The organism is Nocardia barduliensis (assembly GCF_013315795.1).
Taxonomy (GTDB): Bacteria; Actinomycetota; Actinomycetes; order Mycobacteriales; family Mycobacteriaceae; genus Nocardia; species Nocardia barduliensis.
The window spans coordinates 57,672-113,840 of record NZ_JABLTE010000003.1 but is presented as its reverse complement, the minus strand read 5'-3'; the positions used below and the strand labels follow the sequence as shown (position 1 = coordinate 113,840).

The following is a 56,169-nucleotide window of genomic DNA, read 5'->3' as shown; positions in this document are numbered from 1 at the left end:
CATGTCGAATCGCGGCCCGACCCGGTACTTCCCGGACCGCGCGGGGCGATCGTGGAGGTGGACGCGACCGGGATCTGCGGGTCGGATTGGAACGCGACCCTAGGCCGTGGCGTCGACGCGGTCGGCTCGGACGCCTCACTGGACTCCGCGATCGGCGCGGTCCGCGTCGGCGGGACCCGTGTCGGTGGTGGGCATCCGCGACATGCGCCCGTATCCACTGCCGATACTCCAGGCCACGTACAAATCCATCACGTTGCGGATGTCGATGGCCGCGGTGCAGGGCGCCTGGCGTGAACTGCTACCGCTGGTTGTCGCGGGGCGTCTGGACACCTCCGCGATCATCACCCACAGCTACCCGCTGGAACAGGCGCCCCGCGCCTATGAACTGGTCGCTGCGCGCAGCCCCGAGTGCACCAAGGTAGTACTCACGCCGAAGTCCGCCGTTTGACACTGCGCGACACCTGCCACGAAGATCGGGAGGTGTCCGCACTCGCACGCATGCCAGCGACAGTCCTCCGGTAGAGCGCGATGGTGCGCACCCACGGGTGGGGTGGACACACTCCCGCCGATGATCAGGAAGCCGTCGACCGGATTCTCGATGTCGTAGAGGGGGAGATCGAGCAGCGCGGAGCGAGCATTCGCATCGCCGACATCGCGCGCGCACTGGGCATCTCCCGCCAGACCGTCTACAACTATTTCCCTGGGCCGGACGCGTTGGTGGAAGCGGCGGCGTTCCGCTCGGGCGTGCGATTCCTGCAGCCGCTGGCCGCTCACCTGGCCGAGATAACCGATCCGGTCGACGCCTTGGTCGAGAGCCTGGCCTTCACACTGGAATGGCTGCCAGGGGATCGGCCCGTCCAGGTCATGCTCGCCCACGACTTCACCAAGGCATCGGCCGGGATCACCTCCGATGCTTGCGTACGGTTCGGTCACACACTGCTGACCGGGCTCGATGTGGACTGGTCGGAGTTGGGGCTTCGCGACGCCGACCTCGATGATCTCGTCGAGTACCTGCTGCGGATCCTGCAGTCGTTCATGGCCGATCCCGGACGTCCTCCCCGTCGCGGCACGCTGTTGCGCGGCTACTTGCGACGGTGGGTGGCGCCGGTCCTGCGCGCCGAGATCGCCGCGCACCGGTGAGGTGGCCGCCGGCGAATACGGACCACCGTCTTGACTGGACATAAATTAAGATGCGTCCTGTCTATATGTCGCTTTAGCGAGCGTTCCACGCCTTCGATCTCATCGCGTCGATTTCTTAGCGACCCTTCGCGAGTCAGTGTCGAGCCCTGGCGTCGGCACTGGCCGCACCGCAGTTCGTCGACGCACCGGACCGCACGCTGTAGCCGGTGGCGGCGTGTGCGCTCCGGGCGTTCATCTCCGCACGATTTTGAGCGGCACCGAGACGGGACCCGACAGCGACGGCGTTCGCGTCCACCGCACCGGTCCGGCGAGTCCGATGGCTTCGGCGGTGTCCAGCAGTCGCTCGAGGGCGATCCTGACCTCCAGTCGCGCCAGGTGTACGCCCATGCAGAAATGTGTGCCGTGCCCGAAGGTTACGTGCCCGGATTCGCTGCGGTCGATGTCGAATTCGTCGGGCCGGGTGAAGCGGTCGGGATCGCGGTTCGCGCCCGCGTAGAACAACACGACCCGCGAACGGGGTGGGATCACCGTATCCGCTATCTCGTAGGGCGCCAGAGTGGTGCGGGCCACCCACTGCACCGGCGCCCCCCAGCGCAGTGCTTCCTCGGTGGCCGCGGGGATCAGGCTGCGGTCCGCGCGCAATCGCTCGTATAGTTCGGGGTTGCGGGCCAGTTGCACCAGCAGGATGCCCAGCAGGTTGGTGGTCGTCTCCGCGCCTGCGATCAGCAGGATGAGCACGGCAACGAGCGCCTCGAGCGCGGACATGTCGCCGGAGTCCATGGCGGTCTTGACCCGCCCGATGACATCATCGGCGGGTTCGGTTGCGCGCCGGTCGAATTCGTCCGCGATCAGTTCGCGGATGGTCAGGATGCCGGGCAGGGCCCGCCAGGTGGTCATCGCCACTTCGGTGATCGACCGCACGGCGAACAAGGCGGTGAAGTCGGCGGAGTACTTGTGGAAGTCACTCCAGCGTGACCGATCGATGCCGAGCAGCAGCGCGATCGCGGAGACCGGCAGCGGCACCGTGAGCGCGGGCACCATATCCACGACCTCACCGGCGCGCAGGGCGTCGATGCCGGGAGCGGCGAACTCCCTCAAAGTATCTGCGAACCTGCGGACGGCGGTGGGCGCGAACGCCGGCGCGGTGATCCGGCGCAGACGGGCGTGATCGGGTTCGTCGGTACTCACCACACCCGGCATCGGCGTGGAACGCAGCAGGATGCCCGAACTCGATGACAGTGTATGGTGGGCGCGGGTGGCGGCCAGCACATCATTGTGACGGGCGATCATCCAGACATCCAGTTTCTCGTTGACCGTGACGGGATTTTCGCGCAACCGCGCCAGGGCGGAGTACGGGTCGGCGATGGACTCCGGCGTGGTCGGGTCGAACTCTGTGCGCGGGACTCCCGAGTCGGCCGTCTTCGCCGGTGTGCGGCGCAGGTCCCGGACGATTCCGGTGCCGATCACCTTGGTCGAGTCACGCAGCGCGCCGACCATGTCCGTCAACTTCGTCATCGGTGTGCTCCTTGACTCGACGCGTTCCGCGGTGGTGTGGAGGTGTTCGGTGATCATCGGATCGCCGCAGCGTGGCCGCGGTCTGCATACCCGGGCCGGTGACAGTGTGTGCGGCTTCATGAGGCCTCAGCCTCGGCTGCGGGCTCGGGGGCGTGCGCGGTGGTGAAGAGGTAGTCCTCGAGTGCGGAGTGTCGTGCGAAACGTCGTGCCGCGGTGATGGTCTGAGGTCGGTGGTAGACGGTCTCACCGCGCGAGTTGACGAAGTAGGTGTTGGATTCGGGGTTGCAGCGGGTGAAGTACAGGTGGGCGACTCTGCCCGCCCGCCGCATCCGGGCGTCCCAGGCCTGGAATGCCCGAGGTGTCACGGCGACGATTTCGCAGTCGCGGCGGCGCGCGGCATCGATGACACGGACGGCGTGTTCGGCGATGGTCTCGACGAAGTCGGTCCACCCGACGCCGACGAATCCGAGGGGGCCGACGATCTCCCACCGATTGGGCAGTCGTGGATGTGCGGTGCCCGCGTAGCTGCGCAGGCCATGGGTGCGGTAGTACTGCGCGAGGTCGAATCCGTCGGTGCCGAGAATCGTTCCGACTCGGTAAGTTTCGGGATCGGTCCACAGTTCGTAGCCGGTCGCGGTGACGATCAGATCGGCCGGGCGCTCGACACCGTCGACGGTGCGAACACCGGTCGCGGTCACGCGTGCGATCGGTGTGGTGATCAGGTGGGTGGCCGGTTCGTTGAACGAGGTCAGGTAACTACTCGAGATCACAGGACGCTTGGCAAGGATCCCGTGCCGCGGCAGCAGTGCGTCTCGGGTCGCCTCGTCACGCACCGCGCGCCGCAGAAGCCCTCGATACATCAGACGGATGAACGCGTCGTATCCGCGCATCGCTCCTGTCAGCGGCCGATCCGGTATGCGCGAGAGCAGGTGGACCACCGGTACGAGGAAGAACAGATCGAAGGCAGCGCGTCCGAGAAGATGACCTGCGGAGGCGATCCCGGGGAGACGCAGCAGCGCGCGCAGCAACGGCGGTATGCCGAAATCGACCTTCGGCAGTATCCAATTGGGAGTCCGCTGGTAGACATCGAGTTGGGACACCGTGCCCGAGAGCGCGGAGACGATCTGCACCCCGCTCGAGCCGGTGCCGATCACCGCGACATTCTTGCCGCGCGTGTCGTAGGAATCATCCCAGGCATTGGGGCGCAGTACCGTTCCCTCGAATTCGTCCAAGCCGGGGATGTCGAGGTTGGGCTTGGCGTTCACATAGCCGCCGACCGAACTGACGACGAACCGGGCGCTCACCTGTTCGCCGTCGGCGATGTCGAGCCGCCACAGCGCTGCCTGCTCGTCCCAGCTCTGGCGGACGACCTCGCTGTGCGGCCGCAGCAGCGGATAGAGGCCGAGGTCGCGGGCCGTCTCGGTGAGGTACCCCTGAATTTCCGATCCCGGGGCGAACAGCCGGGTCCAGCGCGGATTGCGGGCGAAGGAGAACTGGTACCACAGGATCGGGATGTCGACCGTCAGTCCCGGATAGTGGTTGTCGCGCCATGATCCGCCGAAATCCGAGCCGCGTTCCAGGATCACGATGTCGCAGATCCCACGGCGTCGTAGTAGGTGGGCGGCGGCGATTCCGCCCGGACCCGCGCCGATGATCGCCACCTCGTATCGAGGCTTCTCCTGTGCGGCGTCTCCGCGTCGAATCACCACTGCCCACCTCTGCGGTCGCCCTTACCGAAATACTGACGATACATGACTAGCAGATGTGTATTGTCGGTGTCCAGTGTCGATGCGGGCGTTAGATTGCAGGTATGCGCACGCACGGCTGGCGAGGTGAACCTCCGCGTTCTGACGAGGAGGCGATGGCGCGCATACTGGCCGCCACCCATCACTGCATCGCACGGCACGGCGCGCAGACGACCATCGCGCACGTCGCCGCCGATCTCGGGGTCAGCAGGGCGACCGTCTACCGGTACTTTCCCAGCACCGCCGAGCTCCTTCGGACAGCCTCCGCCGAGGGCATCCGACGGTTCCTGCGAGCTATCGCAGATCGCTTGCGCGCCGTCGACGACCTCGCCGAAGCCGTCATCGAGGGCGTGGTCTACACCGTGACCCAGGTACCCCACGAGCCGTATCTGCGGCTGGTGCTCGACGAGCCGTCGCATACCCTGCTGCGTGCCGTCACCTCCGACACCGCACGAGAGATCGGCACGAACGTCCTGCTGGAGAAGACGTCCATCAACTGGACCGAAATGGCGCTGACTTCCGACACCTTCGATGAACTCGTCGAATGGGCCCTGCGTGCGGTCCAGTCGTTCCTGTCCGACCCGGGCGATCCGCCGCGCGGTCCCGACGAACTCCGTGAGTTCCTGCGCCGCTGGCTTGCGCCGGCGATCCGCGCGTGGGCCGACGCGCCCGCCCCCCGCAGCCTGGGCTGACAACGTCGATATCGCGGGAACCGCGCCGGCGGGGGTGCTCGCCACCTTCGGACCGCTCGGCCGCGCTCACACTCCGATCGCCGGGGTCGGGCGAGACTACTCCGCGTGCGACTCGCCGAATCGGGCGTGACCGTCGCCGTCGACGCCTGCGCTCCCGGACGCACGCTGTTGCCACTGCGTCCCTCCGCCGCGAGCCGCATCTCGTCGCGCCACGCGTTGAGCTGTCCGTGCCGATCGGTCGGCGTCGACGAACCGGTGCCGCGGCAGCTCACTATTGCAGTCAATACCGTAGTATCTACTGTAATATCGTCAAGTGTTATGGTGTCCTCGCCGTCGGGTGAGGGGCGGTGTCCTGCGTCCTCGGGGATGTAGTTGGCGTCGAAGGCCGGGGATGCATAGAAGGGCAGGCGGCGGGGGTGCTGGAGACCGGCGGCTTCGTCGCGGGGCCGACAGCTGGGCCGACCTGACGGATAAGAAATCGGTATATCTCACTGCGAACCAATGGTGGAGTCAGTCATGATCTCGAAAGTGCCTGCCGGATACGAGGACCTTCTTCGGCGGCCGATTGTCGGTATTCTCGCCACCGTAACCCCGCATGGTTCCCCGGATCAGTCGCCGATGCGCTTCAAATGGGATGGCGCGCGCCTGCGCATGAGTCATACGATCCCGCGGCGCAAGTTCACGAGCTTGCAGGCGAATCCCAATTACTCCTTTCTCGTCACCGATCCGGATGTGCCGTCGCGGTCCTTGGAGACGCAAGGGTGGCTGATCACAGTCCTGGCCGACGCCGAAGGTGAATTTTATCGTGAGCTCAGCGACCTCTACGGTGACACCGAGGGCGGATTACCCGACGATGTGTACGATCGAGTCGTCTTGATTCTCGACGCTACCCGATTCATAGCAAAGTAATTGTCTACCAATTGATTCGGGCTCGCTGCACGTGCGTGGGCTGTCCACGCGGTCGTGGCGGCAGGCGTCCCTGCGGCACTGTGTGACACAAGGACCGTCGATGTCCTTGGACCAGACTTGCCAGAAGTGATACCGAAAGGTATACCGTAAGAGATACGTGGATGGCTGCGGATGGTCTGCGAGGAGGTCTCGATAGGTATGTCCATGACGGACGTCGAGCGCTCGATCGACCGGTTTCGCCGATGACGCGCCCAGTGAAGACGCCGATGTCGGTGGTTCGATCGGCGCGACCGACAGTCACCCGCTGTTCGGCGCCACCGTCGAGCCGCGGGACTGCCAACGGTGTCGTACGAAGTGTGTTCGACACGAACTCGCGGTGAGAAACGCGCGCTGCGAGGGCCGCTGAGGTCGGCTCGGCATGATCGAGGCGACTTCTCGGAAGGTGTCCGCGCACCGATCTTCCGTTGTCACCAGCCCGTCGAGCCCACAGAACTTCGACACTCCAGAACTGAAGGAAAAGAAATGACGAAGCTGGACTATCTGGCAGTTGATGTCGACAACCACTACTACGAGCCGTTGGATGCGTTCACTCGGCACTTGCCCCGAGAGTTCAAGAGCCGGGGCGTGCAGATGGTCAGCGATGGCAAGCGCACCCTGGCGGTAATCGGTGGGAAGGTCAACAACTTCGTTCCGAACCCGACCTTCGATCCGATCATCGAGCCGGGCTGTCTCGATCTGCTGTTTCGTGGCGAGATTCCCGAGGGGGTGGATCCGGCCTCGTTGATGAAGGTGGACCGTTTGGCCGATCACCCGGAGTATCAGAATCGCGACGCACGTGTGACGGTCATGGACCGGCAGAGTCTGGAGACGGTCTTCATGCTGCCGACCTTCGCGTGCGGTGTCGAGGAGGCGCTCAAGCACGACATCCCCGCCACGATGGCCTCGGTGCACGCGTTCAACCTGTGGCTCGACGAGGACTGGGGCTTCGATCGTCCCGATCATCGAATCATCTCGGCGCCGATCATCTCGCTCGCCGATCCGGTGGGGGCGGTCGAGGAGGTCGAGTTCGTGCTGGGCCGTGGCGCCAAGATGGTGCTGGTCCGCCCCGCGCCGGTACCCGGTGATACTCGTCCGCGTTCCCTCGGCGATCCGTTGCACGATCCGGTGTGGGCGCGTCTGGCCGAAGCGGGCGTGCCGGTGGGATTCCATCTGTCCGACAGTGGATATCTCGCTATCAACGCGCTGTGGGGTGGTAAGGCGACGTTCGAAGGCTTCGGCAAGAAGGATCCGCTCGATCAAATCCTGCTCGACGACCGCGCCATTCACGACACGATGGCCTCGCTCATCGTGCACCAGGTGTTCACCCGCCACCCGAAGCTCAAGGTAGCCAGCATCGAGAACGGCTCGTATTTCGTCTACCGGTTGATCAAGCGTTTGAAGAAGGCGGCGAACACCGCGCCGTATCACTTCAAGAAGGATCCGGTGGAGCAGTTGAAGAACAACGTCTGGATCGCGCCCTACTACGAGGACGATGTCAAACTGCTCGCCGAGACCATCGGCGTGGACAAGGTCTTGTTCGGCTCCGACTGGCCGCACGGCGAAGGGCTCGCCGATCCGACGACCTTCACCGCGGATATCCCACAGTTTCCGGAGTTCTCTTACGAGGACACGCGAAAGGTGATGCGCGACAACGCCCTCGATCTGCTCGGTTCGCGGGTCCCCGCAGGATCGCCCAGCTGATCACCTACCGAACTACGCCACCATCGCCGGAACTGGATGCGCGCGATGGTGGCGTGGGGGCCCACCGAGTACCGCCGTCGCGACGAAGATCGCCGCCGTGCGGACCAGGTGACGGCCAGATCGGAAGGTCGTTCGTGTGGCAACCGCCCCTCGATCGGCCCTACCCGTGATGGGTGGCCGTAGCCACCCTGTGGTCCGACCTGCCGATCACCGTTGCGGCGTGTCCCGAGAACCTCGAATCCCCGTCCGCTGGGCAGTGTCGAAGGCCGCGGCCAGGGCGCGATTCGAGCGCTCCTCGAAGAACCGCGCCGACGACTCCGCGGAAAGGCACCACCCGGGCCGGAGAAAGTCTGTAGTGCGGAGTGTAGACATTCGGGGAGATCGGGTATATATTCTCTGTCGTTGGAGATGAGAAGTCTGGTTGGCCGGGCAGGTGACCTGCACCGGAAGCAAGATTGACCGTCCCCTCCGGCGGAGGAGAGAACCCGGTGCAGTCGGCCGGGCCGCCGGAGGGGATGACGACATACCGCAGGACCGACCGGCAATCCAGGAGGTGGTCACTGAACAGCTCTTCCCAGATTCCGTGTCCCGGACTGTTGCCGGGCGCGGTCCCTGACGTCGGCCCCACCGGCTGACCGACGGAAACGTGAAACCCCCTCGATATCCCAGGCCCCGGCGCTTCCTACGCGCCGGGGCCTGCCGACGTTGATCCCGAGTTGAACCAGCAAAGCTTCACGAGACGGATGCCCGGCCGCACTGCAAGTACGTCGTGCAGGTGATGCTGCCGATGGGTGTCAACTTTTCGGTCGGCCTCGGAGCTCCCGGCCGGATGTCGGAGCGTTACTCTGTTTCGGTGTGAGCAGCATCCGTGATCGAGTTCTACTGGCCGCGCTCGAGTGCTTTTCCGACGAGGGATATGAGCGCACGACGATCGCCCGGATCCGGGAACGCAGCGGCGTGTCGAATGGTGCACTGTTTCATCACTTTCGCAGTAAGGAGGCAATAGCCGGCGCGCTCTATGTGGACTCGATGCGTTCGGTGCACGAGGGCTACCGGGAGGTGCTGGCGGTGCGACCGGCGACGCTGGCGGAGGGTGTCGGCGGGGTTATCCGCGGGCAGTTGTCGTGGGTGGAGGCGAATCCGGCCCGCGCACGGTTCGTGTACGCACAGGGCAGGCTCGACTGGGCCAGCGAGCCGGGGGAGCGGTTGCGGGCGATGAACGAGGAGATCGGCGCTGCCTGGCGGGAATGGCTGGCACCGTTCGTCCGTCGTGGTGAAGCGCGCGAGCTGTCGATGGCGCTGGTGGCAGCGGTCGTCACCGGCCCGGCGCACGCGCTCGCGCAGCAGTGGTTGGCGGGCCAGCTTCCGGGATCGCTCCAGGCATATGCCGATGATCTGACAGCAGCGGCCGTGGCAGGACTGTCCGGAAGTCCGGCCTCGCGGATCGAAAACGCGCCGTACCCGGTGGTCGGACGGATACGCGTCGAACTCCTGGACGCGGTGGGGTCGGTCGTGGGCGTGGCCGAAGTGGACGCACCTCTGGACGGGCCGCGAGGCTGAATCGACATCCTACCGAGCTTTGCTCCGGAGTGTTACTCTGTTGTCGATCCGACTGTGCGACAACCAGACCCACTTGGGAGTTGAAGATGACCCTCGCCGCGACCGCAACCCAGCTGTTCGAGCTTTCCCCGGAGTACCGTTCCATCCAGGACCGGGCGCGCCTGGTGGCCGCCGAGTTCGCGCCCGAGGCGGTGGCGGTCCGGCGGCATACGCTGGAGCACGCCGAAATTCATCCCGGGCTGTGGCGGGCTTTCTGCGAAAACGGTTGGCCTGGCGCGATATTGGACCATAAGTCCGGGGGAAGCGGGCTGGGGCTGCTCGGTGCGGCGCTGGTGCTGGAGGCGTTCGCCGAGCAGGGCATCGTCTTGTGGATGCCGGCGCTGTCCGCGGCCATCGGGTGGGCGATCGACCGGGTCGGCTCCGACACGCTGCGCGGCACATGGCTGCCCCGGATCGCGGCGGGCACAGCCCAGCTGGGCATGGCGGCAACCGAGCCGGAGGCCGGCCACAACCTTTTCCGTGTGCGCACCGAGATACGCGAGGACGACGGACGATTCGTCGTCACCGGGCGCAAGAGGATCACCTCCGGCGTGGACCTGGCCGACCGGCTGCTGGTCTTCGGGCGTGGGTCTGATGGGTACACCACCGTGCTGGTGGATCCGCGGGCTCCTGGCGTCACGGTCACCGAGGTGCCCATGCGTTTCCGTGAGGGCGTCCGCCAGTTCCAGCTCGACTTCGACGCGGTGGTCGCGGACGCGGTGGTCGGCGTCCCAGGGCAAGGCTTGCTCACCCTGTGGCCGTTCACGCACGTCGAGCGGGTTCTCACCGCCGCCATCTGCACGGGCATGGCCCGGCACTGCCTCGATCACGCGGTCGCACACGCGAAGAGCCGGGTCATCGCGAGCGAGCCGATCGGCGCGAACCAGGCGCTCGCGCATCCGCTGGCACACCTGCACGCGCGATCGGCCGCCGTCGGTCTCCTGGTTCGGCGCACTGCCGCCCGGATCGACGCCGATGACGACCAGAACGCGGCCGCCGATGCCAATGCCGCCAAGGTGCTGGCCGCAGATCTGGCTTTCGACAGCGCCGATCACGCGATGCAGGTACTGGGCGCCGAAGCCTGGGACGAGCGCCATGGCTGGCTCGATCTCTATCTCGACGCGCGGCTCGCCAGATCCGGGCCGGTCAGTAACGAATTCGCGCTCAACTACCTCGCCGAGCACGTCCTCGGCCTTCCGGTGCGACGGTAGAGCGATCAGTCGAGCCCGGCGTCAGCGCAGCAGCGGAGCCAGTCGGGTGCAGACCGTCCGGACATGCTCGGCGACCATCGGCTCGGGCATTCCGCCCACCGATCCCCACAGGTACACAGTGGAGGTGGGGGCGTCTTTCACAAGGCCGCGGATACGACCGGCGATCTCCTCCGGGGTACCGAACCAGAAGTACGACAGCGGGCCGCGCGGTTCACGCGTCGCGAGCTTCGCCGGGTCCACCGGTTTCGGCGGCGGCGCGTCCGTGCCCTGGACCATGTGACGTCGGTACGAGTCGACCTGGTAGGCGATGTAGGGCGCCACCAAAGGCCAGTCCCGTTCGGGATCCTCGGTGACCCAGGCCTGGACCCCGCCGCCCATGCGTGCGATGGCGGGGTCGAAGCCCCCGGCGACCAGGCCGTCGCGATAGGCGGGCCAGCTCTCGTGATGCGGGGTCAGCAGGGGCGCTCCGAGCAAGCCGGCGCGTCGCGCGCCCTGAGGGCCGTGGTAGCCCAGCCAGACCGGGATCGGATCTTGCACGGGTCCCGGCGTGACACCCCCTTCGGACCACAGCTGTCGCAGTCGCCGGACCATGTCGTCGGTCCTGCCGTAGCGCTGCCGGTCGGAGGCGCCGTAGAGCTCGAATTCCGGCTTCCGGTAGCCCGTTCCGATGCCGAGGTCCAGCCGCCCGTCGGAGATGAGGTCGACCAGGGCTGCCTGCTCGGCGACCTCGACCGGGGAGTGCAACGGCGCTATCAGGATGGCAGTGCCGAGGCGCGCCCGCCGGGTGCGGGCGGCCGCGGCGGCGGCGAAGGTCAGCGGCTGCGTCAGGTAGCCGTCGTCGAAGAGGTGGTGCTCGGAGAACCACAGCGACCCAGCTCCGAGCCGGTCGGCCTCCTCGCACATCTCGAGAGTGAAGCCGTGCAACCGGGCAGCCGAGCCCTCGCGGTGCGGCGGGTTCCGCAGGTCGAAATAGAGGCCGACATCGATCGAGCCTTTGGTCGTCGGGTTGGTCACGGCAATCCTCCACTGGTGGGTTTGGTCGTCGGAGCCGGGGCTTCCGCGGGCCAGAACGCGGCCCACGACGACTCCAGCGCGGGTAGGGCGGGCGCCGGTCCCACTCGCCAGCTGTCGAATTCGGCCTCCTGCGGGCGCTCGAGTAGATCCGCCGCATACCAGTGGCGCTCGATCCGTCTTTCGAACAACCACTTTCCCTCGACCCGGCGATAGGTGTCGTCGTAGCGGATCGCCATCACCACCCACCGATCGTGCACCTCGTGTTCGGCGCGACAGTAGACATGCCCACTGGCGGTCTGGGGTCCGTCGTCGTCCAGATCCGGCCCCAGCTCGATCTGGTGACCGCAGATCAGGTGGATCGACCGATAGAACCAGCGCAGCTGCGGTTCGATGACCGCGCGTAAGGCTTCCCGGCCGGATCCGTGCCGGCCGAGGTGGACGTCCGGAACGAACAGCGACAGCCAGGTGCCGACATCGCGCTGATCGACCGCCAACGCGTACCGGATCGGCAACTGCCCGATCTCCCAGCGCGCCTCCGCCCGGGCCAGCCGCCGTGCCAAGACCGACGGGTCCATCACTCGCCCCCGGTCAACATCACCGTGTCACCGGTGAGGTAGGCCAGATCGTCGCTCATCAAGGCGGCCACAGCACGACCGATATCGGCCTCCGGATCGCCCATCCGGCCCAGCGGTAACCGCCGCACGTGCTGCTGGAAGCGCTCCGGCTGTTCCTCCCGGAACTGTTCGGCGGCGGGAGAAAGCGCGGTCGGCACAACAACATTCACCCGGATCCCGTAGCGGCCCCATTCCCTGGCAGCCACCCGCGAAAGTCCGCGGATGCCTTCTTTGGCCATCGCGTAGGCGCCGAACAGCGGGGCCCCGTTGATCGCCGTGCTCGACCCGAAGTTGACGATCGACCCGCCGCCGCGTTCACGCAGCAGCGGGAGCGCGGCCTGCATCGCCCACAATGTCGCCAGCGGACCGCTGCGGAAGCACACTTCGACGTCGTCCTCGGTGACGTCGGCCAGCGGACCTTGGGTCGAGGACTGCGCGTTGTTCACCAGTCCGTCGAGACCGCCGAATTCCGCGGCGGTGGCATGGATCGCGTGCTCGATCTGGTCGCGATCGGTGACGTCGCAGTCCAGCGCGATGGCCTTTCCGCCGAACGTGGCGATCTCGCCGACGACCTTCTCGCATTTCGCCAGGGTGCGACCGACGGCGGCGATCGACGCACCGTCGCGGGCCAGAGCCAGCGCGACGCCGCGGCCGATCCCTTGACCGGCTCCGGTGACCAGGACGGCCTTGCCGCTCAATCGGCCCGGGCGGGCTACTGTCTCGGCGGAATCCATCATCTACCTTTCCGTTCTGCCCGGCCACGACGGAAACTCCCGCCGCCCGGGGACGTGCTCACCCGAATTGGGTGAGATTCGCGATGAGCGGCGTGTCGGAGTGACGCTCGAGCCTGTATTCACGCACCGCCCCACCGGCCGCGTGGACGACCCGGCCCGTGATGTCTCCTGCCGATTCGGCGACCAGTGCGAGCACCACCCGGGATACGTGCGCGGGGTCCAGATCCAACGTGCTCCCGACCCGATCGAGGTGATCGCGCGACATCCGGGTGCGTGCGCCGGGCGACACCGCGTTCACGGTGATGCCGTAGGGCGCGCCTTCGTCGGCGAGAGCCATGGTCAATCCCCACAGCGCTGCCTTGGATGCGGCATACGCGACTCCGGCGTGATACCCGGTTCCGAGCGCTGCTTCGGACACCGTATTGACCACCCTGCCGTAGCGGCGATCGCGCATCGGCGCGAATGCCGCCCGGGCGATTCCCACGCTTCCTGTCACATTCGTGGCGAGAACCCGGTCGAAGTCCTCCTGGGACAGACCGGTCACCTTCGAGGCCGACATGATTCCGGCGTTGTTGATCACGATGTCGAGTCGTCCGAAGGTCTCCAGCGCGCACGCCACGGCCTGCTCCGCGCCGGAGAATCGCGAGATGTCCGAGCGGTCGGCGGTGGCGATTCCGCCTGCGGCGGTGATCGTCTCGACGACGGCGCCCGCGACATCCACGTGCTCCCGGGACACTCCGTCGAGGGACAGCGAAGCATCGTTCACCACCACTGCCGCACCGGCCGCCGCCAGCACGGCAGCATGGGACGCGCCGAGCCCGCGCCCGGCGCCGGTGACCAGCGCCACCCTGCCACTCAGCGGGCCGTTCGGCACGGCCGCTCCCGGTGTGCTCACCGGTCCATCACCGGCTGGTGCATGACGGCGCTGATGCCGGAGTCGACGGCGAGCGCGATGCCGGTGATCGCGGCCGCTGCATCGGAGGCGAGGAAGGCCACCGCGTGGGCGATATCCTCCGGCTCGGCCATCCGGCGCAGCGGCAGTTGCTCCACATAGCGCTCGAAGCGTTCGACGCCCAGATACGACTCGAAGGCGGGCGTGCGGACCGCGCCAGGGACGACCGCGTTGACGCGAATTCCGAACTCGCCGGCTTCTACCGCGGCCTCGCGCGTCAGTTGAACAACGCCTGCCTTCGCCACGCCGTAATAGGGAACCACTCCTGGAACTTTGCGAAGACCCGCCGCCGAGGCCGTGTTGACAATTACTCCCCGCCGCATCGGCGCCATTACCCGAATGGCTGCTCGCACGCCACGGAACGTGGCACCGAGATTTCCGTCCAAACCGTGCCGCCAGGTCTCGTCATCGGTGTCGGCGATGGATTTGTTTCCGCCGAAACCGACATTGTTGTGCACGATGTCCATCCGGCCGTATCGCTGCAAAGCGGCGTCGAACATCTCGTCGACGAATCCCGGTGCGGTGACGTCACCGGCGACCACCTGGGCTTCGCCGCCGAGCGCCTGGATCTCGTCCGCCACTTTCGCCGCGTTGTCAGCGGAGATGTCGTTCACCACGACGGCCGCGTTCTCCCGCGCCAGCAACAGAGCGGACGCGCGCCCGATTCCCGAACCCGCGCCGGTGACCAATGCCACCTGGTCGCTGAATCGTCCGTTCATGATCGGCCTCGCTCTCGCTGTTGTCGGTTGTCCGCACGATGAAGTTGTCCCGTATCGCTGCCGGAGCGCCCATGTCGATCACTCAGCTCAGCGTGGCGCTGAGGCTCGACGTTTCGACGCTCAACCGGCAGACCCTCCGCTGCGATGCGGGCTGGACAGTACGGACGCCGGTGGGAGCACGCTCAGCCCGCACGCAGCGCGATGCCCTGGGCGTTGAAGAACAATCCGCCGGGTGACAGCAGCGCCGACTGCGCGCCGCCGACTTGCCGGTCGCCGGCGTCCTGGCGCAGTTGCAGCACCGCCTCGCGCAGATGGCCTGCACCTTGGGAACCGCCCTCGGACAGGCTGCCGCCGTGCGGGTTGATCGGCACCCGGCCATCGATCAGGACGCGGTGGCGGCTCTGATCCCAGTGTTGGGCGAGGAAGTCGCCGGCCTCGCCGGGCTTGCAGAACCCGTAGGACTCCAAGCAGTGCAGGGTGATGATGGAGAAGCCGTCGTAGGGGAACAGCACGTCGAAGTCGTCCACGGCCAGGTCGCTGCGTGCCAGCAGCGCCTGCGACGCCACCGTCTGCCCGGTGTGATCCAGGCCCGCGGTCAGGTGCTCTTCGGGATGGGCGGTCATGCCCATCGACAGCGCGTGCACCAGAACTGGGGTTGCCTGCAGGTCCCGAGCTCGTTCGGCGGTGGTCACCACGAACGCGTCGGCGCCGTCCACCGGGACATCCATGTCGTAGATGCACAGCGGTTCGCGGATCATCCGCCCGTTGAGATAGCCGGCCATATCGATCGGGTCGCGCTTGACCGCGCCGGGATTCTCCGCCGCGCCCGCGCGGCCGTTGAGCGCGACCAAGCCGAGGTCCTTCCGGTCGCGCGCGAAGGTGTGGAGGTAGCGAGCGGCCCAGGCGGCGTAACCAGTCGGCCCGAACATTCCCCACGGCTCCGAGTCGGTGTGGCCGTCGCCCATGAGCGCGCGACCGTCGGGTAGCCCCGCGGCCGCCCTGGCCCGGAACGGCTCACGCCCGAGTCGGTACATCGAGTGATAGACGAGTACCGCGTTCGCGGTGCCGGACCATACGGCGTTGACGGCCGCGGTGAGGTGATTGCCGATCGGTGGTCGGACGCCGGTCCACCAGGTCACCGCGGGAAGCCCGAGGGCAGAGACGACCACGGCGGGATCGATGCCGTTGGTGTGCAGGCCGCCGCCCACCACGCCGTCGATGTCAGCTGCGGTCAGTCCCGCATCGCCGATCGCCGACGTCGCGGCCTCGAGCACCATCGTGAGTTCGGTCGTGCCACGGTCCCGGCTGTAGGCCGAGCGTCCGAGGCCGACGATGGCTACGCGATCTTTGATCGGATTGCGCTGGGTGGAGAGGTTCATCGGTCGTTCTCCTTCCCGGTCACGGCGCGGAACGCGGGCCACGGCGCGCCTTCGCGGTCGATCCAGACCAGTTCCACGGGTTGCCCGATGCGCTGCAGCGCGTCCGGGGTTTGCACCAGCGGCGCCACGATTCGCAGCCCCGGCTGTTCGGCGAGTTCGATTGCCGCGAGCGGCCATGGCGGCGAGTAGTCCACGACCGGTGGTCCTTGGTGCAGGCGGGTCAGCAGGTGAACCGTCCCCGCGCCCTGAACCGGTCGGACGGTCACCTCGGTGGCCCAGCACGAGGGACACATCGGACGCAACGGGGTGTGCCACAGCGCGCAGTGCGGACACCAGCCCGCCGTCAGCGTGTGGGTGAGCAGGCCGCGGTAGTACTCGACGTTGACCTGATCCAGCCGGATCCGGGGATACCGCTGGAAGACCTCCTCATCGGCGGGCGGACACGCGTCCTCGGCGGCCCCGGAGAGGTTGCCCCCTGCTGCCGATGCTCGGTCGACCACATGTACTCCCTTGTCTCACGGTTGGCTATCCGCCTTCGATCTTCGGTCGGCGAGGCGTCCGACGGAAGGGGTAGCGCGCCGAACCGCGTTCTCCTGCGAGAACGCGCGGTTCAACCGGCGGGATGAATCGGTTTGCTTCGCTAACCAAAAGTCCGGCTACTCATTGGCAATCCATCAGGAGGTGGAAGCGGGCGGCCATGGCTGAAAATAAATGAACGATTTTATTGATTTAGCTACAAGCAACCGGCTAGGTTGAGCCAGTGTTCAAGGCTTTCCGCACCTTGCGAGCGCGCGTGCTGGCGATCGCACTCGTTCCGAGCGTCGCCCTTCTGGTCATCGGAGGAGGGGGAGCGGCCTATCTCGTGGTGCAAGGACAGCAACTGAACGACTGGGCCGACGAGATGCGGACCCACGCCTCGCCCGGACTCGCGTTCGTCCAAACCGTCCAGCAGGAGCGCCGGATGAGCATGATGCGGATCGCGGGTCATCCCGAACTGTCGGCGAATCTCCGGGATGTGCGGCCGAAGGTGGATACGTTGCTGCGTCAGATCATCGATGCCGCAGCCGCTTTCGAGAATCAGGATGCGGGCTTGGCGGCCGGTGCGCAGACCGCGCTCGACGGACTCTCGCGCGAACTGTCCTCGGTGCGAGCGAAAGTCGACACGAACACGATCTCGGTCGACGACTCGTACACCTTCTACAACCAGCTCACCGACACTGCTCGCGCAGCCATGGCATCGTTCGCGCACGGTGCTCCGGATTCCGAGATCGCCATCGGTTTCGGCACCGTGCTGGACTTGTTCACGGCCGCGGAAAGCATGGCTCGCGCACACGATCTGGCGGTCGCCGCGGAGGCGACGGGCGGGCTTTCCCCCGCGGAGGTCGAAGAGTTCGGTCGCCAGGTCGGCTTCTATCGCAATCAGATGCAGCTGCTTCCCGCGAGCCTGACCGATGAGGGCCGCGCGCAGTGGAAGGCGCTGAGCGAGTCGCCGGCGTGGCGTACGCTCAGCGAGGTCGAAACCGTCCTGGTTCGGCGCGGGGACTCCACGCAGACCGACCAGGACGCGGTTCCGTCGTCCCGCTCCGGAACCCGTGGTGAGCCGGTGCGCACGGACGACAGCGCGCTGCCTGTCTCGACCGCCGATTGGGAAGCAGCGATCGCGGTGGTGTCCAAGGCGTTGCTCGAGCTCTGGACCGGCCAAGCCGAGCGCATCACCGAGTTCATCCAGGAGCTCGGCGACAGCCGGGCCCGTAACTCGTTGCTCGGCGGCTTGGTGGTGCTTCTCGTCACGGCCGCGACACTCGCGACCACGCTGCAATTGTCCGGCAGAATGATTCGCCGGCTGCATCGGCTGCGCGCTGAGACCACTGCGCTGACCGACGACAAGCTGCCCGCGATCGTCGGTGCGCTGAACCGCGGTGAGCCGGTCGATATCGAGAAGGAATTGACCCGGCTCGATTTCGGTACCGACGAGATCGGTCAGGTCGCCGACGCGTTCAACCGCGCTCAGTTGGCGGCCGTGAACGCGGCGGCGACGGAAGCGCGGACGCGCGAGGGCGTCAACTCCGTATTCGTGAACATCGCCCACCGCAGCCAGGTCGTGCTGCACCGGCACATCAAATTGCTCAACGACGCGGAGTACGACCAAGAGGATCCCAAGATCCTCGACCTGCTCTTTCGGCTGCATCACCTCGCGACCCGCGAGCGCCGCAACGCCGAGAACCTGATCATTCTGGGTGGTGAGCAGCCGCGGCGGCAGTGGCGAAATCCGGTGCAGCTGGATGAACTCGTCCGCGGCGCTGTCGCCGAGGCTCAGGACTACTTCCGCGTGCGGGTCGGGCGGCTGCCGGATGTCAAGGTCTCCGGCGGGGTGATCGCCGACCTGATCCACCTCTTGGCCGAACTCATCGACAACGCGACATCGTTCTCCCCGCCGGATTCCCGGGTGGAGGTGTCCGGCAACGCGGTGGGCCGGGGCGTGGTGATCGAAGTCGTGGACCAGGGAATCGGCATGCCTGCCGAGCAATTGGCGGCGCTGAACGAAACGCTCTCGAATCCACCGGATTTCGCGCTGGCAGCCTTGTCGACCGACAATCGGCTCGGAATGTTCGTGGTGGCGCGGCTGGCCGGTCACATCGGCGTGACGGCGCGACTTGCGGAGTCCGAATACGGTGGTGTGAAGGCGGTCGTCCTGATCCCCGCGTCGCTGCTCGTCAGCGAGGATGGTGGCGAACCGGCCTGGTCGATCTCCGAACCGCTGGTGCGCACCGGCTCGACCCCGGCCATGCCACCGTCCGCCCCGGATACGTTTTCCGGTGCCGGCCACAGCGTCGCCCCCTCCCAGGACAGACCGTGGCGGCAGGCGGCGCTGCCGCAAGAACCCTCTCGCGGCTTGATCGATCGGCAGGGCCTCGGCAGAGGGACCGCGGCAGGCGTAGATCCGCTCGAGCATCGCGGAGATCCCCGGCCCGAACTGCCGCGCCGACAACGCCAGTCGCATCTGGCGCCGCAGCTGGCGAACAGCACGCCCGGTCCGGACGCTGCGGCGGGGCAGCCGCCGCAGCGTTCCGCGGAAGAAGCGCGAGACCTGTTCTCCGCGATCGAGCGCGGCACGCGCCAGGGCCGGGCTACGCCGCCCCCCTCGTTCCCGACAACGAACAGTGAGTGAGAACACACGGTGACGACATCTGCCAACACGATGAAGAACCTCGACTGGCTGCTCGACGATTTCCTCGGCCGCATGCCGGGAATCGAGTGCGCCGTCGTCCTGTCGACCGACGGCATGTTGATCAGTAAATCCAGTGCCCTGACCCGGGAGAATGCTGAACATTTCTGCGCAATGGCCTCGGCGTTGCAAGGGCTCGCCCGCAGCGCGGGCGGCCATTTCGGAGTCGGTGGGGTTCGCCAATCGGTCATCGAACTCGACCGGGCGGTACTGTTCGTGACCTCGGCCGGGGACAACGCATGCCTGGCCGTATTGGCGGGCGACGACTTGAACATGGGCATGGTCGCCTACGAGATGAATCAGACGGTGGCGCGCGTCGGCACGTTCCTCTCGGCGGCTCCACGCCCGAACTTCGGCCATACCAGCGGCCATAGATTGTCATGACCGATCCTCGCGAACCCTGGTTCGATGACGACGCGGGGCCGTTGGTGCCCGCCTATGCGGTGACACGCGGACGCACGACGAGCAACCGGCACGAGCTGGACATGATCACCCTGGTGATCACGATGTCGACCGGCCTGGGACTCACCCGGTTGGAGCCCGAGTACCGCGAGATCTTGCAGTTGTGCGGCGTTCCCAAGTCGGTGGCGGAGATCTCGGCCGAGATCCGCAGGCCTCTGGCGGTCACCAAAATCCTGATCGGCGATCTGATCGACGACGGCTACGTCGCCTACCGGTCGCCGCGACCCATGAACGCCGACTCGGCGGACATCAATCTTCTTCGGACGGTACTGGATGGAATTCGCGCACTCTGATCTACGGGAGCCGCACATGCTGCCCGTTACCGCCGTCAAGGTATTGGTGGCGGGCGGTTTCGGGGTCGGCAAGACCACGCTGGTGTCCACGATCAGCGAGGTGCGGCCGCTTCGCACCGAAGAGCTGCTGAGTGAACTGAGTGTCGGTGTAGACGATCTGGACGGGGTGGAATCGAAGACCACGACCACCGTCGCATTGGATTTCGGGCGGATCACCCTCAACGAGGCGCTGGTTCTGTACCTGTTCGGAACGCCGGGACAGGATCGCTTCTGGTTCCTGTGGGACGAGCTGTCTCGCGGGGCGCTCGGCGCCGTGGTCCTGGTCGACACCCGCCGGTTCGACGCCTCGTTCGCCGCAGTGGACTACTTCGAGAGCAGGCAGGTGCCCTTCGTGCTGGCCGTGAACTGCTTCGACAACGCCAACCTGTACACGCCGGACGAGGTGAGGCGAGGATTGGATCTCGACCCGCACGTCCCGGTCAGCCTGTTCGACGCGCGTCGTCGCGAATCGGTCAAGGATATCTTGGTGACCTTGATGGAACACATTCTCGTACAGGCCGATCGGGCTCAGACGGGGTCGCCGCTCCGAGTGGACGGATACAGCTGACCCGGCTCGACAAAGCCAGAGTCCCGTGGCCGGTCCCGAACGGACCGGCCACGGGCATTTTTCAGCTGAGCCGTTCGATGATCAGGGCCATGCCCTGGCCACCGCCGACGCACATCGTCTCGAGCCCGAACTGCTTGTCGTGGGTGCGCAGCGAATTGATCAGGGTCGTGGTGATGCGAGCGCCGGTCATGCCGAACGGATGGCCCAGTGCGATGGCGCCGCCGTTGACATTGAGCCTGTCGAGCGGAATTCCCAGCTCCTTGTAGGAGGGGATCACCTGAGCGGCGAACGCCTCGTTGATCTCGAACAGGTCGATGTCGCCGATGGTCAGGCCCGCGTTGGCAAGCGCGTCGCGGGTGGCGTCGACCGGGCCGAGGCCCATGATCTCCGGCGACAGCGCCGAGACACCGGTGGCGACGACGCGCGCGAGCGGGGTGAGCCCCCGGTCGCGCGCGGCACGGTCGGACATGATCACCAGCGCGGCGGCGCCGTCGTTGAGCGGGCATGCGTTGCCCGCGGTGACCGTGCCGTCCGGCCGGAAGACCGGGCGCAATCCCGCGAGTGCCTCCAGTGTCGTGCCCGGGCGCGGACTCTCGTCGGTGTCCAGCACGGTGCCGTCGGGCAGCGTGATGGGCGTGATCTCGCGGGCCCAGAAACCGGTGTCGGCGGCTTCCTGGTACAGCCGCTGGGAGCGGGCGGCGAACTCGTCCTGCTCCTGGCGCGAGACCTTGCGATACTGCGCGACGTTCTCCGCGGTCTGTCCCATGGCGATGTAGACGTCCGGGAGTCCGCTCTCCTCGCGCGGGTCGGTCCAGTCCGGCGCGCCGCCGGTCGCTCGCTTCGCAGTGCGAGTCTGGGCGTCACGGAAGCGCGGATTGGTCCACGGGTTGGTCGCGCGGTCGCGCGGGTCGGCGCCCTCCGCAACCGGGGGAGTGTCGGCGTGCCCCCGGGTGCCGCGGCTGATGGCCTCGACGCCGGCGGAAACGAACACCTCGCCCTCGCCTGCCTTGATGGCGTGCAACGCCATGCGGGTGGTCTGGACGCTGGAGGCGCAGTACCGCGTGACCGTGGTCCCGGGAACGGTGTCCAGCCCGAGTAGTACCGCGGCGACTCGACCCATGTTGAAGCCCTGCTCGCCGCCGGGTGCGCCGCAGCCGAGCAGCAAGTCCTTGATATCGGCCGGATCGAGTGCGGGCACCTGATCCAGCGCGGCGCGCACCGCCTGAACCGTGAGGTCGTCGGGCCGCATGTCCTTGGTCCGGCCCTTGTAGGCCCGGCCGATCGGGGTGCGTGCGGCGGCGACGATCACTGCGTCCACCATGAAGGCTCCTTTTCGGTCGTGAATGAGAACGGCGCCGGCCCGTCGGGGCCGGCGCCGGGTCTTGGTTCAGGCGCGGACGTTGTCCCCGCCGGGATAGCCACCGCCGCCGAACATCTCGTCCAGCGCCGCGTAGTCCTTGGCGCCGTCGCGATGGGGGATCTCGTCGACGAACTCGACCGTGCGTGGCTTCTTGTAGGAGGCGATGCGCTGGCGGCAGTGCTCGATCAGTTCCTCGGCGGTCACCTCGGCGCCTTCCACGAGCGCGACGACGGCTTTCACCGACTGGGTGAACTTCGGATCGGGCACGCCGATCAGCGCGGCCTCGCGCACCGCGGGGTGCTGCTCCAGGCAGTTCTCGACCTCGGCCGGGTAGATGTTCTCCGCCGCGGATTTGATCATCCGCGTCATCGTTCCGATGAAGTGGATGGTGCCATCGGCCTCGCGCCTGCCCAGGTCGGTGGTGTGCCACCAGCCGTCGCGCATCCGCTGCTCGTTGATCTCCGGCCGGTTCCAGTAACCGGCGTGGACCACGTCGCCGGCGACGACGATCTCGCCGGGTTCGCCGATCGGCTGCTCGTTTCCGTCGGCGTCGACGATCCGCACGCGGACGAGCGGAACCGGGCGGCCGGAGTTGCCCTGCCCGCGTCCGCCGTGACCGTTCACTACCGCCAGACCGCTGACCTCCGTCTGTCCGAAGCCGCCCGGGGTCGCCCCCCACGGCGCGGTGTCCGGGGCCAGCAAGCCGTTCCACAGCGGGGTGAACGGACCGCCGCGCAGCTTGGACACGTCGTGTTTGTCGGCGTCGTAGAGCTGGGTCATCTGCATGATCGTGGGCGGCATGAGGAACGCCGAGGTGACGCCCTCACGGGTGATGATCTCCAGCAGCGCCTCGGCCTCGACGCGCCTGGCGAAGACGTTGGTGCCGCCCTGCAGGTAGACCGCCATGGCGTCCCACTGGAAGTTGCCGATATGGAACAGCGGGCCGGAGTTGAGGAAGACCGACTCGTGGCTCGAGCGGGTCAGGTAGGACGCCTCCACTCCCATCGTCAGCAGGTTGCGCTGGGTCAGCAGCGAGCCGTTCGGGCGACCCGCGATCGCGGCGGTGTAGATCACCAGGACGGGAAGGTCGACATCCACCGCGCCCCACGGGTCGTCGGTGCCGTGGGCGGCGATGGCGTCCTCGTAGCTGCCCGCGTCGGTGGCGTCGTGCTGCCACCACACCGGGTCTCGCTGGGTCAGTTTGCGCGCGTCGCGGACGGCGTCGCCGATTTCCTCGTCCTGCCACACCACGACCTTCGGATCGAAGTCGTCGATGACGAACGCGAACTCCTCGCCCGACTGCCGCCAGTTCGCCGGGCAGACCATCGCCCCGAGCTTGGCGCAGGCGCCGAGCAGTTCGAACACCCGGAACGACGTCTGGCCCAGCCAGAGCACCCGGTCGCCCTCGCCCACACCCGCGGCTTGCAGCGCATGGGCCACTCGGTTGATCCGATCGTCGAACTCGGGCCAGGTCAGTCGATACTGGTCGTCCACGATGGCCGTGGTGCCGGGGTAGCTCCGCCGGTGTTCTCTCGAAATGTCACCCAACGTGGTGGTGGGCACGGCTTCTCCTCGTCTGCGATCGTTCAGTGATTCGAATCGGTAATGTCTGCCCGCAACCATTCGCTGGTACGAGACTGGTTGGGGTTGGGATGGCCGAGCGCGCGTAGCACGAAGCCGTGGACGCACGCCACGAGGTCGGGTTCGTCCGGCGGCAACCCGCCGTTCAGGCCGCTGGTGAGCACGCCGCGCACCAGATGTCCGACGAGCATCGCGCCGGTTTCGGGATCGCCCAGCGGGAGCTCGCCCTTGCGCATGCCCCGCCGGATGATTTCGGACAATTGCTTGTCGAAGATCCCGTACAAGGCGGTGACCTGTTCGGGGAGGACCTCCATCAGATCCTGGTCCAAGAACAGCCGCGTTCGGTGGGCGCGTTCCTGGTCGTAGAGGCTGCCCATGTTGCAATGCAGCCACATGTACATCTGTTCGGTGACCGGAGCGTCGGGATCGATTCGATCCCGGAGTCGGCGGTGGACGATTCGCACCTCGTCCTCCAGAAGTGCGAGCAGTAGGTGGGCTTTGCTCGGGAAGCGGCGATAGAAGTTGCTGGCCGATGTGTGCGAGGCGGCGAGGACTTGGCGGACCTTCAACGACCGGAAGTGGGAGCGTTCGAGCACCGACCATGCCGCGGCCAGGATCCGCTGCGTCTCGGAGTCTCGCACCGAGGGGTGGTAGTCGTCTGTATGAAGTCTTCCACTCTCGTAGGTGGTGACGGACTGCTGCAACTCTGCACCCCTGATCATGGCGAACTACGGTCTAATCCGATAGATAATTCTACTACATGATGTAGGCCGAGCAGCTCGACGGGCAACAGTGTTACCCAGGTCACAGTTGTCGGATGTCCCCCGGTATGATCCAGATCGCTATGCGAGCCTCCGGGGTCGCGGGAGCTGATATGGGGTGCCTGCGCGCCACCGGCGGAACTCGCAGGATGATCGCGAGCCCGCGCCGGTGTCGTCGCGGCCGGCTGCATCACTACCCGCGAGGTTGCGAGCGAGAACGTCACCGTCGATGAACTGCCACGGGTAGTGGTGGGAAGGTCGTCGCGGGAATGACTGCGCGAGCGTGACAGTGTTCAGCGTTGGCGGCTGCTGCGCGGTACGTAGCAGGCCATAGCCTACAGTCGAGGAATGGTGTCACGGCAGAATGCGGGACTGCCGGAGGCCGACCGCAAGCGCACCGGTCGTCCACTGGACTGCACAGTCGAGCGGCGGGTGTTGCGGGAGGCCAGGGCTGAACTGGTGTCCGTCGGGGTCGAAGCGTTCAGCCTCACGGCCACGCTGCGGCGTGCGAAGGTTGGCAACAGTGGCTTCTACCGGCGGTGGTCGAGCGCACAGGAACTCGTCGTCGACGCGCTCGCCTCCATCGCTACTTGGCCGGAAGTTCCCGACCTCGGCGACCTTCGCCGCGAGTTGCGTGTCCTGGTGGATGCCTTCGATCGGCCCGGAGCGTGGGCAGGACTGCAAGTCCTGTTCACCTTCGCCGGGCAGGCGGCCCGGCATCCCGAGCTGTATGCACATGTCCTGCGTACGGTGATCATTCCGGGGAACCAGCGGGTAATCGCGGTATTCGAGCGTGCCTGCGCTCGGAATGAATTCGCACCCGGCGTCGATCCGACGGCGCTCGCGGCGGCGTTCGTCGGTGCGTTGACCGTTGTCGAGCAGTGGTCGGTCAGCGCCGACGACGGCTTCGGTACCGATTTGGACGCCGTGCTCGACACGTTCGCCGCACTGGCCCGTCGCCCCGGTGCCGACAACCGGCAGTAAGTCGTGCGCCAGGCCTACCGATCAGGGTGGGCGACGCCGTGCAACACGTAGCGGGTCAGTTCTTCGATCGCTTCCGCGCGCGACAACGCGACCTCGCCGGGGAACAGCAGGTCCGCGTGGATCACCACCGACAGCACCATGCCGAAGGTCAGCCGGACGGTGATCGCCGGATCGCGCGTGGGCAGGCCGTACTCGGCGACTCCCTCTCGCACAGTTCGTTCGAGGCGGGCGAATAGGCTTTCCAACCGCTCCGCGGTTTCGGGGCGATGTGTGCGGGCCGCGAGCAGGGCGGTCACGAGCCGGCGGTTGTCGTCGAAGAATTCATAGAGCAGGGTGACGTATTCGCGGGCCTGTTCCGTCACCGACTCCCCGCGTATGCCGTGGCTGGACCACCGCCAAGTCCACTGTTCGACGAACTTCTCGAACGGGTCCAGGACGGCGCAGTCGAACAGCCCCGCCTTGTTCCCGAAATGGCGGAACAGCAACACTTCCGTCACTTCGGCCCGCTGTGCGATCTCCTTGGTCGACGCGCCGGCGTAGCCCTGCTCGGCGAACACCGCGCAGGCGGCTTCCACCAACCGGGCGCGTACCTCGTCGCCGGTTCGGCGGCTCCGCGCCGTGCGACCGCCACCGCCGCTCATTCGTCTCCTGGTCGCTCATTTCCCTCCACCGTTGACAGACACTACCCGAGCGCTTATACAGTAACCACTATCTAACGGAGTGGCCTGGAACACAGATGGAGCCCGATAGTGACCGACATAACCGAAATCCCGCCGCAGTCACCCACTGCGGGACGAACGCCGGATGCGCGCCGCGGCGTGCGCGACGACTTCGTGCCCAAAGAGCCTTATTACGCACCGGAATTCGTGCAGCTGGAGAAGCGGCGACTGTGGCCGGAGGTGTGGCAGGTCGCCTGCAGGCTGGAAGAGATCCCCAACCCGGGTGACTTCGTCACCTACGACATCGCGGACGAGTCGATCATCGTCAGCCGGATCGACGAGACGCGGGTGGCGGCGTACTACAACGTGTGCCAGCACCGCGGGCGCCGCTTGACCGAGGGCTGTGGCAACGCCAAGAACTTCTACTGCCGTTACCACGGGTGGCGCTGGGACCTCGACGGAAGCCCGCGTGAGGTCGTCGACCGGGACGACTACAACGGCGCCCTGCAGGATCCCGACATCCGGCTGAAGAACGTCGCCGTCGATACCTGGGGCGGATTCGTGTTCGTCTCCATGGCGGCGGACCCCGAGCCGCTGCGCGACTACCTGGCGCCGGTGCCCGAGATCTTCGACGGCTACGAGTTCGAGAAGATGCGCTACCGCTGGTACAAGTCGGTGGTCCTGCCGTGCAACTGGAAAGTCGCGCTGGAGGCGTTCAACGAGGGCTATCACGTGCAGGCGACCCATCCGCAGATCCTCCGATTCTCCGACGACTGGACGGTGAGCGAGGCATTCGGCAGGCACTCGATGTTCACCTATCCACCGGACAACCGCCCGCTCGGCTTCCCTTCCCGCCGGCTGGGCGGCGAGGTTCCGAAGGACCTGCGCACCGGGCTGGTCGGCTTCCTGGAGATGATGGAGCGGGATCTGCGCGCCATCTACAGCACCCGGGACTTCGAGGCGGCCAAACGCCTGCTTCACGAGGTGCCCGAGGACGAGGAACCCGCCACGGTTCTGATGAAGCTCATGATGTTCCAGCGCGAGGCAGCCCTGGCGGACGGTGCGGGCTGGCCCGAGGGGCTGAGCTTCGAGAACATCGTCCGCGCCGGCGTCGATTGGCACATCTTCCCGAACCTGATCGTGCTGCCCTACATGGACGCGGCGCTGTGGTATCGGGCCCGCCCGCACGGCGACGATCCGGACGCCTGCGTCTTCGATGTGTGGTCGCTGGCGCGCTACCCGGAAGGCGAGGCGCCGCCGCTGGAACGCCAATTCTTCGCCGACTGGCGCGAGCACGACGACTGGGGCGGCATTTTGCCACAGGACTTCCAGAACTTGCACCACGTGCAGCAGGGGATGAAGTCCCGTGGATTCGCCGGCTCGCGCACCAATCCGAACCAGGAGAAGCCCATCTCGAACTTCCATCGCCACCTGCACCAGTACCTCGGCACGGACACCACCGGAGACGGCATTCGATGACTACACCAGCTACGCACCCGGACTCGATGGCGAGCGCCGACGTGCCACCGGAAACCTTGCTCGGCATCTACGGCACCGCCGCACTGATCCACCGGACCGACGAACGCATCCGCGCGCTGCTCATGTCCGGCGAACTCGCCCTGTCCTACTACTCGCCGCGCGGCCAGGAGATCGTCGCCGCGGCGACGGCGGCGGCGCTGCGCCGCGAGGACTACGTCGTCACCACCTATCGCGGCCTGCACGACCAGATCGCCAAAGGCGTGCCGTTGCGATTGCTGCTGGCGGAGTACTTCGGCAAAGTCACCGGCTCGTGCAAGGGCAAGGGCGGACCCATGCACGTCACCCACCCGGAATCCGGAGTCATGCTCACCACGGGCATCGTCGGCAGCGGCCTGCCCATCGCCAACGGGCTGGCGCTGGCCGCCCAGCTGCGCGGCGAGCAGCGCGTCGTCATCGCGAATTTCGGTGACGGCGCCAGCAATATCGGCGCGTTCCACGAGGCGCTCAATCTGGCCTCGATCTGGAAGCTGCCGGTCGTGTTCCTGTGCCAGAACAACGGCTACGCCGAACACACCACCTACGCGAACGGCACCAGTTGCGCCAACGTCGCGGATCGCGCGGTCGGCTACGGCATGCCCGGCGTCACCGTGAACGGCGACGACCCGCACGAGATGTTCACCGCCGCGCGGCAGGCCGTGGAGTCCGCCCGGGCGGGCAACGGCCCGACGCTGCTGGAAGCGCGCACCTTCCGATTCATGGGCCACTTCTTCGGTGACGACAGCAGCTATATCGACAAGGAGATCTACGCAGAGCGGATGGCCGGTGATCCAGTGCCCGCGTTGCGTTCCCGGTTGATCACCGCCGGCATCGCCGACGAGCAACGACTTGCCGTGATCGAGGAGAACGCGCGGCTGGAAATCGAAGACGCGATCCAATTCGCCAGGAGCAGTGACTATCCCGCCCTGGAGGAACTCGGTCGCGACGTGTATGCGCAGGAGGTCACCGTATGAGCGCGCCGACCATCACGTTCGCCCAGGCGTCCAATCTGGCGATGGACGAAGCCCTGGCGACCGACGATTCGGTCTTCCTGCTCGGCGAGGACATCGCCGACCGTGAGGGCGGAGGCGTCGCCAAGGTGACCGCGGGCCTGTCGACGAAGTACGGGGCCCATCGGGTACGCAGCACACCGATCAGCGAGCAGGCCATCGCCGGGGCCGCGGTCGGGGCGGCGCTCGCGGGCATGCGCCCGGTCGCCGAGATCATGCTGGCGAACTTCCTCTCGGTGGCGATGGATCAGATCGTCAACCACGCCGCCAAGATCCGCTTCATGTCCGGCGGCCAGACCGGCGTGCCGCTGACCATCCGCACCATGAGCGGCGCGGGCATGAGTTCCGGGGGCCAGCACTCCGACATGCCGGAGGCTTGGCTCGCGCATGTGCCGGGGTTGAAGGTGGTCACCGGGTCGTCGCCCGCGGAGGTGAAGGGGCTGCTGCTGTCGTGCATCTTCGACGACGATCCCTGCATCTTCCTGGAGACCATGCCGACCTACTGGGACAAGGGCCCCGCGCCCGAGCCGGGCTTGCGCATCCCGTTGGGGAAAGCCAACGTCGTGCGCCCCGGCAGTGACGTCACGGTGATCAGCTACGGAAGGCCGGTGGCCCAGGTCGTCGCGCTGGCGGAACGACTGGCCGCCGAGGGAATCAGCGTCGAGGTCGTCGACCTGCGGACGGTCGCACCGCTGGACAAGGAGACCGTTCTCGCGTCGGTGGCGAAGACCGGTCGCGCCGTCGTGGTGCACGAGGCCGTCACCCAGTTCGGGGTAGGCGCCGAGGTATCGGCCTTGATCGCCGAGGAGTTGGACGTGAGCGCGCGCACTCCGGTGGTCCGGGTCGGTTCGCGCAACTGCCCGGTCCCGTTCACCCGCGTTCTCGAGCAGGGGTACATGTACAGCGTCGACCGCATCGAAGCGGCTATCCGGAAGGTCGCGTGATGCCACTCGTTCACAAGATCAAGATTCCGAAACTGGGGATGGCCGTCGAGGAGGCGACCCTGACGGCTTGGCTGGTGGAGGAGGGCCAGCAGGTCGACGTGGGTACGCCGATCTACGTGGCCGCCACCGACAAGGTGGAGCAGGAGATCGAGTCGCCGGTGGCGGGACGCATCCGGCTGATCGGTGTCATCGAAGAAACCTATCCGGTGGGCACACTGGTCGCCGAGATCGTCGGTGAGCCGTGAGCGCCGAGCAGTGGGATGTCGTCACCGATTGCCTGATGGTCGGGAGCGGCGGTGGCGCACTGTGCGGCGCGCTGGCCGCCGCGGCCGCCGGGCAGCAGGTGCTGGTTCTCGAGAAGACGGACATGATCGGCGGCTCGACGGCGATGTCCGGGGGAGTGCTGTGGCTGCCGGACAATCCCGTGTCGGCGCGGGCAGGCGTGCAGGACAGCCGCGCCGATGCGCTCCGGTACTTCGACGCCGTGGTGGGCCGGGAGACGCCGTCGGCGTCGCCCGAGCGCGTCACGGCCTTCCTCGACTCCATCGGGCCGATGGTCGAATTCCTGGAGCAGCAGGGCATTCCGTTCCGGCACTGCGAAGGCTACTCCGATTACTACGACGACCGGCCGGGCGGGAAGTCACGCGGACGGTCGCTGGAGACAGAACTGTTCGACACGACGCAGCTCGGTCCTTGGCAGCGGAGGCTGCGGATCAGCGCGACCCTCCCCGCGATCCCGATGTACACCGGCGAGGTGGCGCCCGTGACCCGCGGAATGCGGACCTGGCGATCGGTGTCCACCGGGGCGAAGGTGGCGGCGCGACTCGTCGCGGCGGCGGCGCGCAGGCGGTCGGTCCGCGGGTCGGGGGCGGCGCTGCAGGGCTGGATGCTGCTCGCCGCCGTTCGCGCCGATATTCCGGTCTGGACTTCGACCAAGGTGACCGAGCTGATTCAGGACGCGGACGGCACGGTCGCCGGGGTGGCCGCGATACGGGACGGACGCAGGGTACTGATTCGGGCCCGCCGCGGCGTCCTCATCAACTCCGGAGGCTTTTCGCGCAACGCGGCGATGCGGGAGCAGTACGGTCGCAGCCCCGCCTCGACCGAATGGACCACGGCCAACCCGGGGGACACCGGAGAAGTGCTGCAGGCCGCCATGGATCTCGGCGCGGCGACGGATCTGATGGAGGAGGCGTGGTGGATCCCCTCCTCGGTGCTGCCCGACGGCTCACCGCTGTACGCGGTCTACGAGCGGTCGAAGCCGCACGCAATCCTCGTCGACGGCACCGGCGCACGCTACGTGAACGAAGCGGCCTCTTATATGGAGGTCGGCCAGGCCATGTACGAGCGCAACGCGATCGCACCGGCGATCCCGAGTTGGTGGATCATGGACAGCCGCAATCGCCGTCGCTATCTGTGGGGCATGGCCCCAGGCGGGTTCACACCGGCGCGGTGGTTCTCCAGCGGGTACATGCTGAAGGCCCGCTCGATCGCGGAATTGGCCGATCGGTGCGGAATCGACCGGGCGGCGCTGGAGAAGACGCTGGACCGCTACAACGCGGCCGCTGCTCGCGGCGAAGATCCTGATTACGGCAAAGGCGAGCGTGCGTACGACCGGTACTACGGCGATCCGCGAGTACGTCCCAACCCGTGTGTCGCTCCAGTGAGCCACCCGCCGTTCTACGCCGTCGCGATGTACCCCGGCGATGTCGGCACCTGCGGTGGGCTGGTCACCGATCCGGATGCACGTGTGCTGCGGCAGGACGGCACGGCGATCCCAGGTCTGTACGCCACCGGAAACTGCACCGCGTCGGTGATGGGACGGACCTATCCCGGCGCCGGGGCCAGCATCGGCGCATCGTTCGTCTTCGGCTGGCGCGCCGTGCACCACATGGTCGGTGCTGGAGCCGGCATCGCGGACCGAGGCGGGAGACAAGAATGACCGTCCTTCCACAAGCGGATTCGTCCAGAGTCGATGCCGGATCGGCCGAGGTGCCCGACACCTCGGTGGGCACCGAGTTCGTCCGGATCGTGAGCGGTATGCCCGAGGCGCCTGCCCTGCACTGGCTCACCCTGTCCGGTGCTGCTTCCCTCACGTGGACGCAGCTGTACCGGCGCGCCAGCGGCGCGGCGCTGCGACTGCGGGAACTCGATCCGGGTCACGGCCGGGTGGCGCTGGTGGCGTACAACTCCGTGGACTGGATCGTCGCGTTCTACGGGTGTGCCCTGTTGGGGCGGCCGGTGGTACCGATCAGCCCCGCGGTGACCGATGCCGAGGCGACGCACATGCTCTCCCTCGCGCGGGTTTCCTCCCTACTGGTCGTCGACCGGGTGGGTGCGGACTCGACGCTGGCCAGGATGACCACTCTGGCCCAGCGGTTGCCACAGCAGCCGGGGGTCTACGACATCGCCGAATTCGGCCGCTCGGTCGAAGCTTTCGTGGAGCCGGAGTCCGTCGATGCCGGTGCGGAGTTTCTGCTCCAGTTCACCTCCGGAACCACCGGGGTGCCGAAGGCGGCCGTGCTGTCGCATCGCGCGGTGCTCGGCTGCGCCCGGATGTACGCGCAAGGCTGCACGGCGCGAACGGGGGAGTCGTGGCTGAATCCGCTGCCGCTGTTCCATGTCGGTGGCTCGGTCGCCGGACTGCTCGGGGCCATGGTCAACGGTGGCGCCTATGTCATCCTAGATCGGTTCTCCCCGGAGGTGGCGCTGCGCGCGATACGGGAGATCCGCCCGGTTCTGGTCGGGCTGGTTCCCACCATGATCATCGACATCTTGGGGCTGCCGGGCGTCTCGGCGTCGGATTTCGCCAGCGTTCGGCTGGTGATCGGCGGGGCAACCGCGGTCGACCCCGAGCTGATCGCGGACATGGAGAACCGTCTGGGAATCACGTTCATGGTCGCCTACGGCCAGAGCGAGGCGCCGACGATGACGGTGAGCGCGCCCGGCGATCCGGCCGCTGTCCGCACTCGCACGCTGGGCCGGTGCCTGCCCGGCCGGGACTACCAGGTTCGCGACAAGGACGGGAACATCGTTCCCCTCGGCGAGGTCGGCGAGCTGTGCGTGCGCGGACCACTGACGATGACCGGATATCTGCTGTCCGACGGAAGCCTCGACTCCGCCGCGGACGACGCGGGCTGGCGGCGAACCGGTGACCTGTGCTCGATGGATGCCGTCGGAGTGCTGACCTTTCACGGGCGCATCCGCGAGATGATCGTCCGGGGTGGATTGAATGTCTTCCCCGCCGAAGTCGAGCGAGTGCTATCGGCGCACCCGACAATCTCCGAAGCAGCGGTTTTCGGCGTGCCCGACCCCCGGCTGGGCGAGCGGGTGGTCGCCGCGGTGCTGCCCGCTCCCGGCGTCGATGTCGACCTCGCGGGCGTGGCGGCCCTCGCGACGGATCGGCTCAGCCATTACAAGCGCCCTTCCGAATGGGTCATCGTGGCAACACTGCCCCGGACGAGTACCGGGAAGGTCCGCAAACATCTACTGCGGAAGTGGTACGAGGACGGCACTCTGTCGGCGCGATGCGGTGCCGGAGTCGGGTCAGGATCGCTCGGCACAGCTGACGATTCGTCGCCACCAGACCTCGAATAAGTTAATTATTTATGCTATATAGATAGAGCTTCCGGCGGTGTCGCGCCGGCGCCTCGTAACCCGGGTGCCGACAGTGGAACCGTTGGCCGACGAATGGTGGCGGTCGGCCGTATGGAAGGCCCGAACCGCCGGAGTCGGGCATGCCGGCTCCCGCGTTGCGGGCGACAGGAGTTGTCGCGTCTCCGGCGAACAGCGGATCGCGGCGGCGTGCGGGCGCCGATCGACATCGGCGCCCGCCCCCTGTTCGACAAGGCGCCGCGCACGGCGCTACGCGATAGGAAGAAAGAAGTGCGAATGTCCGGGCTGGAGTCAGAGATCGCGGAAGTGTCGGATGCGGCCGGCTTCTGCGAGTAGCCGCGCATCCTTCGAGTCGTGGTCGCGATGACGCCGGAGGGGGGCGAACCGAAGATCTCGGCGGCCCCGATTCCGGCCCGCATGCTCGCCTACCTGGTGGATTTCGTCTGCCCACTCGGGACCTTTGTCGTACTTGTCGTACTCGCGGTCCAGCATTCGCCGAGTACATGGTGGACGCTTGCTTGGGCGACGACGGCCGCCGCGGTGGCGGGTATGGTCGGTCGCAACAGGATCCTTCGGCAGGGGCGCACCGGTCGCACTTGGGGCCGCATCCTCACCGGAACCAGGACTGTCGTCGGTTCGCACGATCGGTCACCCGGTATCCCGCGCACTGTGCTCCGGGAGACGGCGCATTTCGTTGATCTACTCCCGGTGCTGATCATCTGGTTGTGGCCGTGGCGGGGACGTGCGGGGCAATCCTTCGCCGACGCACTCGCGGGCACTTGGGTGATCACGGATCGTACGGCGGCGGCGGCGGCCGATCGGCGCACTGCTCGCCGCATGGCCCTGGTCTCGGTCGTCGGATTCGCGTCCGCGCTCGTCCTGCTGTGCATCTGCCGCTATCGCGCGTGATCGCTCGGAACCTTGTCGCAGTGTTGTCCTCTCGCTGAGCACGGTGACGTGGTGGAACGCGTTGATGCACACGTCCGATGCTCAGCGGCCCGCCTCGAGGCTATCGAGGGTGATGGAGCAACCCGTGCAACAGCAGCGTCGCCAGTTCGTTGAACGCATCCGCCGCCGAGAGGCCCGTGCGTTCGAGCAGTACTCCGGATTGGACTCCCTCGATGGCCAGCGCCACGAGCTGGGAGGCGAACATGCCGTCGGTGGCGCGGAATCGGCCTTCTCGGATGCCGTCGTCGATCAGTTCACGGACGCGTTCGGCTGCACGGGCGGTGTTGCGTGCGTAGATCTCAGCGGTGGGACCGAAGGCCACCATGTCTTCGTAGAAGGTCGAGGAGTTGCGCCGCATCGCGTCCGCGACACCGCTGAGGTAGGTCAGGATCTTGGCTTGCGGGTCGGTTCGGGTGGCCACGTCGGCTTCGATGCGTTCGGCCGATTCGCCGAAGAACTGTTTGGTGGCGAGTACCACCAGTTGCTCCTTGGTCGCGGCGACGCTGTAGAGGGTGGCTTTGGAGCAGTGCAGTCTTTCGGTGAGCTCGCCGATCGTGATGGTGGTGAAGCCTTCGCTGAGAAAAATCTCCTGCACCTGTCGCAGCAAATCGTCGCGGCGCGCGACATCGACCCGCCGCTTGCGGGGGGAGTTGATCGTGTTTCGACGCGCCGGGCTCGTGCGAGGCATGGGATCGAGTGTTTCATACCGGTCATCGGGCCACCGCTGGAGAAGGGTTCGGCCATAACCATCCATGAGGTACTCTTTCGGGTACCAGAGAATCAATTGCAGTACCCGCACTCGCATTGGAGTGGTAATGAGTCCTGACTCTGCAACCCGCGTCGGTGAACTGCTCGAGCAGTTCGGGGCGGCGGACGCGGACGTGGCTTGGCTGTTGTGCGACCGGCATCCGAAATCGGCCCGAGCCCTGACGATCATCGATGAGCGATCGGTGGCGACTCACTACAGCTACGGTGAGCTGGCCGAAGCGTCACGCCGAGTGGCCGCGGTGCTGGCCGAGGACGGTGTGGGGCGCGGCGATCGCGTCGCGACCGTGATGGGCAAGGGCGCCGATCTGGTCGCGGTCGTGCTGGGCATCTGGCGCCTGGGCGCGGTGTATGTGCCGTTGTTCACCGCCTTCGCCGAAGACGCGATCGGTTCGCGGCTCACCGATGCCGGGGCGGTACTCGTCGTGGCCGACGAGGACCAGCAGGCGAAAGTGCCACCCGGTGACTGGACTCTCATCGTCGCCGGTACCGATGCCCCGGACGGGCTCACCGCCCGGCTCGGCGCGGCCGACCCGAGGAATGTCGACTCGGTCCGGGTCGGTGGTGACGGTGCGTTGGTGCACATGTTCACCTCCGGTACGACCGGTAAACCCAAGGGTGTGGTGCATCCGGTGCGATATGTCGCAGGCTGGCAGAACTACCTGGAGTTCGGTCTGGGTGTGGGGTCCGGCAGCGTGTTCTGGTGCGGTGCCGACCCGGGATGGGCCTACGGGCTCTATACCGCGATTGTGGCACCGCTGACGGCCGGCGTGCCGACGATCCTGCTGCGCGGCGGCTTCTCGGCCGCGACGACTTGGGCGGTGCTGAAGGATCTCGCGGTTACCGACTACACCGCTGCGCCCACGGTCTATCGCGGGCTGCGCGCCGCAGGAATCCCGGTACCCGAGAACCTTGCCCTGCGCCGGTTGTCGAGCGCGGGAGAGCCCCTGACCCCGGAGGTCAACGACTGGGCCCGCGAGGCGCTCGGACTCGAGGTGCACGACCACTACGGGCAAACCGAGCTCGGAATGCCGATCGGTTTCCCGCACCACCCGCACCTGCGACGCCCGGTGCTGACCGGAGCGATGGGAACATCGCTGCCGGGCTGGAGGATCACCGTCTTGGGCGACGACGACGCCCCGGTCGCTGCCGGGCGGACCGGGCGGCTGGCGGTCGTGGTCGCGGAAAGTCCGTTGATGTCCTTTCGCGGCTACGTCGGCGGGCGCGGTAGCGACCGATTCCGCGGCGATGGCGCCTATTTCCTGACCGGTGATATCGCCTCGATCGACACCGATGGGATCGTCCGGTTCTGCGCGCGTGACGACGATGTCATCATCATGGCCGGATACCGCATAGGCCCCTTCGACATCGAATCCACCCTGCTGCGGCATCCCGCCGTCGACGAAGCCGCAGTGGTCGCGGGCCCGGACGAGGTACGTGGTGAGGTCGTCGAGGCATTCGTGATCCTCGCGCCCGGCACCGAGGGCACCGACGACCTCGTCGAGCAGCTCCAGCGGTGGGTCAAGGACAATTACGCCGCGCATGCCTATCCGCGCCGTATCCACTTCGTCGAGGCGCTGCCCAAAACCCCGAGCGGCAAGATCCAGCGTGCACAGCTGCGTCGGCGTCGCCGTGAGGACACCCCGGGCGTGGGTGCCTCATGAACTCCTCCGCGCCGGTCCTGATCACCCACACCGGTTCGATCCGCACGCTCACCCTCAACCGCCCCGACCGCCGGAATGCCTTGAACCCGGAGCTGATCGAGGCACTCGATACCGCCCTGACCGAGGCCGAACGAGATCCGCACACCCGGTGCCTGGTCCTCGCCGGAGCGGGCAAAAGCTTCTGCGCCGGCGCTGACCTGCAGTATTTCCTCAGTTCGGTCGACGCCCCGGGCGGGCCGACTCAGTTCCTGCGCCGGGTCTCGGCGGTGGTCACCCGGTTCGAGACCAGCCGCCTGCCGGTGGTCGCCGCCCTGCACGGGCACGCCGTCGCCGGTGGCCTGGAGCTGGCACTGGCCTGCGATGTGGTCGTCGCCGCCGAGACGGCACTCATCGGCGACGGGCATATCCGCAACAATCTCCTTCCGGCCGCGGGCTCGAGCGTGCGGTTGCCGCGCAAAGTGGGCGACTCGATGGCGCGCTGGCTGGCCCTGACCGGACAGCTGGTCCCCGCCCAACGGCTCGCCCCGACCGGCTGGCTGCACGCGGTAGTCCCCGCCGAGGAAGTTCACGCCTGTGCTCACGCCACCGCGATGGAGTTGGCCGCTGCGAGCGGCCCGGCCCAATCCGCGTTCAAAGCCCTGCTGCACACGTTGACCACCATGGACCAAAAGCACGGGCTGGACCGAGAACTCGATGATTTCGAACGGCACTGGAACACCAACGACGTACCGGCCGCACTGACCGCGTTCCTGCGACGCCGATCGGCCTAGTGCATACCGAACCCGCTATCTCACTTTGGGAGTGCAATGAACCGCTACACCGATCAAGTGGTCCTCGTGACCGGCGGAGCCCAAGGGCTCGGCGCGGCCATGGCCGAACGATTCGCGGCCGAAGGCGCGATCGTGGCCATCGGCGATGTCAACGATGTCGCCGCCCACGACCTCGCCGACCGCCTGGAGAAAGAATTCGGTCGCGCCTGCCTGGCCCATCCGGTCGACGTCACCTCCTCCGAAGACGTCAACGCCTGGGTCGAAGCCGTCGCAGGCACGCACGGCCGCGTCGACGTCCTGGTGAACAACGCCGGAATCATCCGTGACAACCGCATCGAGGATATCGACGACAACGACTGGCACTCGGTCGTGGATGTCTCCCTGTCGGGAGCGTTCTTCTGTGCCCGTGCGGTATTGCCGCACATGCGATCACGCAGCTACGGCCGGATCGTCTCGTTCTCCTCGATGAGCTGGCGCGGCAACTTCGGCCAAGCCAACTATGTCGCCGCCAAGGCCGGCATCGTCGGCCTCACCCGCACCCTCGCGCTGGAGACCGCCCGCCAAGGCATCACCGCCAACGCCATAGCGCCCGGCCTCATCGAAACACCCATGCTGGCTTCGATGAACGCCGCGGCCCGCGACAAGCTGATCGCGAAAGTGCCGCAACGCAAGACCGGACAGCCGCAAGATATCGCCGAGGCCGCCGCGTATCTGTGTTCACCGGCCGCCGGATACGTCAGCGGCGTCGTACTCGACGTGGACGGAGGCCTGGGTATCGGTTCATCGATCAGGTAGCCGAGCCCGGCCCGAGCGGCTCGGAGGCAACGCCATATCAACCACCGCCGAGGGCGCCGCTCGACCACCTCGTCGTCGGTGGTCGGAGACCCTGCGGTCATAGCTGCAACGCTGTGGGCAGTAGCGTCAGCGTGGTTCGCCTGTCCGGGTTGTGCGCGGTGAGCCGCCACTGTCGAGGACCCAGACGAGCGGGTGGTGCAGAAGCATTCGATCGATGCGGGATCGAATCAGGGGTTCGGGTAGCGCGTCGGTCGCGTGGTGTGGCTCGGATAGACCCTCGGATTGCCTTGCCAGCCGCACGGCAGTCCGCAAGTCGCCTGGATCACCGTCTCGACCCGGCCGCTGACCATTTCCCGCTCGATCGCCGAGGCGTGCGCCGGGTAGCCGCAGTCCGGGCATTTCTCGAAGAAGTCGAGTACGTCGCGGATCCGCATGTGCAGGACGCGGTCCGGGATCGATCGCGGGGGTGGTATCTGGGTACGCACCATCGGGCGCATTTCGCTGCTGCGCGGGGCGCCGCGCCGATCCGAACCGGTCGGGTTCCGGCGGAGGCGCCGCATAGCGGACTTCGGCATCGACCGGGTGGCGTCGCGGCGGGTGCTGCCGGTCGCGCTGCGCTCCTCCTGGAGCGTGCGGAAATCGCGGCGTGCGCCACGGTGACCTGCCACTGGAGTGCGAGTCGTGTCGGCGCGCGGTGGGGTCGGCTGTTCGTGCGGATCGAGGCGGGCGACCAGGTCGTTCGACGGGTCGGGCATGCACCAACAGTACAGATAAATAATTAATACAGTTGCCTATTTAGGAAATTGGGGTGGGTCCGGTTCGGTCGAGCTCGGATTGCGCTACGGCGGCCCGGCGCAGCGCTCGAGTCAGGGCTTGTTCGCCGCGTCTGCCGGTGTGTAGCCCGCGCCGAAGAGGACGAACCGGGTCAGCGCCGCCTTGATGTCCCGGTCGCTGCCCGCGGCGGGAAACAGAGTGTCGCCACCGAGGGCGGCGCCGAGGACCAGCGCCACGGCAAGTCGAACAGCGTCTCGGATGTCGCTGGTCGCCCCGGTGCCGCTGGCGGCCATATAGCGGTGCACTCCGTCCATCAGCGCGTGGAAGCACGGCGCGAGCGGCGAATGATCGGCAATCAGCTCGTTCTCACCGGCTCCCGCGGCCAGCGAGACGAGTATCTGGCGGTTGGTCGAACATAGGTCGTACAGCCCGGACACGAAGCGAAACGTGACGTCGGTGGGAGTCTGGCGGGTATCGGCGCCCAGGGTCGTCGCGAAGTTGTTCATGAACTCCACCAGGGGAGCGGCCGCTGTTGCTCGGAACAGTTCGGCTTTGGACGTGAAGTGGCGGTACACCATCGACTCCGCGACACCTGCCCGCTGTGCGATCAATCGGATGCTGGTCCGCTCGAATCCACTGCCCATGAACTCGGCGGAAGCCGCGCAGGTGATGAGTTGCCTGACTTCGGCCGACGATCGACGTCTGCGGTCGGTGCTGGTTGCCACCCCGTCATGATCCCATGTCACCTTTAGGGAGGCATCCTCCCTTGACGTGACTCGGATCATATCGTTAAATCATTCATGCGATCCCAATCACAGGTCGAGGTGGCGAAGGCCGCGAGATCTGGTGGGCATCGCGACCACTTTGCCCATCAGCTATCCGTTCGGGTGTGGCCTTCGGCGGCCCGGCGGTTCATCGGATGAGTCGGCCGGTCTCGCGGCGATCCATGTCGTGCCCGAGCTCATCCGTTCCGTAACACCGTGAGGAGATCTATCACATGGCTGCAATCGAGGGCCGGCTGTTCATCGACGGCGAGTTTCGAGAAGCGCGGTCGGGACGCCGATACGACGTGATCAATCCAGCCGACGAATCCGTCGTCGCGACGGCGGCGGACGCGGGAGTCGAGGATGTCGACGACGCGATCACGGCGGCGCGCCGGTTCGCCGACACGTCGGATTGGGCCACCGATCACGAGTTCCGAAGGCGCTGCCTCGTGCAGCTGCAAGGTGCGCTCCGAGAACGACTCGACGACATCAGGGCGCTGGTGACCGCGGAGGCCGGGATCTGCGCATCGGTGCTGCCGACGCATGTCGACCTGATGGTCGACGGGATGGACTATTTCAACGACCTCATCACCTCCTTTCAGTGGGAGGAGCAGTTGCCGGCGTACGAAGTCCTCGGTATGCGGAGCTTGCGCCGCATCCGCTATGAGCCCTACGGCGTCGTCGGTGCGATCACGCCGTGGAACGCGCCGTTCATGACCGCGATCTGGAAAGTGCATCACGGCCTTGCCACAGGTAACGCGGTAGTGCTCAAGAGCGCTCCGGACACCCCGCTGACGGGCGCACTGCTCGCTCGGATCGTGCATGATTCCACCGACATCCCCGCGGGCGCGTTCAACGCGATCAGTTCCGAGGACAAGTCCATTGCCGGCGATGCCATGACGGCTGACCAGCGCATCGACCTTTTCCATTTCACCGGTTCCCCCGGAGTCGGACAGCGGATCGCCGAACGCGCGGCCACTGGAATCCGGCACACCGTTCTCGAGTTGGGTGGAAAATCGGCGAATATTCTCCTGCCGGATGCCGATCTGGACGTAGCGTGCGGGCTCGGTGTGGCCATGTGCATGTCCAGTAGTGGGCAAGGGTGCGCGCTGGCGACTCGTATGGTCGTGCACGCGGACATCTATGACGAGGTGCTCGCGAGGCTGGAGGCGATCGTCGGCAACCTGCCGTGGGGCGATCCGCGGGACCCCGCGAACGTGGTGGGGCCGATCATCCGCGAGGAGCAGTTGAAGCGCGTCGAGGGCTTGGTCGATCGGGCGCGTGCCGAAGGCGCCCGGGTGCTGTGCGGAGGGGCGCGTGGTGATCGGGGCGGGCGCGGATTCTGGTACCAGCCCACTGTTCTCGCCGATGTGGACGAGAACGCCGAGATCGCGCAGACCGAGGTGTTCGGCCCGGTGCTGTCGGTCATCCGTTACGACGGCGACGACGACGAGGCCGTCCGCGTCGCCAACAATTCCCGCTACGGGTTGTCCGGGTACGTGCAATCCGCGGACGAGGAACGTGCGTGGGCGGTAGCCCGCCGCATCAAGGCCGGAACGGTGAATATCGGCGCCTCCTTCTACCTTTCACCCGATGCGCCGTTCGGCGGATACGGCATCAGCGGCGACGGCGTCGAACACGGAATCGCGGGCTTCCGGGAGTACCTGCGCATCAAGTCCATCGCCAGCCCCGAACACTGATCCGAGGAGTGACCATGAGGATGAAAGACAAGGTCGTCGCCATCACCGGCGCCGGTTCGGGGCTCGGCCGGGAGGGCGCGCTCCTGTTCGCCGACGAAGGGGCGAGCGTGGTGGTCAGCGATGTCGTACCCGGACGTGCGCAGAAGGTAGCGAAAGAAATCGAGGTACGAGGCGGACAGGCCACGGCATTGGACGCGGATGTCCGGATCGAGGCCGACATGAAACGGTTGGTGGACACGACGACCACCAGCTATGGCCGCATCGACGTCATGTGGGCGAACGCAGGCATTCCGGAACCGGGATTCGGCATGCAACCGCTGGCCGAATCGTCGCTCGAGGACTGGAACAACATCTTCGCCGTGAATACGACCGGCATCTACCTGGCATGGAAATGCGCCGCGCAGTGGATGATCGGGAACAACGTCGGCGGTGCGCTGCTGGCGACATCGTCGGCCGCCTCGTTCACGGCGTACCCGGGGTTCCCCATGTACACAGCATCGAAGGCCGCTGTGAACGGCTTGGTGCGGGCGGCGGCACTCGAGTTCGGCAAGTACGGGATTCGCGCCAACGCGTTGTGCCCGACCCACGGGATGTCGGTGAATTTCGCACTGCCGCCGGACGCCGAGGTTCTCGGTAAGTCGTACGAGGAGATGCAGCCATGGGACCCGGACAAGCGGGCGATGCCGCTGCGCCTCGATCGGCCACCGACTCTCCGCGACAATGCCGATCTCGCGTTGTTCCTGGCATCCGACGAGTCGCGATACATGTCCGGGCAGACGATCCAATCGGCGGATGGCGGGCAGTTCGCTCGCACGTCGATCATCTTCCCGACCGATCTGGGCGTGACGGATGACATCACGTCGGGTTCGATCCCGGACGAGCTCCGCGATCAGCTGGATCGGTGATCGCGGATGCAGTCGACCACCAGATTCGATCCCCGCATCTCGGGACTGTCACAGCAGGTGAAGACCCTGGCCAGTCCGCAGGAGGTGTACTTCGAGAAGGCGCGGGACATCCGCGCGGAACATCTCGACGGGGCCCTGCATCTCTACCGCCACGACGATATTCTCGCCCTCAACAAACACCCCGACGTGCTGGGCAACGGTGGCCGAGGGGGGAGCTTCGGCCACGATGGAAGGCTGATCCCCCTCGAAATCGACGGACCCGACCACAAGAAGTGGCGGCGGCTGCTGGACCCCATGTTCGCCCCGAAACGGATGCAGCGGCTCGAAAATCAGATACGTCGGCTGGCGGCCGACCTGATCGAAAACGCTCGAGCGGCCGGCGGCGCCGAGTTCAACAGTGGTTTTTGCACGCCGCTGCCATGCCTGACGTTCCTCGGGCTCGTCGGCGCCCCCATTGCGGATCTCGACTTCTTCCTGGAGTTCAAGGAGGGAGTCATCCATCCGAAGGGCGATACCACCGAGGAGATCGAAGCGAATATGGCAGTGGCAGGGGGGAAGTTGCTGGAATATTTCGACGGGTTCCTGAAGGACAAACGCAAGCGCCTCGATGACGACGATGTCATCGCGGAACTCTTGCGATCCGAGGTGGCGGGCGAGCCGCTGGCCGAGTTCGACCTGATCAACATCCTGTTCCTGTTGATGTTCGCGGGACTGGACACCGTGACGGCCTCGCTGTCGTGTTCGATCGCGTGGCTCGGAAGGAATCCGGAGCACCGACGGAGCCTGGTCGACTCTCCGGAGTTGCTGATGCCCGCCATCGAGGAACTGCTCCGGTACGAGTCACCGGTTCCCTCGGGCATGCGATATCCGGTTCGGGACATCGATCTCGGCGACGGGCTGATCATCCGGGAAGGCGAACAGATCAACGCGTTCTGGGCTGCGGCGAACGTGGATCCGACCTATCACGAGGATCCCCTGCGTGTGGACTTCGGCCGGCCCAGGGTCGGTCACATGACGTTCGCCAGCGGAGTGCACCGGTGTCTCGGATCTCACCTCGCGCGCCTGGAACTGCGGATCGCTCTGGAGGAAGTGCTCGCGCAGATTCCGCGATACGAGGTGGATATCGATGCCTTGGCATACGACAACGTGGCGGTTCGGACGGTCACCCATCTGCCCGTGGTGATCTCATGATCGCGGGACGCCGGAGTGTGGTGCGATCGGTGGCGCGCTGGTCGACCGGAAAGGCGGTGTCGCACCGATGAGACTTCGCCTGGAGACTGATAAGTGCGCCGGACACGCGGTGTGTCATGCGATGGATGCCGATTTGTTTCCGCTCGACGACAACGGCTACTCCGCGGTGCAATCCACGGCACTTGCGCCGCAGGATGTCGGGCGCGCACAAGACGGGGTGAACGCGTGTCCGGAGCGCGCCCTCCTGATTGATGAGTGAGTCGTCGGCGATCCGACCATTCCAGTGAGTTCGCCGGTGTCCTCACGGGCACCGGCGAACTCGCAGTGATCGTTGTTGCGCAAGCGCTCGCGCGGGTCTGGCGAACCTGTGATCGAGGCAGGTAACGCCGGCTCGATTGACACGATGGCTCACAATGTGTCCCGGCATTTGTGACAGATTCTCTCGAAGCGAGAGTGTCTCGAGGAGTTCGGCGCCGATGGCCGCGGCGGGGACGGTGGTTGGCTACGGCAGGACATCCACCAACGTCGCGTCGGAGTTGCCGACCATGTATTTCGCGACGCCCTCGAGGTGTCGCCGCCAGTGCGCCTGCGCTCCGCCGACGTCGCCGTCGCGCAGCAATTTGACCAGCTTGGTCCACGCCCGTTGTGCAGCGCGTTGCGCCGGTCCCTCGTGGCCTTCTTCGTGGGCGGCGATGAATACGACGTTGTGCACTTCGATGATCTTGAACAGTATCTCGGCGAGGACACCCAGGGTGATGTTGCCCGCGAGGCCGACGAGCGCTTGGTGCAGGCGGACGTCGTGTTGCGCGAAAGCCTCGGCGTCGTCGATCAGTTCAGCGCCCTTGTGCACCATCTGGTCGAGTTGGTCGAGGCCGCCCGCGGAAGCACTGTTCCTGCCCTTGCTGTTGCCCAGCATTCCGACCGCGGCCACCTCGAGTTCCGTGCGAGCCCGATAGACGTCGACCAGGGGGGTCCCCTTGTACTGCAGGAGCAGGCCGGTGTACCTGGCCGCTACGGCGTCATCGAGTTTGAGCACGCGGGCGCCACCGTGCGCGCCCCGCAGCACCGTGATGATCGACTCCGACTCGAGGATGCGGAAAGCCTCGCGCAGCGTGGGTCGGGAAACCCCGAAGTGCTCCATGAGTTCCGCCTCGTTCGGCAGGGGGTCGCCCACGGACAACTCTCCGGTGATGACGCGTCGGCGAAGATCGGCCGCTACCAATTCACCGGCCTTGGGTACCTTCACCACACTCGACCCGACCAATCTGGCCACGGAAACCTCGCTTTTCCTCGTGCTGCCATGTCGAATCCACATCATGCCAGGTGGGTGCAGCGATGCATCGCACGTCCGCTATAATCAGTTAGACTGTTGTGCTCATATTACCTCATCTGCGCTGCGCAGCACTTTCAGCACGCTCCGCACGATTCTCGATCCCGAGCACGACCATTCTCGTGCCACTGCCGTGCCTTTCTATTCGCTACGTGCGTTGCGCTTCCACCATCTCCCGCACCCGTGCGATGTGCTCCGGCGAAGTGAGGCTTTGCCGCTCGGCCGCGATCGCCTGCTCGAGCAGTGCTCCGAGAACCCGGCCGGAGCCTGCGTTCATCAAGCGTTTGGTGTCCTGCAGCGCCCGTCGTGGGATCGCGGCGAGGCGGTGCGCGAGTTCCAGCGCGGTCGACTGCACGTCTTCCGCCGGAACGACGCGGTTGACCAGGCCGTACTCGAGCGCTTTCCGGGCTGGGATCCGCTCGCCGAGCAGAACGAATTCCTTGGCCCGCATCAGTCCGGCCATCAGTGGCCAGAGCATGGCGGTGCCGTCCGCGGGCACCAAGCCGACCGCGAGGTGTGGATCGGCCAGAAAAGAAGTCTCGGATGCCACGGCGAGGTCGGACAACGCCACCAGGCTGGCCCCCAAGCCGACCGCGGGACCATTGACCGCCGCCACGATCGGCTGGGGAAGTCCGGTCATGCCGTGTGCGATTCGGCGCGCTTCATCGAACACCTCGTCCTGCACGTCGGCGTCTCGCTGCGTCTCCACCATGCGGGGAAGGTCGCCGCCGGCGCTGAAGGCGCGACCTGCGCCGGTCAGGACAACGGCGCGCACCTCGCGGTTCGCCGCCAGATCGGCCCAGACGTCGGCGAGTTCCCGGTGCATGACCGCATCGGCGGCGTTCCTCGCCTCCGGCCGGTTCATGGTCACCACGGCCACGGGGCCGGTGTCCTCGATGGTCAGCGTGCTGTATCGGGTCACGTCACTCCCTCTCCTGAACAGTTGACATTTGCCGTTGCGGCGACCAAGGCTGCCGACGGATCGCCGAGGCGACCAGGGCGGCGTAGCGGTCGGCGAGGGCCGCTGCCTCTCGGCACTGCACACGCACTCGTTCATCGGCGCCGCCGTGCTGCCGCAGCGACCGATGGAACTCGACCGAAGCTTGTGCGACCTGGTCCACGGTGCGGCCGATCTGATCCCGGTCTTCGCTCGGCAGATGGGGCAGAGCGGTGCTCAGCAGTGTCTCGATACCGAGCAGTAGCTGGGCACGCGCTCGTTTCGGGCCGGTGTCTTGCGACCCGGTCGGCTCTGCCGCATAGCAGTCCGCGAGGTCTCGTGCGAGTCCGGTGATCACGCGGGCGAGAGGACCCCCCTGCGCGTCGACGGAGTGTCCCCGCACCGCTCGCAAGAGCTCCAACGAGGTGGGCAGAACGGCGCCCACCTCGATACGGGCGTGCGAGCTGTCGTGTCGCGACGGCCGCCCCTGGTTGCTTTCTCTCGGGCGCGCCGACAATTGGATGCTCATGTCAGTCCGGTGACCAGATTCCACAATCCCGCACCCGACTTGCGAAGAGCCGCCTCGCCGAGCACGTGCTCCCAGTGCTGCGGTCCACCGAACTCCGAACGCCATGCCAATGCCCGCAGGGTGAAGTGACGTAACCGATGATCGAGCGTGAATCCGATCGCCCCGTGCGCTTGGTGAGCGTTGCGCGCCACGATCGGCGCTGACCGTGACGTCTGAGCCTTGGCCACCGCGATCGCCAATCCGCTGCGCTCGTCTTCGAAACCCGCTTCGGTGACGCGGGACACGGCGAATTCGGTTGCGGCGCGGGCCATGGCGACCGCGCCGGCCGACTCCGCGACCAGCGACTGGACAGCCTGGAACTTGCCGAGCGGCCTACCGAACTGCTGGCGGGTGCCGACATGTTCGATGGTGAGCTCGAGCGCCTGTTCTATCGCCCCACAGATCTGGATCGAACGGCCGAGCGCACCACGCAGCATGAATTCACGCCCGACTCGGTGCGGCGCCGGGCCGATGGCGCTCGGGGCCAGTTCGACGTCGACGACGATTCGATCGCGAGGGTCCCGCGCCAGATCGGTGCCGGGCTCGATGCTCAGGTCGGCGGCGGATACCAGTGCGACCGAGTGGTCGTTGGCGAGCACGAGCGCGTCAACGGCACGCGCCCATGGCACGCGATCCAAAGATGCGGTCACCCGGTGGTCGTCGATGACGAGCGACGGGTCGTACGCGGCGGTAAGCGGCGCGTCGGGTACCGGCAGCCCCGCCGCGCGCAGCAGCCAGGACGCCAGAAGATCGGTTTCGGCGAGCGGGACCGGCGCGGCGTGCGCGGCGGCACTCGCGATCACCACAGCGAGGTCGGCTTGGGTCGCACCGCTGCCGCCGTCGGACTCGGGCGTCGTCAGAAGGGTGAGTCCGGACTCGGCGAGTGTCTTCCACAGCGTGGGGCTGAACGGGATCTCGGTGTCCGGTACGTCCAGGACGGCGCGCGCGGTGGCGGAGAAGATGTCGTCCGCGAGGCCCCTGAGTTCGGTCAGTTCCTCGGCGCGGCCGGGTGCGTCGAATGTCATCGCAGTCCTAATCCTCGTGCCACCACGCCGCGGAGGATCTCGCTGGTTCCGCCGCGCAGGGTGAATCCGGGTGTGTGCAGCAGTCCTTCACCGAGCAGCCGGGTGAACTCGTCAGCGGAGCCGGGATCCGCGTCGGTCGCGACGGCGGTCGCGGCGACTTCGACCACGTCGCCTTCGTAGCGCGTGCCGAGGTCTTTCACCAGCGCTGCGGAGAGGTCCGCGGACTTCCCTTCCGACAGCGCATTGGCCACTGCCGAGGACAGCTGTCGCAGCGTGGTCAGCCGCGCCACGAGTGCGCCGAGCGACGTGACCGATGCCGTGTCGAGCTCGTCGCTGTCGGCCACTCTGGTGAGGAACGCCTCCAGTAGCGGTTGGGTCGACAGGATGCGTTCGGGGCCACTGCGCTCGAATCCGAGTTCGGAGGTCACCTGTCGCCACCCTTCGCCGGGCGTGCCGAGCACCATGTGGTCCGGGACGAAGACGTGATCCAGCACCACCTCGTTGAAGTGATGCTGTCCGGTGAGAAGCCGGATGGGGCGTATCTCGATGCCCGGCGAATCGAGCGTCACGATGAACTGGCTCAAGCCGTCGTGACGCCGTGCGGTATCGAGCGGGGCACTGCGAGCGAGAACGAAGAAGGCGTGCGCGTGGTGCGCTCCCGATGTCCAGACCTTGGTCCCGGTCAGCTCCCAGCCTCCGTCGACGCGCGTGGCCTTCGTCCGCACGCTGGCCAGGTCCGACCCGGACTCGGGCTCGCTCATGCCGATCGCGAAGAAGCACTGCCCTGCGGCGATCGCGGGGAGGTACTCGCGCCGCTGGCGGTCGGTGCCGTAGCTGAGCAACGCGGGGACGACCTGCCGGTCGGCGACCCAGTGCGCGGCCACCGGCGCGCCCGCGGCGAGCAGTTCCTCGGTGACGACGAACCGGTCGAGATGGCTGCGCCCGTGGCCGCCGTATTCGGTCGGGACGGTCATGCCCAACCATCCGCGTCCGGCCAGACGCTCGCTGAATCCCGGATCCCACGACGAGATCCACGAGTCGACGTGTGGCTGCCAGCCGTGCGTCGCGCGATCCTGGATCAGGAACGCGCGCACTTCGGCGCGAAGCGCGTCCGCCTCCGGCGGGAAGGCGCGCAAAGGGGGGATCAGCGAAGTGTTCAATGTCGTCTTTCCAGTCGTCGGGTGTGGGTATGCGCGGTCACACGACCCCGCCCGCGGTGAGTTTCTCGATCTCCTCGTTCGACTTGTCCAGCACCTGACTGAGCACCTCACGGGTGTGCTGCCCCAGCTTCGGCGGCGCTTCGTAGCGGTCGAGCGGCGCGCCGGACATGCGGATCGGGTTGCGCAGGATGTCGAGCGCGCCCGAATCCGGATGGTCGATGGTCATTTTGAGCTGCCGGTGACGCACCTGCGGGTTGGTGAAGACGCCGTCCATATCGTTGACCGGACTCACCGGAACGTCGGCGGCCTCGAGTTCACGGACCCACTCCTGCGCCGGGCGAAGACGAAAGATCTCGCCGAGAGTGGAAAGGACCAAGTCGCGATTGGCGATGCGCGCCGACACCGTGGCGAAACGTGGGTCTGTGGCGAGTTCGGGCATTCCCAGAACCTGTACCAGTCCAGACCATTGTTTGGGTGTGGATGCCACGATGAAGATCTCGTCGTCGGCGCATCGGAACGTCTGGGAGGGAATCCCGCCGAAACCTCCGTTCCCGCGCCGTGGCGCCGGAGTTCCGGAGACGAGGTAGTTCTGCGCGTAGTGGGAGAGCGCCGCTACCCCGCAGTCCAGCAGGGCCATGTCGATGTACTGCCCTGTCCCGGTCGTCGCACGATGGTGCAGGGCGGCCAGGATCGCGTTGGAGGCATACAGCCCGGTGAGTATGTCGACCATCGAGACACCGACCTTCATCGGGCCCGCGCCCGGTTCCCCATCGGGATGGCCGGACACGCTCATCATTCCCGACATCGCCTGGAAGACGCCGTCGTAGCCGGGCCGGTCCGAATAGGGACCCTCCTGCCCGAATCCGGTGATCGAGCAATAGATCAATCGAGGGTTGATCTTTTGGAGGGAGGCGTAGTCGAGTCCGTACTTGGCGAGCACGCCGACCCGGAAATTCTCCACGAGGACGTCCGAGTGCGCGGCGAGCTCGCGAATGAGCTGCGCGCCCTCCGGCTTGGAATGGTCCACGGTGATCGACCGTTTGTTGCGGTTGCAGCTGAGGTAGAACCCTGCCTCAGGTGTGACCTGGCCGTTGCGGTCGTGCAGGTACGGGGGCCCGTAGGTGCGCGCGTCGTCGCCGACGCGTGGGCGTTCCACCTTGACGACGTCGGCACCGAGGTCACCCAGCAATTGGGTGGTGAAAGGCCCCGCGAGAATGCGGCTCAGGTCCAACACCCGGATGCCGGACAAGGCAGCTGTGCTCATCTGTCAATCCTTCGGCTCGCGCGGCAGTCCGAGGACGCGCTCGGCGATGATGTTCTTCTGGATTTCGCTGGAACCGGCGTAGATCGTCTCCGCGCGGGCCCGGATGAAGGAGCGGCGCAGTGCCTCGGAGGGCCGGTCGGGACCGGAACCCCATTCCGTCGACAGCCACCCGTCTGCGCCGAGTACGTCCATCGCGACCTCGGTGAATTCCTGATGCCAGCGTGACCAGTAGTACTTGCCGATCGACGACTCCGGCCCGAACTGTCCTTCGCGCAAGGCGGTCGACAGGGTGCGTAAGTTGTTGTAGCCCATGATGTCCAGCTGGATCATGCTGTCGATGAGCCGGTCGCGCAGCACCGGGTCGGCGGTGGCTCCTCGCTTCTTCGCCAGTTCACGGACCTCCGCCATCTCTCGGCGGAACGAGAATTGGTAGCCGAGAACAGAGGTCGCGCGTTCGTGGCCGAGGGTGGTCATCGCGCACTGCCAACCCTGCCCCGGACGGCCCAGGACGTTGTCGGTGCTCGTGCGGGCCTCGTCGAAGAACACTTCGTTGAAGCCGCTGTCCCCGAGCATGGTGCGGATCGGGACCACTCGCACGCCGGGTTGGTCGAGCGGAATCAGCATGTAGGACAGTCCCGCGTGCCGACGCGAGTCCGGATCGGTGCGCACGATGGCGAAGATCCAATCGGCGTGCTGGGCGAAGGTCGTCCAGATCTTCTGTCCCGTGACGACCCATTCGTCGCCGTCGAGCCGCGCCCGGGTGGAGATATTCGCGAGATCGGAGCCGGCGTTCGGTTCGGAATAGCCTTGGCACCAAACCACTTCCGCACGGGCCATCGGTGGAAGCAGCCGTTGCCGCTGCTCCGGAGTCCCGTAGGTCAATGCGGTGGGCGCCATCAAAGTCTCGCCGTGGAATGCCGCTCGCGGCGGCGCACCGGCCTGTGCGAGCTCGGTGGCCAGAACGATCTCTTGGGACAGCGTGGCGTTCCGTCCGCCGTATTCGGACGGCCAGGAGATCCCGAGCCATCGCCCGTCGGCGAGTTCTCGCTCCCAGCCGCGCCGCAGCTCCCAGTTGTCGTCGTCGTCCGGTCCGCCGCGGTCGTGCTGATTCACGAAACGGCCGGTGAGGTGCTCGCGGAGCCACGTGCGCAGCTCGTCGCGGAACAGGAGATCCTCGGGTGTCAGAGGTAGGTCGCTGGTCGTATCGCGCATGCCCGTCGCCTCTAGGCCGGGGGCAAATGGCCGCGCAGCAGCAGCCATGCGATCGAGGTGACCAGATTCTGAATGGGATCTACGAAGTCGAATTCCATCCCTGTCCTTTCGGTATCCGGCGGAAGCGGCTCGGCCGCCCGTGACGGTCAGCCTGCTTGTGTGTTCGAGGGCCGGTAGAAGAAGGCGAGTTGCAGGGCCGCTGCGAGCAGGCCGCCGATCAGCGAGATCGCCAGGCCCGGCCAGCCGTCGATGCTCGGAGCGAGTCCGGCGAGGTGGTCGAGTGACCATTCGCCCGGCCCCGCGGTCGCCACGAACACGCCGATCGTGGCGAGGACCAGGTTGTACTCCCACCCGTTGGCATTGACGAAGAACCCCGACCCGCGATGCACGGTGTAGGTGGCGACCGCCATCAAGGCCACGAAGGCCGCTCCCGCGAAAGGGGTGAGCAAGCCTACGGCGAACAGCAGGCCCGCGGCAGTCTCGGTGCCGGCGGCCAGCAGTGCGTGCACCCGCCCCGGACGCATCCCGATACTGTCGAACCAGCGGCCGGTGCCCGGTATCCGCCCGCCGCCGAAGAACTTGTTGAGGCCGTGCGCGGCCATCGTCAGCCCGGCGATGACGCGCAGTGCGGCCACGGCGAAATCGACTTCGGTCCCGGTCATCGCGCACCCGCCGGAAGCGGTCGGCTCGATTCGCCCGCCTTGCTGCTCGCGCGGTCGCGCGGCGATTCGACCATGTCCGGCTCGGGCACGTCACTCTCCTTCGGCTGTGCACTGGACTCTGCTGTAGCTTGGACTTCCAAGAGCTTTATAGTACAAATAATACACTAATTAAAGCCAGAGGAGGAGACGTGCCCGACCTGGAATGGCGCCTCGAACAGGGCGTCGGCACGATCACGCTCAACCGGCCACAGGCGCGCAACGCGTTCACGTTCGACATGATTCGGGAGTGGGCGCGGCTGCTCGAGGCCGCGAAGCGTGACGACGAGGTCAAGGTCGTCGTGCTGACCGGTGCCGGTGAGCAGGCATTCTGTTCCGGCGTCGACCTCGGGAGCATCTCCAACGCGAACAAGGACCTGACGCCGCTGCAACGCAAGTCGCAATTGCACGACGAGATCCATCAGGTCGCCCTCGCGGTCGAGGCGCTGGACAAGCCGCTCATCGCCGCCATCAACGGCGTCGCCGTCGGCGCCGGGCTCGACATGGCGCTCATGTGCGACATGCGGGTGATGTCGCGCTCGGCGAAGGTGTCGGAGGGGTACGTGCGTGTCGGTCTCACTCCCGGCGACGGAGGCGCGTACTACCTGCCTCGGATCGTCGGCACCTCCAAGGCGCTGGAACTGTTGCTGACCGGCGACTTCATCGACGCCGACGAAGCGCTGCGGATCGGCCTGGTCAATCGGCTCGCCGAGCCGGAGCGGCTGGCCGAGGTCACCGGGGCGCTGGCCGCGCAACTCGCCGCCGCGCCGCCCGTCACGGTGCGCATGATCAAACGCGCCACCTACCAGTCCGCGGGCACCGACCTGCGCACCGCGCTGGATCTCATCTCCTCGCACTTCGCGGTCGTGGCAGCCACCGAGGACGCCGCGGAGGCGCTCGCGGCGATGCGCGAGAAGCGCGCACCGAACTACGTCGGCCGCTGAGAACGAACACCGGAGAGAAGTGACGTGAGTACCGAACAGAGCACCGCCCACCGAGCCGCCGAGGCGGCAACGCGAGAACCCCGCGTCTTCGACGCGTGGATCAACCTGCCCTACGCACCGGGGGAGGTGACCCCCGACCCGTCCGTGGTGGCGCGGTTCAAGCGCGGCAACAGTGCGTACGAGGGCGGCCAGACGATGGCGGATGTGGTCGCCGAGATGGACCGGCTCGGTATCTCCGGTGGCGTGCTGACCAAGGTGCCTCGCGATATCACCCCGCCCTACGTGCACGGCACAAAAACGGGTGAGGCCGTGCTGCGCGAGACATGCGAGCGGCTGGCGAAGTTCCAGGCGGAGTACCCGGGCCGGTTCGTGACATCCGTGGGCATCGACCCGCGCCTGGGTTACGAGGCGGCCAAGCACGTGCGAATCGCGGTGCGCGAGTACGGCATCAAGTGCATCCGCGTGGTCCCGATGTTCACCGGCATCGCGATCGACGACAAGCTGGCCTTCCCGATGTACACCGCCGCCTGCGACGAAGGGGCGGTCGTCTCGATCAACGTCGGCGTGCCCGGTCCCATGAAACCGGCCAAGCTGCAGCGCACCATTCTGATCGATGAGGTGGCGCTCACCTTCCCGGAACTGAAGATCGTGATGTCGCACCTGGGTGACCCCTGGATCAGCGAGACCGTGTCGATGCTCGTGAAGCATCCCAACGTGTTCGCGATGACCGCCGGGTGGGCGCCGAAGTACGTGCCCGAGGACATCCTCGCTGTCGCCCGCAAACGCAACAAGACCAAGCTCATGTGGGCCTCGGATTACCCCATTCTTCCCTTCGATCGAACGATCACCGAGGGCAGGGCACTCGAATTGCCCGACGATTCGCGCCGCAACTATCTCGGCGCCAACGCATTGGCCGTCTTCGGCGAACCCCCTGCGGGTACTGGAGCCGACACCGGAACAGGAGACTGAATATGAGACTGCACGATGGGCGCGTCGTGATCGTGACCGGCGCCGCGGGCGGCATCGGTCGCGAGCACGCGCTGGAATTCGCACGGCAGGGCGCGCAGGTCGTCGTCAACGATCTCGGGCCCGCGGAGGATGTCGTCGCCGAGATCAAGGAGATGGGCGGGGTCGCGGTCGCCAATCACGACGACGTCTCCGACTGGGACGGCGCCGGGTCACTGGTGGAAACAGCGCTGCGCGAGTTCGGCGACCTGCACGTTCTGGTGAACAACGCCGGGATCCTGCGCGACAAGATGTTCGTCAACATGGATGTCGACATGTGGGACGCGGTGATGAAGGTCCATCTTCGCGGAACCTTCTGTCCGACCAAGCACGCGGTCGCGCACTGGCGGGCCAAGTCGAAGGCGGGCGAACCGGTGCGTCATCCGCGGGTGATCAACACCTCCTCACCGTCGGGCCTCTACGGCAACGTGGGGCAGTCGAACTACGGCGCCGCCAAGGCCGCTATCGCGGGGTTCACGGTCATCCTCGCCGACGAACTCGAACGGTTGGGCGTCACGGTCAACGCCATCGCGCCCAGCGCGCTGACGAATATGACCGCGGGTCTGCACGACTACGTGGCCAAGATGAACGAGATCAAGGAGACCACCGGGTTCGACGCGGGCTCGCCCGCCAATATCGCCCCGCTCGTGGTGTGGCTGGCCTCGGAGGAAGCCGCCGGGGTCACCGGCAGGGTGTTCAACGTCAAAGGCGGTGCGATCAGCGTCGCCGAGACCTGGGTCGCCGGGCCCGGCGTCGAGAAGGTGGGCCGCTGGGATCCGGCCGAGCTCGGGGAAATCGTGCCGAAGCTGGTCGCCGAGGCACGCCCGAACTCCGACGGTGCGGGCAAACCCCGCGCCGCCGCAGAAGGTCGCTGAGCCGATGGCCGCTGTCGACGGCATCTCGGTCGAACGCGAGGGTCACGTAGCGACGATCTGGCTCGATCGGCCCGACCGAGGCAATGGCTTCATCTCGGCGATGCAGGTCGAGTTGCATCGGCAGCTCGCCGAACTCGACCAGGACGAGGATGTCCGCGCGATCGTGATCACGGGGCGAGGCCGGCACTTCTCCACCGGCGCCGATCTGGAACCCGGGGGCGCCAACTTCGCGTTCGACGAGGAGCAGACCCGTGCGGCGCGCGCCATGATGGGAACCCGGCCGCGGCCGTGGGAGATGCGCACGCCGATCATCGGCGCACTCAACGGCTCGGCCGTCGGCCTCGGTCTGACTTTCGCGCTGCAGTGGGACATCCGGATCGTCAACGAGAGCGCCAAGTACGGGTTCGTGTTCGCCCGGCGTGGCCTGATCCCGGAGCAGAATTCGCTGTGGCTGCTTCCGAGGTTGGTCGGTGCCGCCACCGCGCTCGAGTTGCTGCTCACCGGGCGACTGTTCCGGGGAGCCGAGGCGAAAGAGATGGGGCTGGCGACCCATGCCTTGCCGGCCGAGCAGGTTCTGCCCACCGCGCTGGAGATGGCCACGGAGATCGCCACCCAGTGCGCGCCCGCGGCGGTCGGACTGACGAAGCAGCTCGTCTACCAGATGCTTCGTGAGACCGATCGTGAGGCGGCTTTCCACCGGGAGTGGGAAATCTTCCGCTGGATGGGTCGCCAAGCCGATTCCGGAGAAGGAGTGGCGGCGTTCCTGGAGAAGCGGGCACCGGCCTTCTCGCTCGGAAAGCGTGTGGAGGTGCCGATGGCCGACGGCGCCGACGAGACACGGCGGGCCGCTACCTGGACGGTGGAGCGATGAGCGACGAGCAGGACGTGGTCCGGTACGAGGTCGGCGACGGGGTTGCCGTGATCACCCTCAACCGTCCGGAACGACGCAATATGTGGACCGCCCTCATGGAGCACGAGTTCTACGCGGCACTCGATCGGGCGACCGGCGACGCCGAGGTCCGGGCGATCGTGGTAACCGGTGCCGGGACGTCGTTCGTGCCCGGCCTCGATCCGGCTGTGCTCGATGAGGTGCGGGACGGGAAGCGATATGCCACCAACCGGCGACCGCAGACCTACGCCACCACCGTGCCCAAGCCGATCATCGGTGCGATCAACGGTGCCTGCGCCGGTATCGGACTGGCACAGGCGCTCAACTTCGATCTGCGTTTCGCGGTACGAGGAGCGAAGTTCTCCACCGCGTTCGCCAAACGCGGATTGCCCGCCGAGGACGCCACGGCGTGGGTTCTTTCTCGTCTCGTCGGCCCTGCTCGGGCGTTCGACCTGCTCGTCTCGGGTCGAGTCTTCTTCGCAGAGGAGGCTTTCGAGATGGGCCTGGTGCAGAAGTTGTGCGAGCCGGGTGAAGTGGTAGCCGACGCAGTCGCCTACGCCCGAGAGCTGGCCCGCAACGTGTCCCCGGTGGCGATGGCGATGATGAAGAGCCAGGTATGGCGGGACAGCGAGGCGACTCTGGAACAGGCCCGGGTTCGCGCTCAGTACCTGCTGACCGTCGCCAAAGCGCAGCCCGATTTCCAGGAAGGCGTGCGCAGCCTGGTGGAGAAGCGGCCGCCGCGATTCGCCCCGTACTCCCGGCTCGAGTTCTGAACTCGGGTCGACGGCAGAAGGAGACCACAGTGGTCGCAGAGATCGAGATCGCGCCCGAGGACGCGGAGTTCAGGGACGAGGTGCGTACCTGGCTCGACGAGCATCTCGTCGGGGAGTTCGCGCGGTACAAGGGCGTGGGCAGCCCCACCGACGACACGGCGTGGGATGTTCGCGTCGCTTGGGAGAAAGAGCTTTCCGCGGGCGGCTGGCTCGGGCTGACGTGGCCGGTCGAG

At 66.6% G+C, this 56,169-nt stretch carries 57 protein-coding genes (1 of these 57 cut by a window edge); 33 read left to right on the top strand and 24 right to left on the bottom strand.

Annotated features, from left to right (window positions below; genetic code table 11):
- The first annotated feature begins 178 nt into the window (after positions 1-178).
- Together HOV91_RS02710 and HOV91_RS02705 are read left to right on the top strand one after the other, a co-directional pair.
- Complete coding sequence (locus HOV91_RS02710; RefSeq protein ID WP_174183813.1) at positions 179-448, top strand: MDR/zinc-dependent alcohol dehydrogenase-like family protein; 270 nt, start codon at positions 179-181, stop codon at positions 446-448.
- Between the two features lie 80 nt (positions 449-528).
- Positions 529-1,140: a TetR/AcrR family transcriptional regulator gene (locus HOV91_RS02705; RefSeq protein WP_217439315.1), complete on the top strand. Its 612-nt coding sequence runs from the start codon at positions 529-531 to the stop codon at positions 1,138-1,140.
- Between the two features lie 231 nt (positions 1,141-1,371).
- Here HOV91_RS02705 and HOV91_RS02700 read toward each other — a convergent pair whose 3' ends face one another.
- Positions 1,372-2,655 carry a cytochrome P450 gene (locus HOV91_RS02700; protein WP_174183812.1) on the bottom strand — a complete coding sequence of 428 codons (1,284 nt, stop codon included), beginning with the start codon at positions 2,653-2,655 and terminating at the stop codon, positions 1,372-1,374.
- A gap of 116 nt (positions 2,656-2,771) precedes the next feature.
- Positions 2,772-4,361 carry a flavin-containing monooxygenase gene (locus HOV91_RS02695; protein WP_312884442.1) on the bottom strand — a complete coding sequence of 530 codons (1,590 nt, stop codon included), beginning with the start codon at positions 4,359-4,361 and terminating at the stop codon, positions 2,772-2,774.
- A 104-nt stretch (positions 4,362-4,465) separates the two neighbouring features.
- On the opposite strand from HOV91_RS02695, the gene HOV91_RS02690 reads away from it, so the two are divergent.
- The 5 genes from HOV91_RS02690 (at position 4,466) to HOV91_RS02670 (ending at position 10,551) form a co-directional block, all read left to right on the top strand.
- Complete coding sequence (locus HOV91_RS02690; protein ID WP_174183811.1) at positions 4,466-5,092, top strand: TetR/AcrR family transcriptional regulator; 627 nt, start codon at positions 4,466-4,468, stop codon at positions 5,090-5,092.
- Between the two features lie 516 nt (positions 5,093-5,608).
- Positions 5,609-6,001 (top strand): pyridoxamine 5'-phosphate oxidase family protein, encoded by a 393-nt coding sequence (locus tag HOV91_RS02685; protein WP_174183810.1) that lies wholly within the window; start codon positions 5,609-5,611, stop codon positions 5,999-6,001.
- A 522-nt stretch (positions 6,002-6,523) separates the two neighbouring features.
- Complete coding sequence (locus tag HOV91_RS02680) at positions 6,524-7,741, top strand: amidohydrolase family protein (protein WP_174183809.1); 1,218 nt, start codon at positions 6,524-6,526, stop codon at positions 7,739-7,741.
- 855 nt (positions 7,742-8,596) lie between these two features.
- The gene (locus HOV91_RS02675) at positions 8,597-9,301 is read left to right on the top strand and encodes a TetR/AcrR family transcriptional regulator (protein ID WP_174183808.1); all 705 of its coding nucleotides are present in this window, start codon (positions 8,597-8,599) and stop codon (positions 9,299-9,301) included.
- A gap of 86 nt (positions 9,302-9,387) precedes the next feature.
- Entirely contained in the window at positions 9,388-10,551 is a 1,164-nt protein-coding gene (locus tag HOV91_RS02670; RefSeq protein ID WP_174183807.1) for an acyl-CoA dehydrogenase family protein, read from the top strand.
- 21 nt (positions 10,552-10,572) lie between these two features.
- Here the strand turns inward: HOV91_RS02670 and HOV91_RS02665 are convergent, their stop codons facing one another.
- From HOV91_RS02665 to HOV91_RS40755, 7 genes are all read right to left on the bottom strand, one after another.
- Positions 10,573-11,565, bottom strand: a complete 993-nt coding sequence (locus tag HOV91_RS02665) for an LLM class flavin-dependent oxidoreductase (protein WP_312884441.1) — start codon at positions 11,563-11,565, stop codon at positions 10,573-10,575.
- Complete coding sequence (locus tag HOV91_RS02660) at positions 11,562-12,140, bottom strand: nuclear transport factor 2 family protein (RefSeq protein ID WP_174183806.1); 579 nt, start codon at positions 12,138-12,140, stop codon at positions 11,562-11,564. The genes HOV91_RS02665 and HOV91_RS02660 overlap by 4 nt, the downstream gene beginning before the upstream one ends.
- Positions 12,140-12,916: an SDR family NAD(P)-dependent oxidoreductase gene (locus HOV91_RS02655; protein ID WP_246349732.1), complete on the bottom strand. Its 777-nt coding sequence runs from the start codon at positions 12,914-12,916 to the stop codon at positions 12,140-12,142. Before HOV91_RS02655 ends, HOV91_RS02660 begins: the two co-directional genes overlap by 1 nt.
- 55 nt (positions 12,917-12,971) lie before the next feature.
- The gene (locus HOV91_RS02650; protein WP_174183805.1) at positions 12,972-13,808 is read right to left on the bottom strand and encodes an SDR family NAD(P)-dependent oxidoreductase; all 837 of its coding nucleotides are present in this window, start codon (positions 13,806-13,808) and stop codon (positions 12,972-12,974) included.
- Positions 13,805-14,584: an SDR family NAD(P)-dependent oxidoreductase gene (locus tag HOV91_RS02645; RefSeq protein ID WP_174183804.1), complete on the bottom strand. Its 780-nt coding sequence runs from the start codon at positions 14,582-14,584 to the stop codon at positions 13,805-13,807. Before HOV91_RS02645 ends, HOV91_RS02650 begins: the two co-directional genes overlap by 4 nt.
- A 182-nt stretch (positions 14,585-14,766) precedes the next feature.
- Positions 14,767-15,963, bottom strand: a complete 1,197-nt coding sequence (locus HOV91_RS02640) for a thiolase C-terminal domain-containing protein (RefSeq protein WP_174183803.1) — start codon at positions 15,961-15,963, stop codon at positions 14,767-14,769.
- On the bottom strand, positions 15,960-16,463 hold the full coding sequence (locus tag HOV91_RS40755) for a Zn-ribbon domain-containing OB-fold protein (RefSeq protein ID WP_174183802.1): 504 nt from the start codon (positions 16,461-16,463) through the stop codon (positions 15,960-15,962). The genes HOV91_RS02640 and HOV91_RS40755 overlap by 4 nt, the downstream gene beginning before the upstream one ends.
- Before the next feature lie 260 nt (positions 16,464-16,723).
- Here HOV91_RS40755 and HOV91_RS02630 point away from each other — a divergent pair, with 260 nt between their 5' ends.
- From HOV91_RS02630 to HOV91_RS02615, 4 genes are read left to right on the top strand one after another with little or no spacing between them, the layout of a single operon-like run.
- Complete coding sequence (locus HOV91_RS02630; RefSeq protein WP_174183801.1) at positions 16,724-19,132, top strand: sensor histidine kinase; 2,409 nt, start codon at positions 16,724-16,726, stop codon at positions 19,130-19,132.
- 30 nt (positions 19,133-19,162) lie between these two features.
- A complete protein-coding gene (locus HOV91_RS02625) occupies positions 19,163-19,573 on the top strand; it encodes a roadblock/LC7 domain-containing protein (RefSeq protein WP_174183865.1) in 411 nt (136 codons plus the stop codon).
- A complete protein-coding gene (locus HOV91_RS02620; protein WP_174183800.1) occupies positions 19,570-19,944 on the top strand; it encodes a DUF742 domain-containing protein in 375 nt (124 codons plus the stop codon). Before HOV91_RS02625 ends, HOV91_RS02620 begins: the two co-directional genes overlap by 4 nt.
- A gap of 16 nt (positions 19,945-19,960) precedes the next feature.
- A complete protein-coding gene (locus HOV91_RS02615; RefSeq protein ID WP_246349730.1) occupies positions 19,961-20,551 on the top strand; it encodes a GTP-binding protein in 591 nt (196 codons plus the stop codon).
- 61 nt (positions 20,552-20,612) lie between these two features.
- Here HOV91_RS02615 and HOV91_RS02610 read toward each other — a convergent pair whose 3' ends face one another.
- From HOV91_RS02610 to HOV91_RS02600, 3 genes are all read right to left on the bottom strand, one after another.
- Positions 20,613-21,872, bottom strand: coding sequence for an acetyl-CoA C-acetyltransferase (locus HOV91_RS02610; RefSeq protein ID WP_174183798.1), 1,260 nt, complete (start codon positions 21,870-21,872; stop codon positions 20,613-20,615).
- A gap of 66 nt (positions 21,873-21,938) precedes the next feature.
- A complete protein-coding gene (locus tag HOV91_RS02605; protein WP_312884440.1) occupies positions 21,939-23,474 on the bottom strand; it encodes an AMP-binding protein in 1,536 nt (511 codons plus the stop codon).
- A 23-nt stretch (positions 23,475-23,497) separates the two neighbouring features.
- A complete protein-coding gene (locus HOV91_RS02600) occupies positions 23,498-24,214 on the bottom strand; it encodes a TetR/AcrR family transcriptional regulator (RefSeq protein WP_174183796.1) in 717 nt (238 codons plus the stop codon).
- Positions 24,215-24,601: 387 nt separating this feature from the next.
- On the opposite strand from HOV91_RS02600, the gene HOV91_RS02595 reads away from it, so the two are divergent.
- A complete protein-coding gene (locus HOV91_RS02595; RefSeq protein WP_174183795.1) occupies positions 24,602-25,237 on the top strand; it encodes a TetR-like C-terminal domain-containing protein in 636 nt (211 codons plus the stop codon).
- A gap of 14 nt (positions 25,238-25,251) precedes the next feature.
- Here HOV91_RS02595 and HOV91_RS02590 read toward each other — a convergent pair whose 3' ends face one another.
- Positions 25,252-25,878, bottom strand: a complete 627-nt coding sequence (locus HOV91_RS02590) for a TetR/AcrR family transcriptional regulator (RefSeq protein ID WP_174183794.1) — start codon at positions 25,876-25,878, stop codon at positions 25,252-25,254.
- 108 nt (positions 25,879-25,986) lie between these two features.
- Between HOV91_RS02590 and HOV91_RS02585 the strand changes: the two genes are divergently transcribed.
- From HOV91_RS02585 to HOV91_RS02555, 8 genes are all read left to right on the top strand, one after another.
- Positions 25,987-27,375, top strand: coding sequence for an aromatic ring-hydroxylating oxygenase subunit alpha (locus HOV91_RS02585; protein ID WP_312884439.1), 1,389 nt, complete (start codon positions 25,987-25,989; stop codon positions 27,373-27,375).
- Entirely contained in the window at positions 27,372-28,385 is a 1,014-nt protein-coding gene (locus HOV91_RS02580) for a thiamine pyrophosphate-dependent dehydrogenase E1 component subunit alpha (protein ID WP_246349729.1), read from the top strand. Before HOV91_RS02585 ends, HOV91_RS02580 begins: the two co-directional genes overlap by 4 nt.
- Positions 28,382-29,365: an alpha-ketoacid dehydrogenase subunit beta gene (locus HOV91_RS02575; protein ID WP_174183793.1), complete on the top strand. Its 984-nt coding sequence runs from the start codon at positions 28,382-28,384 to the stop codon at positions 29,363-29,365. The genes HOV91_RS02580 and HOV91_RS02575 overlap by 4 nt, the downstream gene beginning before the upstream one ends.
- Positions 29,365-29,610 (top strand): biotin/lipoyl-containing protein, encoded by a 246-nt coding sequence (locus tag HOV91_RS02570; protein ID WP_174183792.1) that lies wholly within the window; start codon positions 29,365-29,367, stop codon positions 29,608-29,610. Before HOV91_RS02575 ends, HOV91_RS02570 begins: the two co-directional genes overlap by 1 nt.
- Positions 29,607-31,307: an FAD-binding protein gene (locus HOV91_RS02565; protein WP_312884438.1), complete on the top strand. Its 1,701-nt coding sequence runs from the start codon at positions 29,607-29,609 to the stop codon at positions 31,305-31,307. The genes HOV91_RS02570 and HOV91_RS02565 overlap by 4 nt, the downstream gene beginning before the upstream one ends.
- Positions 31,304-32,962 (top strand): class I adenylate-forming enzyme family protein, encoded by a 1,659-nt coding sequence (locus HOV91_RS02560; RefSeq protein ID WP_246349727.1) that lies wholly within the window; start codon positions 31,304-31,306, stop codon positions 32,960-32,962. Before HOV91_RS02565 ends, HOV91_RS02560 begins: the two co-directional genes overlap by 4 nt.
- Positions 32,963-33,169: 207 nt before the next feature.
- Positions 33,170-33,316, top strand: a complete 147-nt coding sequence (locus HOV91_RS39400; RefSeq protein ID WP_217439313.1) for a hypothetical protein — start codon at positions 33,170-33,172, stop codon at positions 33,314-33,316.
- A 27-nt stretch (positions 33,317-33,343) separates the two neighbouring features.
- Complete coding sequence (locus HOV91_RS02555; RefSeq protein WP_246349752.1) at positions 33,344-33,889, top strand: RDD family protein; 546 nt, start codon at positions 33,344-33,346, stop codon at positions 33,887-33,889.
- 100 nt (positions 33,890-33,989) lie between these two features.
- Here the strand turns inward: HOV91_RS02555 and HOV91_RS02550 are convergent, their stop codons facing one another.
- The gene (locus tag HOV91_RS02550; RefSeq protein ID WP_174183790.1) at positions 33,990-34,616 is read right to left on the bottom strand and encodes a TetR/AcrR family transcriptional regulator; all 627 of its coding nucleotides are present in this window, start codon (positions 34,614-34,616) and stop codon (positions 33,990-33,992) included.
- Between the two features lie 127 nt (positions 34,617-34,743).
- On the opposite strand from HOV91_RS02550, the gene HOV91_RS02545 reads away from it, so the two are divergent.
- Genes HOV91_RS02545 through HOV91_RS02535 form a run of 3 tightly spaced genes read left to right on the top strand, consistent with a single transcriptional unit; the run spans position 34,744 to position 37,922 of the window.
- Positions 34,744-36,357: an AMP-binding protein gene (locus tag HOV91_RS02545; RefSeq protein ID WP_174183789.1), complete on the top strand. Its 1,614-nt coding sequence runs from the start codon at positions 34,744-34,746 to the stop codon at positions 36,355-36,357.
- Positions 36,354-37,127 carry an enoyl-CoA hydratase/isomerase family protein gene (locus HOV91_RS02540; protein ID WP_174183788.1) on the top strand — a complete coding sequence of 258 codons (774 nt, stop codon included), beginning with the start codon at positions 36,354-36,356 and terminating at the stop codon, positions 37,125-37,127. Before HOV91_RS02545 ends, HOV91_RS02540 begins: the two co-directional genes overlap by 4 nt.
- Positions 37,128-37,163: 36 nt before the next feature.
- On the top strand, positions 37,164-37,922 hold the full coding sequence (locus HOV91_RS02535; RefSeq protein ID WP_174183787.1) for an SDR family NAD(P)-dependent oxidoreductase: 759 nt from the start codon (positions 37,164-37,166) through the stop codon (positions 37,920-37,922).
- Between the two features lie 227 nt (positions 37,923-38,149).
- Here the strand turns inward: HOV91_RS02535 and HOV91_RS02530 are convergent, their stop codons facing one another.
- Positions 38,150-38,677 (bottom strand): hypothetical protein, encoded by a 528-nt coding sequence (locus HOV91_RS02530; RefSeq protein ID WP_174183786.1) that lies wholly within the window; start codon positions 38,675-38,677, stop codon positions 38,150-38,152.
- A 111-nt stretch (positions 38,678-38,788) separates the two neighbouring features.
- Positions 38,789-39,421, bottom strand: coding sequence for a TetR/AcrR family transcriptional regulator (locus tag HOV91_RS02525; protein ID WP_174183785.1), 633 nt, complete (start codon positions 39,419-39,421; stop codon positions 38,789-38,791).
- A gap of 272 nt (positions 39,422-39,693) precedes the next feature.
- On the opposite strand from HOV91_RS02525, the gene HOV91_RS02520 reads away from it, so the two are divergent.
- From HOV91_RS02520 to HOV91_RS02505, 4 genes are all read left to right on the top strand, one after another.
- Positions 39,694-41,160 (top strand): aldehyde dehydrogenase family protein, encoded by a 1,467-nt coding sequence (locus tag HOV91_RS02520; protein WP_174183784.1) that lies wholly within the window; start codon positions 39,694-39,696, stop codon positions 41,158-41,160.
- A gap of 14 nt (positions 41,161-41,174) precedes the next feature.
- On the top strand, positions 41,175-42,065 hold the full coding sequence (locus tag HOV91_RS02515) for an SDR family NAD(P)-dependent oxidoreductase (protein ID WP_174183783.1): 891 nt from the start codon (positions 41,175-41,177) through the stop codon (positions 42,063-42,065).
- A gap of 6 nt (positions 42,066-42,071) precedes the next feature.
- Positions 42,072-43,256 (top strand): cytochrome P450, encoded by a 1,185-nt coding sequence (locus tag HOV91_RS02510; RefSeq protein WP_174183782.1) that lies wholly within the window; start codon positions 42,072-42,074, stop codon positions 43,254-43,256.
- A 67-nt stretch (positions 43,257-43,323) separates the two neighbouring features.
- On the top strand, positions 43,324-43,515 hold the full coding sequence (locus HOV91_RS02505; RefSeq protein ID WP_174183781.1) for a ferredoxin: 192 nt from the start codon (positions 43,324-43,326) through the stop codon (positions 43,513-43,515).
- 243 nt (positions 43,516-43,758) lie between these two features.
- Here the strand turns inward: HOV91_RS02505 and HOV91_RS02500 are convergent, their stop codons facing one another.
- From HOV91_RS02500 to HOV91_RS02470, 8 genes are all read right to left on the bottom strand, one after another.
- On the bottom strand, positions 43,759-44,571 hold the full coding sequence (locus tag HOV91_RS02500; protein WP_174183860.1) for a FadR/GntR family transcriptional regulator: 813 nt from the start codon (positions 44,569-44,571) through the stop codon (positions 43,759-43,761).
- A gap of 163 nt (positions 44,572-44,734) precedes the next feature.
- Complete coding sequence (locus HOV91_RS02495; protein WP_312884437.1) at positions 44,735-45,508, bottom strand: enoyl-CoA hydratase/isomerase family protein; 774 nt, start codon at positions 45,506-45,508, stop codon at positions 44,735-44,737.
- Position 45,509: 1 nt separating this feature from the next.
- A complete protein-coding gene (locus HOV91_RS39660; protein ID WP_246349725.1) occupies positions 45,510-46,052 on the bottom strand; it encodes a hypothetical protein in 543 nt (180 codons plus the stop codon).
- Positions 46,049-47,116, bottom strand: coding sequence for an acyl-CoA dehydrogenase family protein (locus tag HOV91_RS02490; RefSeq protein WP_174183779.1), 1,068 nt, complete (start codon positions 47,114-47,116; stop codon positions 46,049-46,051). Before HOV91_RS02490 ends, HOV91_RS39660 begins: the two co-directional genes overlap by 4 nt.
- Positions 47,113-48,276, bottom strand: a complete 1,164-nt coding sequence (locus tag HOV91_RS02485; RefSeq protein WP_174183778.1) for an acyl-CoA dehydrogenase family protein — start codon at positions 48,274-48,276, stop codon at positions 47,113-47,115. The genes HOV91_RS02490 and HOV91_RS02485 overlap by 4 nt, the downstream gene beginning before the upstream one ends.
- 37 nt (positions 48,277-48,313) lie before the next feature.
- Positions 48,314-49,540, bottom strand: coding sequence for a CaiB/BaiF CoA transferase family protein (locus HOV91_RS02480; RefSeq protein WP_174183777.1), 1,227 nt, complete (start codon positions 49,538-49,540; stop codon positions 48,314-48,316).
- A gap of 3 nt (positions 49,541-49,543) precedes the next feature.
- Positions 49,544-50,752 carry an acyl-CoA dehydrogenase family protein gene (locus HOV91_RS02475; protein ID WP_174183776.1) on the bottom strand — a complete coding sequence of 403 codons (1,209 nt, stop codon included), beginning with the start codon at positions 50,750-50,752 and terminating at the stop codon, positions 49,544-49,546.
- 146 nt (positions 50,753-50,898) lie between these two features.
- Positions 50,899-51,414: a DoxX family protein gene (locus HOV91_RS02470; protein ID WP_174183775.1), complete on the bottom strand. Its 516-nt coding sequence runs from the start codon at positions 51,412-51,414 to the stop codon at positions 50,899-50,901.
- 188 nt (positions 51,415-51,602) lie between these two features.
- Between HOV91_RS02470 and HOV91_RS02465 the strand changes: the two genes are divergently transcribed.
- The 6 genes in view from HOV91_RS02465 to HOV91_RS02440 are tightly spaced (at most 29 nt apart) and all read left to right on the top strand, a layout consistent with a single transcriptional unit that may run on beyond the window.
- Positions 51,603-52,394, top strand: a complete 792-nt coding sequence (locus HOV91_RS02465; protein ID WP_174183774.1) for an enoyl-CoA hydratase/isomerase family protein — start codon at positions 51,603-51,605, stop codon at positions 52,392-52,394.
- A gap of 24 nt (positions 52,395-52,418) precedes the next feature.
- The gene (locus HOV91_RS02460; protein WP_174183773.1) at positions 52,419-53,363 is read left to right on the top strand and encodes an amidohydrolase family protein; all 945 of its coding nucleotides are present in this window, start codon (positions 52,419-52,421) and stop codon (positions 53,361-53,363) included.
- A gap of 2 nt (positions 53,364-53,365) precedes the next feature.
- Positions 53,366-54,274, top strand: a complete 909-nt coding sequence (locus tag HOV91_RS02455) for an SDR family oxidoreductase (RefSeq protein ID WP_174183772.1) — start codon at positions 53,366-53,368, stop codon at positions 54,272-54,274.
- Positions 54,275-54,278: 4 nt separating this feature from the next.
- Complete coding sequence (locus HOV91_RS02450; protein ID WP_174183771.1) at positions 54,279-55,145, top strand: enoyl-CoA hydratase-related protein; 867 nt, start codon at positions 54,279-54,281, stop codon at positions 55,143-55,145.
- A complete protein-coding gene (locus HOV91_RS02445) occupies positions 55,142-55,936 on the top strand; it encodes an enoyl-CoA hydratase-related protein (protein ID WP_174183770.1) in 795 nt (264 codons plus the stop codon). Before HOV91_RS02450 ends, HOV91_RS02445 begins: the two co-directional genes overlap by 4 nt.
- Before the next feature lie 29 nt (positions 55,937-55,965).
- Positions 55,966-56,169, top strand: the 5' end (the start) of a protein-coding gene (locus tag HOV91_RS02440) for an acyl-CoA dehydrogenase family protein (RefSeq protein ID WP_174183769.1). The gene runs 984 nt beyond the window's last position; only the first 204 of its 1,188 coding nucleotides appear in the window; it begins with the start codon at positions 55,966-55,968; its stop codon lies beyond the right edge, outside the window.

Coding starts and splice junctions, on each gene's coding strand:
- HOV91_RS02705 (WP_217439315.1), top strand. CDS start 529: ATGGTGCGCACCCACGGGTGGGGTGGACACACTCCCGCCGATGATCAG.
- HOV91_RS02700 (WP_174183812.1), bottom strand. CDS start 2,655: ATGACGAAGTTGACGGACATGGTCGGCGCGCTGCGTGACTCGACCAAG.
- HOV91_RS02690 (WP_174183811.1), top strand. CDS start 4,466: ATGCGCACGCACGGCTGGCGAGGTGAACCTCCGCGTTCTGACGAGGAG.
- HOV91_RS02685 (WP_174183810.1), top strand. CDS start 5,609: ATGATCTCGAAAGTGCCTGCCGGATACGAGGACCTTCTTCGGCGGCCG.
- HOV91_RS02680 (WP_174183809.1), top strand. CDS start 6,524: ATGACGAAGCTGGACTATCTGGCAGTTGATGTCGACAACCACTACTAC.
- HOV91_RS02670 (WP_174183807.1), top strand. CDS start 9,388: ATGACCCTCGCCGCGACCGCAACCCAGCTGTTCGAGCTTTCCCCGGAG.
- HOV91_RS02660 (WP_174183806.1), bottom strand. CDS start 12,140: ATGGACCCGTCGGTCTTGGCACGGCGGCTGGCCCGGGCGGAGGCGCGC.
- HOV91_RS02655 (WP_246349732.1), bottom strand. CDS start 12,916: ATGATGGATTCCGCCGAGACAGTAGCCCGCCCGGGCCGATTGAGCGGC.
- HOV91_RS02645 (WP_174183804.1), bottom strand. CDS start 14,584: ATGAACGGACGATTCAGCGACCAGGTGGCATTGGTCACCGGCGCGGGT.
- HOV91_RS02640 (WP_174183803.1), bottom strand. CDS start 15,963: ATGAACCTCTCCACCCAGCGCAATCCGATCAAAGATCGCGTAGCCATC.
- HOV91_RS02625 (WP_174183865.1), top strand. CDS start 19,163: ATGAAGAACCTCGACTGGCTGCTCGACGATTTCCTCGGCCGCATGCCG.
- HOV91_RS02620 (WP_174183800.1), top strand. CDS start 19,570: ATGACCGATCCTCGCGAACCCTGGTTCGATGACGACGCGGGGCCGTTG.
- HOV91_RS02615 (WP_246349730.1), top strand. CDS start 19,961: ATGCTGCCCGTTACCGCCGTCAAGGTATTGGTGGCGGGCGGTTTCGGG.
- HOV91_RS02610 (WP_174183798.1), bottom strand. CDS start 21,872: ATGGTGGACGCAGTGATCGTCGCCGCCGCACGCACCCCGATCGGCCGG.
- HOV91_RS02600 (WP_174183796.1), bottom strand. CDS start 24,214: ATGATCAGGGGTGCAGAGTTGCAGCAGTCCGTCACCACCTACGAGAGT.
- HOV91_RS02595 (WP_174183795.1), top strand. CDS start 24,602: ATGGTGTCACGGCAGAATGCGGGACTGCCGGAGGCCGACCGCAAGCGC.
- HOV91_RS02590 (WP_174183794.1), bottom strand. CDS start 25,878: ATGAGCGGCGGTGGCGGTCGCACGGCGCGGAGCCGCCGAACCGGCGAC.
- HOV91_RS02580 (WP_246349729.1), top strand. CDS start 27,372: ATGACTACACCAGCTACGCACCCGGACTCGATGGCGAGCGCCGACGTG.
- HOV91_RS02575 (WP_174183793.1), top strand. CDS start 28,382: ATGAGCGCGCCGACCATCACGTTCGCCCAGGCGTCCAATCTGGCGATG.
- HOV91_RS02570 (WP_174183792.1), top strand. CDS start 29,365: ATGCCACTCGTTCACAAGATCAAGATTCCGAAACTGGGGATGGCCGTC.
- HOV91_RS02560 (WP_246349727.1), top strand. CDS start 31,304: ATGACCGTCCTTCCACAAGCGGATTCGTCCAGAGTCGATGCCGGATCG.
- HOV91_RS02555 (WP_246349752.1), top strand. CDS start 33,344: ATGACGCCGGAGGGGGGCGAACCGAAGATCTCGGCGGCCCCGATTCCG.
- HOV91_RS02550 (WP_174183790.1), bottom strand. CDS start 34,616: ATGCCTCGCACGAGCCCGGCGCGTCGAAACACGATCAACTCCCCCCGC.
- HOV91_RS02545 (WP_174183789.1), top strand. CDS start 34,744: ATGAGTCCTGACTCTGCAACCCGCGTCGGTGAACTGCTCGAGCAGTTC.
- HOV91_RS02540 (WP_174183788.1), top strand. CDS start 36,354: ATGAACTCCTCCGCGCCGGTCCTGATCACCCACACCGGTTCGATCCGC.
- HOV91_RS02535 (WP_174183787.1), top strand. CDS start 37,164: ATGAACCGCTACACCGATCAAGTGGTCCTCGTGACCGGCGGAGCCCAA.
- HOV91_RS02530 (WP_174183786.1), bottom strand. CDS start 38,677: ATGCCCGACCCGTCGAACGACCTGGTCGCCCGCCTCGATCCGCACGAA.
- HOV91_RS02520 (WP_174183784.1), top strand. CDS start 39,694: ATGGCTGCAATCGAGGGCCGGCTGTTCATCGACGGCGAGTTTCGAGAA.
- HOV91_RS02515 (WP_174183783.1), top strand. CDS start 41,175: ATGAGGATGAAAGACAAGGTCGTCGCCATCACCGGCGCCGGTTCGGGG.
- HOV91_RS02510 (WP_174183782.1), top strand. CDS start 42,072: ATGCAGTCGACCACCAGATTCGATCCCCGCATCTCGGGACTGTCACAG.
- HOV91_RS02505 (WP_174183781.1), top strand. CDS start 43,324: ATGAGACTTCGCCTGGAGACTGATAAGTGCGCCGGACACGCGGTGTGT.
- HOV91_RS02500 (WP_174183860.1), bottom strand. CDS start 44,571: ATGTGGATTCGACATGGCAGCACGAGGAAAAGCGAGGTTTCCGTGGCC.
- HOV91_RS39660 (WP_246349725.1), bottom strand. CDS start 46,052: ATGAGCATCCAATTGTCGGCGCGCCCGAGAGAAAGCAACCAGGGGCGG.
- HOV91_RS02490 (WP_174183779.1), bottom strand. CDS start 47,116: ATGACATTCGACGCACCCGGCCGCGCCGAGGAACTGACCGAACTCAGG.
- HOV91_RS02480 (WP_174183777.1), bottom strand. CDS start 49,540: ATGAGCACAGCTGCCTTGTCCGGCATCCGGGTGTTGGACCTGAGCCGC.
- HOV91_RS02475 (WP_174183776.1), bottom strand. CDS start 50,752: ATGCGCGATACGACCAGCGACCTACCTCTGACACCCGAGGATCTCCTG.
- HOV91_RS02470 (WP_174183775.1), bottom strand. CDS start 51,414: ATGACCGGGACCGAAGTCGATTTCGCCGTGGCCGCACTGCGCGTCATC.
- HOV91_RS02455 (WP_174183772.1), top strand. CDS start 53,366: ATGAGACTGCACGATGGGCGCGTCGTGATCGTGACCGGCGCCGCGGGC.
- HOV91_RS02450 (WP_174183771.1), top strand. CDS start 54,279: ATGGCCGCTGTCGACGGCATCTCGGTCGAACGCGAGGGTCACGTAGCG.
- HOV91_RS02445 (WP_174183770.1), top strand. CDS start 55,142: ATGAGCGACGAGCAGGACGTGGTCCGGTACGAGGTCGGCGACGGGGTT.